We start from the raw sequence: 54,745 nt of genomic DNA on the forward strand, positions 1-54,745 counted from the left end.
CACTCCGCTTCCCTGGCTAGCTTCTCCGACAAATTTAGTAATCTCATTATTAAGAAGAGTTAATGACTGGCTGATCGTAATATCAGTTCTACCGAATAATGCATCTACATCAGACTCTACGTTTCTAAGGGCTTTCACGATTTCCTGTGAAGTGATTTTTCCTTCAGCTGCTACTGATCGTAACTCTCCTACGGTAATACCCATACCCTGAGCAATAGCTTTTGCTAAAGCCGGAGTTTGTTCCATGACAGAGTTCAGTTCCTCACCACGTAAGGTACCGCTCGCTAAGGCCTGCCCGAATTGTACTAATGCTGCATCTGCCGCGGAAGCACTCGCGCCACTAATCGCCACAGCTTTTGAAACTGTTTCAGTTAAACGCGCTGTATCATCCATTGTTAGATTTAAAGTTTTAGCATTATCACTAAATCGTTGATAAACCTGTAAAACAGAATCCCATGCTGAATAGGTATTTTGAGCAATCCTGAATGTATCTTCAGTCGCCTTATTTAACTCCATCTGGTCTTTAGTAACTAGCTTTAAACGGTTTTGTAGTCCTGTATAAGCATCTATTTGACCAATTGCAGCATTGACCGTAGCCAAGCCTGCCATATATCCAGCTAAAGCTTTAATAGAAGTACCGAAAGTGTTAGCCGCTTTATCCTGTTTATCCAGCTCATTGGTTGTAGCTTTAATTTCTTGCGCAAATTTATGATTTTGTTGAGTTGCTTGTTTAGTCACTTCAACCGTTTTTTGAACTGATGTATTGGAGTTATTAACGGTAGTATTAAAATTTTGAACAATATTATTGGTTATAAAAAGCTGTTTCTCCATATCTTTCGATGATTTAGATGCGGAATCACCTCGATCAGTAAATTTTGACAATTCTTCTGCCAAGGCTTTGACATTACGTTCAGCATTCTGCGAATCAATAACAATGACCAGACGAGATTCTTGTGCCATTTTCACTTTCCTCTAGGCAATAAAAAACCCACTCAAAAGTGGGTTGACTAAATTAAAACTATAAATGACTGCCTGAAAAAGTACCCGAAGATACTTTTTACAAATAATTTTTTTAGAAAGACAGTGCTGAAAGTTGTGTGTAAGTTTTACTATCTGTCGTTGCTAGTATTTTTTTACCACTCTTAAATTTAAGAATGAAAGTCACATCCTTTCCTTTCCCGCCTAGCAAAAGTCCAGCCAATAATCCGACTGGTCCAAGAAGGGCAGCACCAGCTACTCCCCATCCAACAGTTCCACCTAATCTTTTAACATTTTCTTCAGTAGCCTGAGTTAATTCTTCAATCTCTAGTTTGGAAAAAGTATGAGTCTTTCCAAAAAAGCCATCACCAGGTGCCCATGCAGCAACAATAGTTAAGACATTTGAAGAAATAGAGATAGTCCCCTTACCTTTTGTAATATCACCCGCGTGTATTTGAATATTTGCCATAATTAATCCTGCACTCATGCCACTTTTTAAAAAATTCTTAGCTCAGATGCTCTACTAATAAAGCTAAACTCATAATTTTAAAGTTAATATTAATGTATAAATATAATTTTTTAATAAAAAACTCCTTTAAACAATGGATAAAATTTAACAGTTAATATATTAAAAAACCACCCGAAGGTGGTTTATATTAAGCAAAGCGTACTAAGCTATCTCACAATTACTCTGATGCCATGATTGATTATTTCCATATGAGAAGCTAATTTCACTTGGAACTAATGTTCTTTCTTGATGATTAAGATTTTCAATTAACTTTCTTAACTCACCGTCACCTTGCACGTGCTCTTGATATAAAGCACGGAGTAATAAATCTGTTGGTTTGCCGATTAATGAACGGCCAGCTTCCCAGTGACGAATACTGGATTCGCCAACACCTAAAAGCCCAGCAAGGTTTCTTTGAGATAAATTTAGCTCTTTACGAAGAAATCTTATTTCTTCGCCATTGAGTTCTGGCTTATGAGTTATTAAATATAGGCCTATGGCGTTATGGAGATCATAGACAGATTGGATCGATACCAACTCGCCAAAATCCTCATCATTTTCAATAGTAAAACCATTTTGTAGCCAAATATTACTTAAGCCACTTTCTTCATAGTGATACATAATCTAGCCTACTCTTAAAATGTAGTAACTACGACTGAAAGGTCACCGTTCGCGGTCTCTTTAAATGCAACTGTAGTGGTTATATACTCACCAGCAGTACGAACAGAAACATTAACTTTACAAGTTCCACGGGCATCTAAGTACGGCCCTTCAGTGATGTCTCCATGTTCAAAACAGCAAATAATTTGCTTCATGGAGATACAGCGTTCTTTCATTCTCTCTTTTGCATGTGTGGTTAACTTGATTTTGCTGGTATCTCTAGCAGACGCTCTAAGTTTTTGTTTAGCTTCAGTTAATGTTAAACACATACAAGCAAACACCAATGTTCTCGAAAAGAGTAAAAGAATACTGAACCGTCAAATATTGACGGTAAGGTGATTATTCATCATTTGATAATTACACGCAATACCTTAAAGGTAAATTTCTGTCAATCCAGATCAAGTATTTTGTAACATCGACTACGTTGTTTTGAGTCACTTAAACGCTGTAATGCTTAATAACTTGACAATTTTGGGCTTTACAGTCATTGCAATGCCCAATTTGGTCACTTACTTTTTACTGACTTTTTATAAGCTTCTTCAATAAATAAATTGTCTAAAGCAAAAATACAGTCATTAAAGATGTGAGCACTAACAGGTAAATCATTATGCTCAGCATAAACATTGATAGCCTGCTGGTCTAAGGATAAAGGAATGCCCTGTTCATATCGTCTGGATCTGATAATCGTGCTAAAGGCTGTAAGTATTGCATCTGCTGCATAAGAATATTCTGGTGGATCCGGAATATGTCCACCTAAGAACTTGATTTGTTCGATTTCGTGCGGCGTTTTCGACGCATAGGTTTTTTGGTACTTGTAGAGTTCGATGACTTTCCCAAAATCGTAGCTTTATCCTTATCGGCATCTTCCTGAATCTTTTGCGCTTGCTCTTTAATGAATGACCAAATCAGTAGGCCAATATCACCCAGGTTAAGCAGCTTTGATGCATTCTCTGGAGTATATGGTTGCTCAGTTTCGACTGTTTCACCACCTACCACTTCAGCGAAAACAACGCCTTTCCAGTCCTCGATTAAATGAGCGCCAGCCGCATCTAATAAAAGCTCATGATAGAGCTTACTGTTTTCATCTTTTACCATTACATCATAGCCTTTAGACGAGATCTGATTGCCAGCCTTTTCTAATGCAACTTGAAATGGCTTATAACCAATACCACGAATTTTAAACTCTGCTTGTCCGCCTGCAGTTTCAAACGTACACCACTTAGATACTTCTGAGCTTCGAACAATTCCGACTTTTAAAGCCATACCTACCTCTGAAATTTAGGAAATAAAAAAGCCCATGGGATTCCATAGGCTTTAAGGTTTATTAATTTGAATTACACGAGAGCACGCACAATCGTTGGAGCTGTACGAACTTGGGCAAAGTTGATATCTAAAGTGATGATGTCATCACCACCACCATCCGGGTGATTGGCTTCCATTACTTCCAATTGTGGGAAGTTGAACGAGTACTTACTTCCTTTGCTGTCTTTAATATCGAAAGTCAGCGTAAACACATCACGGGTTTTGATTGCATCAATCCAGCCTGCTGCTGTAGCCGAGAACATGAATGAAGCATTCGCTTCTATATCCATCATCTTCTCTAAATAGAACTCTGGCGTGTATTTCCCTGAACCAATACAGCGGATCGCTTCGAGGTTGTTATTGATTGAAAGCGTGAGTGACTGCATACACGCCTTACCTTGAATAGATTGACCATTCACAAGTAGGTTTTCTACGTTTGGCATGCTGACCAATGGACGGCTTGACGCAGCGATCGGATTAACAACTGGGTTTACTTGCTGACGGGTAAATGAATTACCAACCAAGCCAAAGTTACCAGTAATCTTTCCTGTGGTCTGAATGGTAATTTCACCCGTATTCACCTGGATACCACGGTAAATAAAGACCTGACCAACATCTTCAAAGACTTTAACCAGGGTAAATGATTTACGTACGGTGCCGCCAAAGCTGAGGGCATTTGCTGCCCAGTTGTTAAATGCAAGAGCACTTAAAAACAGATCAAATGTCCCTACAGATAATTCAAACTCTAACTGACCAGCCACTTCAGCTTCAGTAACTACCCCACCTTGACGAAATCGTGAATCTACAACTTCACTGCTTTCTTCAGTAGAAACGTTTTCAGATAATCCATCACTCACACGGCGAACGACATACCAGATTGGATTAGCCGGGGTTGTTCCCAGCACTGCTTCTTCACAAGCATATAATCGAATTTTTGCGCCTGAACTCATTTATAGTTCTCCAAAATTTAGGCATAAAAAAACCCGCTTCATTAGCAGGTCGTTATAAAAAATGGGCGTAAAAAAACCCGCTAATTTAGCGGGTCATTATTTAGTTTCATTTGAGTCGGAGACTTCTGGAGGCTCTACACCATTCAATGCCGCAGCTACTGCTTCAGATAAGTTGGTAGGCTGAAACTCGACGGGTGTTTCACTTGGTGGCTCTTCAGGTTCTGGCTCAGGTTCTTCATGCAAGCGGATATCAATCCAGCGACTCTCAGGAATATCTATAGGATTATCAAAATCCGGCACAATTGAAGCAGTTTCAATATCGAACTTTTTCTTGTAGGTTTTTACTGAAATGTCTCCATCTTCAAGCTGCTCATAAGACACTGCTACAACTACATTGCCGTTAGCATCCTTAGGCATTTCGATATACCAGCCTTCTTTAGCAAAACCTAGCGAGTCTTTAATCAGGTAATCACCAACATCTATCTTTTCAAAGCTAATCGGCTGTTTTGAAGCATCTTCATTCAGTTCAAGTGAATCTGCAAACAGTCTTGCAATCGGTGAAGCTGCCTTATAAACCCCGTTTGAGTCGACAGTAAAACCCTTAGAGCGAAGTTCGCCAGAAGCCTCAACAGTAACTAACTTTCCACTGGTAGCACTATTATCAGTTGCATAAACGATTGAGTTCTTGCTGGTGTAAACAATTTGCTCGGTTTTACTGAGATTTCCAGTAGTAGAGTTATAACTCCATGCAATTACCCCCATGAAATTGGCACGGGTTGAGGTGTAATACGGTAAGAATAACTCCGTTCCTGTAAGTCCTCCACGTGTAATCATGATTGAAGGAGCATAACCTGCAACATATGGATTAGTATAAATACTGGGTGGAGCATTTCTAAAACGTGTTTTTTGAACACCTGACTTATAAATTACATCTAGATCAGTTTCAGGTTCTGAAGCTGGCGATGCTCCATAGCCAAGATCAGCTACCCCATAAGCCCCAAAAGCAGCAACTTCTCCGTTTGCAGTACCAACATTTTTTGTTGCCGCTGTACCTAACCCTGTAACTTGAGTCCAGTCTGGTGTTAGGTTTGGAATACCTGAAGCAAAAGGCAGCATAAACTGCCGCTTACCTTGAGAAGAGTTATAGACAAAAGGTCGGTGGTCCCAACTAAATCTAAATAAAAGATTTGCCATTATGCAGTTACTCCATCAATCACTTGGAATGCCAAAGTTTCAGTATGTTGGATTGTGCCACTTACAACCGCTTTGATATCCATCTGACATAAACCCAGTGGCCATGCAGCAGTACTTGCTGCTGATTTCACGTTAAGCCAACCCTTTTGTGTACTCTGATTTAAGGCAGCACAAGTCAAAGTTGCAACGGCGGTACCATCCAGAGTTTTAATCTGAGAAGTAAATGTATAACCCGTTAGATTGATAGCACGACGGACATCATCGGGTGGATACTGTAAAGCTTCATCCATATCGACCAGCTGCAAGTTTAAGTTAAAAGTGTCGCCACGTTTAAAAACAAAATTGCTCATAAGTGATTCCTGTAAAAATAAAAAAACCACCGATGAGGTGGTAGTGGATAAGACATAAAAAAACTGCCCTTAGGCAGTCATTTATTTCTTAAAATTAAGGCTTGTAATTTAATTCAACACTTACGCCTGTCACGACATTGTGTTTTGATTCCCCCTTGTTATGCACATTAGCCAATCGAATATTCACATCTGAAACACATAGCTTGTTTTCACTTTGCCATTTATTCAGCTCTACAGACATTACTTTTTCTAAATGGCACTCCAGCTCTTGTCGTTTAAATTCGATTTCTTCTAAAGTCAGCATATTCTCTTACTTCTTTAAACATCGGGTAATTTCTGCCATTTTATTACTTCTTCATCTTTCCGTGATAGGAATTTTTCACCATCGAAATAATAAATTTCTACTGTACCTTGATATCGTCCTTTCACCACAACTAAGTATCTCCCCGCTGTTGAAGGGTAATACGTAGTACACAATATCCAATACATCTCAATTCACCTTATAACCAATCGTCACATTATACTGAATGAAGTCAGCATCCTGCCCGACAAAAATTGATTGTCCTTGTAAACATTCAAGATGATCATTTGAATAAAACTCAAAATGAGCAAGCAAAGCATCACTTAATTTTGTGATTTCCATAATTCCTGAATGAGGCCGAGCAAAACACTGGATCATGATATTACCAGTACGACGAGTACAAGGATTATCAGCTACTCCAGACACAAAACTAGGTCCACCAGCGATCGTTAAGCGACACCACAAGCCTTCCTTCGGAGCTTCAAAGCCTGGTGCATTTGGATACTGAATTCTGTCTTGGGCAATACCTGTAAAGCTTTGCATTCGATCGATAATAGCTTGCCTGGTCTGCTCTAAAGTCATTGCCATCTTAACCACCGTACTTTTGAGAAATATAAGTAAACGTGGTGTTGTAAATACCCAGCGGTGCTTGATCTGACCAGCCATCTTCCAAACGTTCGGCATAAGGCTTGTTGTTTTGGATATAGATCAGATTCCCAAGCTTAAACTTCACGGCTTGAATTGCCGCATCTTGAACGGCGTTTGTTTCAGGTCCACGAACACCAAAATCACCTGATCCAATCGAAACAATATGTGAAGCACGGTAATCACCGGTATCAACAGGGCTTGAATTAACTAATGATTGCACTGTATCCATGGTGATTTTCTTCACTTGGTTTTCAGCTGATTTATAAATATCAAAACTAAAATCAGTCGGCTTTTTCCCCTTCCATCCCATGACTTTTAACCTCGCTTGCTTCATACATTTCAAATAGGTCTTGTGCGATCGCTTGAATCGAATACGCTTCAAACTCAATACTAGGTTCGCGCTCACCCATTCGCCGTTTTACTATTTGCCAGACATGAACTGCCTCATGTAAAAGCAGTCCATAAACTTGGAGTTGGTCCTTATCCGCCGTATCACCAATTTGGACAATTGCATATGTACCATCAGAAAAGGAACTAACTTGCGCATCTGCCCCTGTATCTAAAAATTGATCAGCTTTATCCACCTCATCAAATAACAAATCCATATGTATTTGATTTCTAGCAAGCGTGTACTGCACATGTTGGAAAGGTGTGATGTACCATTCCGGTACATAATCAGTATTAACCATTGTCTAACCTATCAACTTGGCAAAGGTGTTTCAGTCGCGTCTCTACCATCAAATGAGTTATGAATAAAAATGCCATCCACATATTTGAGATGGCATTCGCAATGAAATAATAAATTGGGGGCTTTAGATCATCATCAGGCACTACCTGAACGCTGTCATGAAATTCATATACAACCCAAGACATGTTTACTCCAACTTTGGCCGATAAGTAATTCGGTGTTTTTCACCTAAAATAAATCGGCCATAAAGAATTGTGCCTTTGTTTGACAAATACCAAAGCTTTGTTTGCTCTTTGCCATCACAGTCATTTTCTTCAGAAGCTTTTTTTGAAGTATTCCAATCTATATTTATTTCGATTAATGGGTGATACTTCAAAATTATCAGTAAAATAATAATACCTATTACAATTAACCAAACCACTAAACTCTCCTCAACTGGCATTTCCAAATAGTCGCGGCTGGATCTTGTCGAATATGAATAACTCGAAATGAACCTAAGACTGTAATCCACTCATCATCAATTTTCGGGGCCATGGAAACTTCATTTTGCAATACAGTTGCTTTTTTATCTGTGGCCAGCACTCCAAGCGTTTGTATTTCATATTGACTGTATGAGCCAAACAGAACACCGCGGCCAGAATAGCTTTCTTTAACTTCAATATGGGTTTCTGTCTTAGGATCCCAATTCGTTTTAATTACCCGTTCACACGTAAAAGCATGAACAGCGTCTGCTAGATCCTCGTCAAATGCTTCAGCAATTTCTGCCTGAATTTCGTCACGTAAGCCCATTAGATTTTCCTAACAAAAATTACAGATCGCCGTTTGCAGTAAGGTTTGATCAAATCAAGAATAAATTGCTCACTAGAACTCAGTTTTACTGATCCATCTTGGTATTCCTTTTCCGTCTCAACCGTATCTGCCTTAACTTTCTTTCGCTTTAAAACCTGTTCCTGCCCCTGGTATATCTCTCCCTTCATGATGCCCTTTATAACTTCATAGGAAGCCGTTTTAAGGGCATTAGGGACAGCAGTTACTTCTTCAAAAGGCTTAACATTACGTGCTAACAAATAAGCTTCAGACTTTTCAAGATAGTCAGCTTTATCACCGTCAGATAAAGCAGCAAAGCCTGCTACACGTTCAATTGCTTCTTGTTCAGTGATAAATTCCTTTGATTATTGTGGAATCAATGCAATCAATTCAGGCTTTAGCGCCGACTGTTTGAACTCGATACCCTTATCAGTCAGATAAGCCTTGATTTGATCTACTTTCCAGTTTTCATAATCACCTGGTGTTGGGCCATCTAATGGATCAGGCGTCCCCTTACCCGCTTCTAATTCAGCAATACGTGCTTGCATTGCAGGAATGTCATTTTTGAAGGGCGCCAACTCACCTTTAGCAGTTGCAATTTGATCATCGATAAGCATTGCAGATTTTTCCGCCACTTCTTCTGCAAGCTCACCCTCTAAACGGGTATTTTCTGCTTCAAGTCGGGTTTTTTCTGCTTCAACTAATTCAAGCTTGCTTAGAGCATCCGTTAAGCGTTCTTGCAATTTTAAATCGGTGGTTGAGCCTGTCTCTAACGCTTCTTCTTCAAAAGGAATTGCTAAACGGCCATAAGCCTGTTTAATAATTTCAGCATCAGGGAAATCATCATCAACTTCTACAGCGGTGGCATTCGCAATCACACCTATAAAATCATTGCGATAGCAAGTGTCAGGATCACGAATCAATGGAATGTTATTTGTGTAAATTACTTTCATTTCTCTTCTCCAAAACAAAGGCGGCTTTCGCCGCCATGTTGTTTATTAAGGGGTTGCTGTACCTGAGATTACGGCACTAAATGGAACATTCTTACGGTCAAATACTCGCTCCCAACTGCCAGCATTTGCATAACCCGCAATTTTTGGTGAAGCGTTTGGATCTACCGAACCTTTCCAAGAGAAACCAGCAGGATGAAGAATGAATGTTTTACGCTCCCATAAAATTTCAGCACCACCACCATTACCTCCTGATGGTTTACGCTCAAGTTCTACTGGAGTAGTTGGAGATCCCTCCCCATAACCAAACGCACCATTACCAAAAATAAGAGAAATATAACGACCATTACCGTAAATTAAGCCATCATCCATAAAGATCGGCTTACCGAGATAAGTAGCAAGAATGATCTGACCATTACTGTCACGTAAATACTCAATCAGATCTTGTTTGACCATCTGATTCATTACTACTGAGTGAACACCCATAGCTGTGAATTGGTCGGCAGTATCACCAGCAGTAAATGCAGCGTCTTGGAATGCATTAGCCGATACAGTTGCACCTGCATCAATAACCATGTCACCGCCGTTACTGGCAATATTGGAAGCAATAACACCGCGTGCAGCTCCTAATAAATAGCGCTGCCACTGACGTTCCCAATATTTACCAAAGCGGTTACGAATATGCTGCATTGGCTCACTATTTGCCAATTCAGTTGAAAGATCGGCTGTTCCATAACCTTTGTTTAAATAAAGAGTACGAGCCTGCATTTTGCCTTGTGTGGCTTTACCGACCGCACCTTCATCATCAGGATTATCATTTGACGCATTTGCTTCTTCATCAGCATCAAGATCATTCCAATACGAAATAGTTGATGAGCCTTGGCCGTTATTAGCAATATCAGTTAATGCTTCATTTTTTGAAACAATTCCTGATTGGAATACGGCAGTTTTTTCAGGTGAATTTACTGGGTCCAAAGTCTGGTAGTAGTCACCAACGAAAATATCTTGTAATTGAATAGACGGCATAATTAGTTACCTTTAGTTTTCAATAATTGCTGGAATGCTGCTGGATTTTCACGAGCTAAATTCGCTCGCTCAGCTTCTGAATAGTCCGACCATTTTTTAATTGAAGTGCCTGAACCAGGTGCGCCCATACCATTTGCTTTAGGCCAGTAGTACGGTTTTTGCTCACGTAGAGATTCAACCCACTCTTTTGGCGATAGTGCTGTCTGGCCATCTTTGCCAATAATCACTTCACCGTTTTCATCTACAGCAACCGCTTTGCCGTTTTCATCTAATGCAAACTTGGATTTAGCTAAAAAAGCGATGTCACCTGTTGCTTCAGCTAATGCTTCAAGCTCTACAGCCGCTTGAACGATTTGCCCTTGAATTACTGACTCCTTAAACTTATTTGCATAAGCTTCGGCTTTGTCAGCACGGTCTTTTTCGGCTTTAAGTACCTTTTCATGTTCTTCTCGCATCTTCTCGGTGCGCTTTTGAATCACTTCGGTAATTTTGCCGTCAGCGATTAATTTGGCTTCTTCGTCTTGATCAAGTTGAGCAAAGACTTTTTTGACGATTTCTGGATCAATACCTTCAAATTGAGTTTGAAGTTTCTGAAGTTCTCGTTTTGCATCCTTAGCAGCATCACGCTCGCTTTGAAGTGCGGATTTGAGTCCTTTAGGATCTTCGTAACCGTCTAAGTCAAGGCGAAACTTCCCGTTTTCCTCAACATATAAAGCGCGGTGCTCTTCTTTGATGGCATCAAGCGAATCAACAATAAATGGCAATGACATGTTCAAACCTCTCGTTTGATTGGGGTAAAGCCTTATCTCAAGGCATTAAAAAAGCGCCCCTTAGGACGCTGTATTTCGATTAATAAAGTTATTCGATGTTAAAGCCTTCAACACCACGCTTCTGACGATTTCGGGTACGTTGCTCTAGCCACATTTGACCTTGCTCAATATTAGTAATAGCAAGTGAATTTTCGCGGCAAGGAAACTTTTCATTCAGAACGCGTAAGCGATGTAAAACAATCGCAAGTAATGCCTCATTCGTAATGCCATTAACTCCAACTTCCTTAACTGGACCAAGTTGGAATTGAATTGGAATAAGCGAATCACCAGCGATAACATCATAAAAGTGTCCTGGTTCTAGAGTCTGCTCACCATCACGGGTTTTAACAGTTTCGTTGTGGAAAACCATTACCTCGTTATCATCTTTATGAATTTCTCTTCCCAGTACGCAATTTTGAATCCCATCTGGTTGATATGAATGTTCAAAAACATCCTTTGGCGACCAAGTGATATAACCTTCATGATCTGGATGATTAGCCTTGCCACCATCTTTGTATTCGATTAAATAACCAGGATCACTCGGGTCTTCATTTTCAGGGATTTGCCACCCTTGGTATTCATTGTATTCACCACGTGACATAGGTATTGCTAAAACTGATTTGGTGCCGATATATGCCACCATTGATAATGCTAATAACTTCTTAGACATTTTTCTTACTCACAAAAAAAGCGCCTTCAGGTGCTAGTTAAATTTATTTCACGCTCAAAACATCAAAGAAAATTAGAGTTTATCAATCAGTTCAATAAGCTTGGTATTTGCTGAATCCTGTACTTTGTTATTTAACCGGGGAGCTTTTAAAAGAGAGGTCAAAACCTCAATAGAATGAAGATCTGCCTGATGAGCATCAAATGAGTTTTCGACCGTCTGAATATAAGGTGATGAAATCGCTTCAATTGACTGTACACCTGGTGATTTTGATGGCTCATCTAAATTCTGGCCAACCTCAACCGCCTCACCTTCGATTACTTGTGGCTCTGATGGTGGTTCAATAATTTCAAATCCGAGCTGTTTTAAGTTTTCAATGGCAGCTGTAAGCGCAAACGGATTGTAATCACCAACTGGTGAGCCTTCAGGCACCAAATACTCGCCGTTTACTTGAACTCCAGAGTGAAGTTTTAAGATGCATATAATGCGTTTAGGTAGTGCATCTGGTGATGGCTGATCTACATTGAAGTATTCAACACTATTTACAAGTTCTTGAAGGGTTTGCGGTTGCTTTGTCATGATGACCTCACATAAAAAAAGCACCCGAAGGTGCTATGGTTAAAATAAATTTATTACTTTGGCTGTTTCACTTTTTGCAAAAGCTTAATGGCTTGCCAAATATCATCTGTTAATTCGTCATAAGTAATGCAATAGAGAGCTTGAAGAGCATTATCAACTTTCTTTTGCACATCCTGGTCTATTGAAACTTCAGCTTTCAAGACTACATTGATTTGTTTTACAGTCATCTATTACACCTTATCGATTATTGCTTGCACTGGTTTTAATGCTTGTGAGGAAATCCAAATCTCACAACTGCATACAGGGCAAGTGACTACGTAAACTGTTTCATTGCGGTCATTAACCACTCTCGCATCACTTTTTTGAAATTCGAGAACAGAATGACACTTATTGCAGTTAGTTCGATAATTCAGTAGTTCAGGTGGCGTACCGCGACTAATAATTTTCATAACCCAAGGTCCTTAAATGCCTGTCCATCCAACTTACGAAGTTGGTCCAATGTGTAAAGCCGCCCTTCCGGATCGAAGAACTTATCAAAATCGAACTTCCCATCTTTATAGAGCTTGAAACGCTTTGGCCCTAACCATTCTTTTTGAAAGAAATCGTCGGTCTTGCCGAAGAACTCTTTAAATGTGGTGTTTGCGTCCAGTTGACCGATTAACTGACTACGCTCGTCTTTAGGGATGTCTTTCACTGGCCGCTCATCCATGACAAACGGACGTTCTCCAACAAGGCGACCATCTTTCTCAACAGCTATCAAAATACTGCGACAGTTACGGTGTAAAGGAGGCACCCGTTTTGCTGGATCATCAATTCTCCAGACCGTGCCATCTAATGAGGCGCAAAGCTTTGTTGTTCTTCCATCCAACACACTGACAAAGCGGACATATTCAAAACCTAGCTGCTTGAAGGTATCTAAATACGTTTGATTTGCTACATGGTTGCGTAACGTTCTTACAGTCTGATCAATGTCAGACTTAGTGCTAGTTAAAAGCCCATCTTCATAATTGAGGCGCTTGGTACCACGAATACGTTGGACAATTTCCTGATTCGTTTTACCTGAGCTAATCCCATCACGAATTGCATATTCGACTTTTTGACGAGCCGTTTCAGCAATCTTAGAAAGAAGATCATCTACCAGCGCCCCACCAACTAAGGGTGCTTTCTTAGCAGCTGAATAAAGTTTTTCGCCATTTGGCTTTTTAATCTTGCCACTGTACAGCTTCGCCGTGTAATTAGCCTCATACACCGCCAATGCTGTGGCTGAAACTGCAAATGCTTCAGGTAAAGAAGTATTTATTGCTGTGAACCACTGAGAGATTAAATCCCTAATCTCCTTGAGGTTTGTTGTTGTATATTGACCAGCAGCAAGAGCAATTTTTTCAGAATCATTTAATTCATCTAATAAATCTCGAAGCTTTGCCAGCATTAATGCCGACTCATCATTAAAGATTGTTAATAATTCATTAACTGATTGAGATGAAGCCCGATATAAATACGCCTGGTGCTGTGTAAGTACTTCAATCAATGATTTTTCAATATTAGAAGCCATTTAACACCTCTACAGCGGAGCGTTATTACGCTCAGCTTCGACTCTCTTCAACTCTTCCTGATAATCATGACCAGGTAATTTTCCTGTAGCGATATATTCCCAATACGTCTGGAATGAGTTCTTTCCAGAAATAGCACCTTCATAAAGCTGCTTAGCCATATTGATATCGTATTGTTGGACAATAAACTCAGGCTCTACCGTAAATTCATTTTTACTAGGATCCAACTTTAACCACTGGGCTGCATATTTAATGGCTTGATCAATTGCAGCAGCTGCACACATTACAATGCTATGTAAGCTTGCATGCTGGTCATCCTGGCGTGCACGGCGAGCTTCCCCTGATTCTTGTGTGTTTGTATCGATGACTTTTGCACCGGCTTCTAATGCAGCATTCTTCTGAGAATCCATTTCCTGTTTGGTTAATTCAATGCCACTGCCAGAAATTTCCAAGTAACCGCATTCAGATTCACCTGGGAGGCTCCAGACAGCCATAACACCAGTAACACTAATATCGACATCGTCATTTGCATCAATGCCATTAACCCAGGGTTGCGGATGAGCCGTATGGTGGAGTGACTGAAAATAATCTGCACTAAGTTGGTAATACTTCAGTGCTGCTTTTGCCATCGTAAGCAGTGGTACTGTACCAACTTGGGGTGAATTATCCGTGGTACCGCAGAAAACAAACGGTATAAAAGTAAGCTGATTGCCGCCGAGATCCGGAGTTTTATCTTCCACATTAGAACCATCAAACAAGCGTACGATTAAGGCATCTTCCTGCATAGATAAAGCACGGTGAACGGTTTTTGTATCATGGCCAAACTCATCTTCACTATTATCAAATTGCTCCTCGAGCACTAATAGCTTCAGATCCTTACGCCCACCTATACTGTTTTCTTTCCAATTGATGATCGATAAAGCATCATATAATGCAAAATAAGGAACACTTTGATCGTCGACATCCACCATCAATCCGCAGCGGCCATATTCCAATAGCTCCATACAAATACGAATAAAAAGCTGTTTTAATCCAAATCCATCATTGGTTGCATTATCAATCAATACTTTGAGCAAAGAGCTTTCAATCACAATGTTTGGCTCAAGCTTTGAAACTAGACCAATCATCGTGCGAAGAGAATCCTGAACCCATAATGGATACTGAGCGCGACTAAGATAGGCTTTATAAATCTCTCCAGTCTTATCGCCCTGCTTCTCCGCTTCAATCATGCCAGCAGATTTAGCAAGATAATTTGTTTGTGACTGTTTAATTTGCTCTTCGCCAGCAACGGCGTCGCGCATAATCAACCAGCTTTTTTGTGCAGCAATATACTGCGGATGTTTATCAGTAACTGCCATAAAAACACCAATAAAAAAGCACCTATAAAGGCGCGTTGTTTAATGAGAAAAACCAGCGATTTTACGCCGCTTGAATACTTTCTGAATAATGATTGGGAAACGCTTCGCTATTGGATATCCTCCAGCATCACCCACATGGTCCAAACCAGCGCCTTTATCTGGCATTCCAAAATTGTCATAGACTTGCTGTTCTAAAGTGGCCGTGAAGTTAGGACACTTGTTTGTATTCACCTTTAAATGTCGCTCACCATCAGCATTTAGTATCTGGGCATTTACTGCATTGATACGATCTTTAATGCCTGGGTTCACACCATTCACTTCAACCTTAAAACCATTTTTCTTTAAGATTGCATGATCGGATTCACTGAAGTTCTTTGATGAGGTCGCTTGACCTGAAGCATCTGGAATCACGGTAATATCATGAAAAGGGAAACGCTCTGTAATCAACTGACACATGGTCGGTGTATCTCTCACACCAACCAATTCATCCAAAGCCCTTGGTTTCCCCTCTCTAATGACGTAAACAACCGCTGCCATTTTAAGTACGTTAAAGTCCATACCAATAAGCAATGGTTCGCCCTGATTAATTTCTTCATCTGTATGGTTTTTAACTCGGTCAAAGTCTGGGTAAACAGCACCACTCGTTAAGTTGACAAACTGCCCCCTTAAATAAGCTGAAATCAGTTGTGGAGGATATGACTCATAAAGCGATGAAATATAGTCATCTGGAAGGTTGGCTTCATTGTCATAAGTTGAAGCTTGAATCATTCCATAGAGCTTACGCTTAGCCGGTGTTTTATTTACCTCTTTTACAAACTGCTCGTAGGTAAACTTAAAGCCTTCTGGCGTAGTGGCCACATCAATGCCATTGACCAAACCAGCTTGCTTATAACGCATACGTGCAATGATTTTGCGCCACGCTTGCTGTGCCTTTAGCTTGGCCATGACATCTAGTTCATCAATCAGTGCATGACCAATTTTAAAACCGACAATTGAATCTGGAATATCCATCGACCGACAAATAATAGTGGTCCGATACTGCCGACCATAATAAATATCGACTTCCTTGTTGGATTGATAAACTTTTGTTTTTAACCCCCAATCAAATGCTACCTCATCAATTGTAGGATAAAAGATATCTCTAATCTGCGAGTATGTTGGGGCAAAATATCCTAAAGTTACCTTAGGAAACTCCCATGCCTTATTACAAAGGCTTGCACTACCAACCCAAGTTTTCCCAGATCCAAATCCCGCTACAAATGCACGGAATTTATTTTCCATCTGTAAAAAATTAGCCTGAGGTACATTCAGCGTCGGATTCATGTTCGGCATCTTTTTTACTCGCATCTACAATCTGGATGGTAACTTTTACTGGTGTTGGATCATCTACGCCCTCACCATCTCCCGACCTAATCTTTTCAATCTCAAGCTGTTTCAACTCAAGGTCAAGTAACTGCAACGAATGCCCCTGCATCTCATCTTTGACTTGTTTAATAATGTTTTGTCTTGTGACCTTGTTTTTAGTCGTGTCATACATTCTCTGCAGTTCATTAATACGAAATGCTTTGTTGGCTAAAGGAATATCGAAAATATTATTCTTAAATTCCTGTCGAGTCTTTTCGAACAATAGCTTAAATTTATTGCTTAAATTCTTGCCTGCAGCTTTTGTCGGGTCGTATAACTGAACCTGTTTTCGATCAATTTCGATGTTAAACTCTTGCTTGACAGCATCCGCTACCTGTTGAGGGGTATCCATGCATGCAAGAGCTTGAACAATATAAACTTTCACTTGTTCTTTTAATGCAGCCATACCCCTACCTTTGTCTAGCTACGTCTAGCAAAATAGACAAAAAAAAGAGCTCTAAAGCTCAATTGATTACACAGTTACCGCAGCATCTTGATATATCTAGATCCGAAACAAACGGCGGATTCTTGGCGACCTCAATTAGTCGCTTAACATTCTTGCTTGGTCCATAACGTTTAACTACACCAATAAACTCTTCAACATCGTGACCAGCAAGATAGTGCTTAGGTAAGCCTGTATTGTCGCTATAAAGGACCTCGCCATCTTCATCTTTCATAACGCCAATGTGATACAACTCGTGCTCAATCAAATAGCAGAATTCTGTATCATTGGCCCGCTCGCAAAAAGAAGCATCGACAGTAATTAAGTATGTTGGAACAGCTCCGAACCAATCACGCATTTGTTGTTCCTGGCGTGCTTTCTTCCAGCCACCAACATTAAACATAACTTTTTCACATTGGCCTAAAACCATAGCTTGTTTACTTTTAAATGCAGTTGAAGCCCAAGCAAATGCTAAGAACTCTTCATTGTCATGAAGCAACTCAGCAATATGGTCATGATCTGGGTTATGAAGAGGTCCACCAATTTTTAAATAGTTAGAAATAACCCACTTCTTTAAATCCGGTGCAGGAATTATGCGAATTGCTTCCTCTTCTTCAGCCTGGTCAATAAAGTCAGTTGGTGGAAATGGTCTGATCTGTTCCATCTTCAATTCTCGCTAATTCGCTTTTTATCCAATTGATTGCATAACCTGATTCGATTTGATGTGGTTCAAGACGCTCAAATACATAACCTCTATCCAAAGCAAGATCATACTTACACAATGCGTTTGCTATCTTTCTACCACCGCGACCAACAGCCCAAGGGCTACCAGCAATTTCTATAAGAAGATTCAACTTCATAATATAAAAATCAAACCGCCAATTTTTGGTTGATTCAAATTGAAATTTTCGTCGATATCCAATTCGATGTTCTTCTAGCTCTTGAAATAGCGCTTCTTCAGCCTCTAAATAATTTTGTTTTGCTTTAGGTAATGGTCTGCTTTTAGGTTTAGTTTTTGGCTCTTTTTTTCTTGTAAGCCAAAAGTATTCTTTGTCATCCATACCTTAAGCTCCATTAGAGGAAACCCTCTGGCTTATTGTTGAGACGAGCAATTAATTTATTTTTCATTGCAATGGCCAAAAAAAATCGCTCATCTAATTGAGCGATCTCTTCTTCTGTTAGGCCTCGCGTGGTGCAACTGCTTGTGTGATTTTGCTCTCTTTGGAGCCGTCCAATCTCATAAGTGATTTTTTAAAATTCAGTCATAAATGTTCCAAATAAGGAAAATAAAAAAACCTCCCGAAGGAGGTCTAAAAAACTAAAATCTATCGACTTAAACCTAACCAACCAGCACAGGCCACCATTAATCCAGCGGATGTACGATTGACTCGTTTCATAGCCTTTTCTGATTTAATGGCTTTTTTAACTTTAGAAGCTGTAATCAGATAAATCATTTGAATAGAGAAATCTATACTAACTCCTAAAGCCGTAATAAATGCTACTTGGCTCCAAGATAGATCTGTTAAATCAAAAGCTTGTGGAAGAATAGCACCAAAGAAAATAACCGCTTTAGGGTTACTCAAAGTTAAAAATGATCCTGTTAATATCCCTCTACTCACTGATTGTTCAGTTTTCATTTGGGTTTGAAGTTTATCTAAAGACCACATTTTCCATGCAATAAATAGTAAATATACTATCCCTAGCCATTTAACAATTAGGAAGATAGTCTGAAATTTTAAAGCCAAAGCTGCTAGACCAAGAGTAGCAACTACTAACCAGACAGTGTTTCCAAGCACCATACCAATAATAAAGGGAAAACTAGAGCGACCACCATGTGATAAAACATGACCTATCAAAGTACCTTGTGCTGGACCAGGTATTGCTGCAGCAATGGCAAAAGGAATAATAAACAGCCAAATACTAGAAATATCCATATTATCCCTCGAAAAAAATCCAATCACACTTTACATTGAATACAGAAAATTGATGTATTTATATACTAATTAAATATTAGTCGTAATTAGCGATAACTTTGTTCAGTTTTTCTAGAGCCTTCGGTTCAATTTTGAGTGTGTAATTCAACTCACCAGTACCACCGTAAACATAGTCATAATTAAATAATTCTTTATCTAAAATACATGGGAGATCCAGGCCAATCATACGAACACTGCCGACCTCAAATCCTGTTACTTTTTTTACATCTTTAGGCGAGGCAAGTTTAACTTTACTACAGCCTAATAATTCTGCAATTTTATCGAACTCAATACGGTCACGTTTTCCAGATATTATTAAAGTGAAATATTCATCCTGATCAGATTTTAAAACCAGAGTCGGTGCAGTTTGTCCGAACTCTATTCCGAAAAACTCCTTTCCATCTTCTCTTGAGCGTATCGGTTTATCATGCTGAATTATTTCAAATAAAAAAGGACTATTATTTAAAATTTCCAATAATTTTTTCACAAATTGATTTCCTATGTAGAAGTTTGTTACTCGAATAGTTATTTAATTCTTCTAACACAATTGGCCAAAAACTCAATATTCCGATAATAAAGAAAAAGCCCTGCCAATAATCGATATTTAGCGGAGTGTCTTATGTTTTAAGGTATCCAGACAATTTATAAAGATGTAAGTTAATATGTGCAAAGTTTTGTGACGTATTACACATCTTTTGTATAAGCTGTTACCTTGTGAACTAAATCACATTTTGATAGTTTAATTCCTGAACTAGTAATTAAATTAATCTGATACACGACGATCAGCATTACTTTCCCTTCGCAAGTGTTTACCTAGTTCAGGCTCAATCGGAACTCGGCATCCCCAAAGTGCCGAGTTCTTTTATTTTTATACTCAAATAATAAAAAAACTACTCATTTTCGCCTATTAAATAATACCGTTTTTTTGCTATTTCTACTTCCATGATAGATATGTATTGATTTAATTCGAATGCTTTTTCGAGTGCAGGATTAAAAACATAATTATTTTTACCATCACTGTAATATGTCTTAGTTTCATCTGGCCCTGTGTAACGAATATGCGGTATTAATTTAACTTTTTCTCCAGTGCGAGGATTGTAAGCTATAAACTTCATTTTCATTCAAAATACCCTTAACTCTTATCCCTAATTTGAATTTAACACTTCCTTTTAGAAAATTATAAAATCACCGCTTCTCTTTTGCTTTAATTTACTGGGATGAAGAATTCGCATTGTCAATAGAAATCGGCACACCCTCTATAGACGGCTTTGTTTGACTTATTATTAGAGCAAGCAGCCTTTGACCTCTTTCCACCATTCCTAGGAGAAGTCAATACCAGAAATAAAAAAGAGAAGAAATAAGTAAAACTAGGGCTGATATTTTCAGCATATATAACCTACCGATAAGACTTACTTTATTTTAACAATTTATGATGAAGTTAACATTAAATTGTAATATTAAGAATTTTTTTAATTGTTCTAGATGGAGAGCCTAATCTTAAACACAAGCTGCATAAATGATCATTGATTCGCTATTTATCACAATGCTCAACCTATCATATCGCAAATCTGAACTAACAGGTTCACCTCTATAAGAGATTAGAACAACTCCAGCATTAGTCCTTCTTTTTAAATCATCTTCACTTGGAACATGTTGGCCTAAAAGCTTTTCTGCCTCACTAGGAATGCAATAAGTACTTTTAATAGGTTCTACATCTAATTGCGTTTCTTGTAATTCATTGGATGTACACCCAACACCGCTAAAAACAATCAAACAACTCAATAGAATTTTTTTCACAACCGTTCCCATTGGATTTATTTTTTTGCCATTCTAATATTCTTATTCATTAAAAATCCAATTTCAAATGTTCATAAAAACAAAAAGCCCACCGTTTGGCGAGCTCTTAAATTCATTCTAGCGATTACTTTACAATTCGCCCATTTTAGAAATCTTTATACTCAAGTGTATACCCTGCTGTCAAGCACAAGTTTCTTGATTATCTGGAAGTTCAAAATGAAAAGATCTACGAATTCTTCCTCTAATCTCATTTTCCCATTGTGCAACAATGGATTCTCCGTAAAGTTCGTACTTCTGATAGCTCTTGATATATGCAGTTTTTGTCGCAGTAATTTTAGCAATATTCATTTTTTCATTTAATGTATATGGTCGCTTACCAGTTCCACTACACTTTTCACAAAACTTAGAACCATCAGGAAATCCTTTTGAATTGAATATTTCAAGTTTCCCCAATCCTTGGCATGATCCACACATAGCCTTAACAAAAACATGGCTACGTAAAATAATCTCAGCAATTCCTTTCGCTAAATTTGTAAGATCCCCTTGCGCATTTGTAGGCTTAAACTTTTTCTTAATCATTTCATCATGAATCTTTACCGCCAATTTATTTCGAGCTCGGAAAAAATCACCTGATTTAATCTCACCACGAACAAACTCAACCTTACCGGGAATATCCCCAATACGGCGCTCTGTTTCAAAATTAAAATCGTATTTACTCACAAATGTTTCTGTTTGCTTTTGAGCTGGGGTAATAATTGCAATACGTTCAAAATCTACTTTTTCAACTAAGACTGTAGCCCAAAGTCTTGCAGCTGGTGACATCAGAGCTATTTCACCTAACACAACATCCTTGGAAATTTTCTTACCTTCAGCTTTGCCCTGGGCAATGGCAAGGCGAAGTAACTCAATAAAATCAAACTTTTCAACCAACATAATCGCCTTCCTATTAACCCTTTACCATTTTAAATAACAACTTGTTAAAACCTTTTTCTACTTCAAAATTTTGCATATCGACCAAAAACAAGCATGGCCGCATCTCTTGCATGTTCATTCGTTCTTTTTGCCCACCCTGTTAATTTCAAGAAATACTTCGCATCCGTTTTGGTTTTATTTGCCGCTGGGTGAATCATTTTGTATTTCAGACCTTGCTCTTTGCACCAATCTTCCCAAATTTGAGCATCACGTTTAACTGATCCAATCCCCTCACGCCCCCCCGCACCGCTTCGGACTTGTCTTGCATCAGCATTACCGAACCAAGTGCGTAACCGTGCATCTTCGATAAACAACATTAGATTTTCTTTACCATGCTCCCCAGCTAGTTCTAAAACTTTGCTCATAGCCAGGGTAATTGTTAAAGATTCGACCTCATGTAGTTGTCCACCCTTGCCCTGGTCAAAAGCCACAGCAAAACCAGTATGTACTCCAGTATCCACCCCGATTAAAACTTTACTCATTTCTTTTCACCCTTGAGCGCCTGCTCAATTGCTTTATCTAATTGAAGTAATTCGTTGTAATCAGTGTTAGAAAGTCCACTGCGGTTGTATTTACCTCGTAATTTGTCACGGCGAGCTATCGCTTTAGCTAAATCGAAATTTTCATGAGTACTCATGCGGCTACCCCTTTTGATGGAGTTTTAAAACCCATCTCAATCAAATATGGAATAAATGGTTTTTGTTGCTCAGGATCTGCCAGCTTTTTGGCCATGCGCTTACCAGCATCCATCCATGATTCCCCTCTATGACAAAATGAATCTTTGAAATCAGGATGATTCACAAGAAGTCGGGCAAAGGTGAAAAGCTGTTTTTCAGATGCGAAAGTTATTACCTCCGGCAATTTGTTTTCAGAATTGGATTGTTGGCCACTTGAGTTTTTGTTTTCAAAAGAACGTGGTGCCGGTGTTTTCATCTTGGCGTATTTAGCGCGAGCTTTAAGCATCCACTCTGCAAAAAATTTAACCATGTCATCATCGGAGTGATTGCGACCTTCGTTAAATCCTTCAAACGCTTTTAACTCTCTCTCAAACCAAGAAGCTTTAAAAATCTCATCGGTATCAATTGATGGATTGATTGAACAAATTTCATATTTCAAATTTTCCAAAACAAACCATGTATTTTTTTTATTTTGATTAGTGTGTTTTGATAGTGTGTTTTGTGTGTTAAACGCTTTAACTAGTAAAGGTAAAACGCTTTTACTAGCAGGGGTTAAACATTTTAACCAGCAAGGATTTTCGAGGTAGTTAAACGTTTTAACTAGCAAGTTTGAATGTTGAGGAAAATTTAAGCGTGGTTTTCTGCTTTTTCTACCTCGATTTGATTTTTTAGGACGGTGCTTCTGGTAGTTAAACGTTTTAACTAGCTGACCTTTAAAATGTGTTAAGCCTTGAACCAATACAGAACTTTTGCTTGGGAAATTTATTAAGGCTCCAACGTTGTAATTGTCTGTTAATGAAAAAACATTTCCATGAATTGATTGCTTATGAAGTTTTACCAATCCCACCTTAACAAGCTCAGTTGTGCATTTAACTACCGTAGGCCGACTCTTACCCGATAGTTTTTCTAACTGAGATATAGATAGCGCATCATCCTCTTTATTCCAGCCACGCGTTTTACGGTTAATGATGAGATAAATCTTAACCGCAGGATCTGAGATTTTATTCATCGCCTCATCAACAAATGCGTTTGTTACTTGAAATGAATTCGGGGTGTATTTACTCATGATGTAAGTACCTCATGACTTTAATGCTTAATGAGTTACTCACTAGAACTCACCTTCTTCAATAATTTGAATGAAAGTACCTAGGTATCGAATACGCTTAGTTCGGTAAAGACTCGAGATAATTACGCCAGCATGGTAAAGATAAATACCATGTGCGCCGTGTTGATCTACAAGAGCTTGCATAAACTCATCTCGTGTTACCGCTGCGTTATTCACATCACGATTTTGGCGTTCTAAATTTTTCTTTCGCTTATCAAGTAAACCAGCAAGGGTTCTTAAAGCAGGTTCATGCCAAGACTGGATGCTTTGCTGTCGTTTTTGTTCAGAAATAATCATATCAAGACACCTCCTTCTGCGACTCTAAGGCACGTTGGTAGTACATCTCTACGTCAGACACAAACAAAGCAACCGATGCAGCTAAACGGCGTTTTGCCTTGATTTCAGCAACCGTGGCGTGACGTAAGTCCGCAATGAAGACATACCCACATAGCGCTGTTTTAAGACTTTTCACTTTGAGTAGTTCTGGGTCACTAGAGAAACCGACTACCTCAAGTAAGACGTCTTTATATTTTTGATGTGTAAGCACAACAACATCACCAGGCAAAAACTCGGGTGGGTTGTGTTTAGTCGATTGATTTGGTAAATTGGTCATATTCATTAGCTCCTGATTGTTGATGAATAAAAGCCTGGGCACTCCAATCTCCAGGCTTTTTTAATGGATGAAATTTGGTGTTGAGCTCATCCGTTTGTTCTGGTAAATTAGTTTGCATGTTCATTGGTTCCTTCAAGCGCTGATGAATTAAGAAGCCTGATTGAGTCCATCAGGCTTTTTTTATGTGTTCTTCCCGTTCGAACTGTTCTCTTAGTTCATATAAATCAAAGCGTTCTCTTGGTATTCCTGATACCTGCGACATAAGATTCTTGTCATCTTCACAACGCTTCATATCCAAAATGGCTAACCATCTTAAATATTGGCTGTTTGACCAGCCCCGTTCGTATGCTTCTCTGGCAATGTGCTTTGCAACACACTCAGATAAATGTGTGGGCATACATACCGTTTTCTTGGTGCCTAGTTTTCGTTTGGTCATGGTTGTTCCTAAGCGACTAAATGTTTTGGATTTGCTTTATCAAGCAGCCACTCTTTTGTGAGCTTCCCATTGCTGTGTTCTGCGAAGATTTCTGCATATTGGGTTTCCCCAGTGTAGTCAGTACGCGGCAAAACACCTTTCTCAGCCATTTTTCGAACCGCAACATAGGAAATGCCGAGTAGGTTTGCTGCCGATGTACGCCCACCAACAGCTTGTATTGCTTGTTGAATAGGATTCATATTTTAAACCTCAATTAAACCCAATTAATATTTAAATTAAACCATGAGTTAAAATTTATTTCAACCTATGGTTGCTTACATTTTTATATTTTTTATACGAAAATTTAACCAAAGGTTTCACACAATGAAAGTTATGAGCACAATGGTTGAACGCATTCAGGCTGCACTGAAAGCAAAGAAATTATCCTGGTCCAAAGCTGCCACAATGATTGGTTTGAGCCCTCAAGCACCATCTAAATGGAAAAAAGGCCAAATAAGTAAAGAAACCCTGGATAAGCTAGCCGAGTTATTGGGAGTTGATGCTGGGTGGCTTCTGAATGGCAAGAAAAATCAGAATTTAACCAACTTCAACATGCAAGAGTTTATGGACATGCATGGTTTATCAAAGACAAATGAATCATCATTTGATCTAAGTGATATTCAAGGCGTAGAAATGGTTGAATATGCTGTTGGTACTGGTGATGGATTTATCTGGATTGATGTTGTAGAGGCAAGTTTTTCGTGCGGTACAGGCGAGGCAATAGATTTTCATTTTGATGTAATTAATGGAAAACAGCCATTTCCACCAAATTTCTTTAAAAATAAACATGTACACCCTGATTTTATGCGCATCATTAAAGCAAAAGGCGACAGCATGGCGGACAAAATTGATGATGGTGACCTGGTAGGTATTGATATATCTCAAACAAATATTATTGATGGCGAAATTTACGCTGTTTACTTTGAGGGTGAAGGTATGATTAAGCAGATTTTCAAGGAAGAAGGTGGGAAACTGATTCTACATAGCCTTAACCCTAAATACAGAGATCGTGAAGTAACAGAACAAAATGGCTTAAATTTTAAAGTTATGGGTCGTCAGTTTTGGCGTGCTGGGTAATTAAAACTTCTTAAAGAGGGAAAATATAATGATCGCAACACTAAATAAATCCAAAACAGCGCTAACAATTAATCGTCAAGATTTTAAATTGGCGCTGGGTAAAATTGGTGCAGGAATTGATAAACAAATAGCCTCGCTTAAAAAAGCTAAGCAAAACTATAACGCTGCGGAAATGGCACGAGAGGTCATCAGTGAAGCAAATATCTTTGAAGCTATTATTGAAGGCTTTAACGAAGCAGAAGGCACCAATCTAAAGTTAACAGATATAACCAATCTTGAGGTAACACAAGAATGGATAGATGAATTTTTAGAAAAATATTCTGTTATATAAACAGCCTAAATCATTTTTTGTAGGCTGGATAATAAAACTGTGAACCCTACACAGTCTTTACAACAGATATGAGGATTGTCAGTGAGCAAGAAATATAGACAACCAGAACTTCATGAATACAGATGCCTGTCAAGCACTGAGCAGATGGCTATACACCAGATGCTCATCTCCTATGTTCGTGAAGAAAATTGTCGCTTTAATATCAGAATGTCTGGTACAGCAGAGCCCTATAACTTGGTAAAGCTAACCAGCATTAATTTTGAAAACGAAGCCGCTGCCATTTGGATTCACTTCGAAACCATCACAGGCGAGAAGAAAGCTCTTCCTATTGATTATTTATCAAGAATTGAGTTTTCAGGACAAAATGATATTTAAAACTGTGAACCCGACGCATTCTTTAGATCGGGTGGAGGAGATAATGAATTTGAACTAAAAGCCAATGCTTTTCTCTAAATTTTTACGTAAACTACTTTTATATAAATTTTCAAAGTAAATATGACTAACTTTATTCAGCATTCGCCAATTGCTCTAAAGAGCTACATGGAACAGATAGGAAATCTATCTGCGAATGAGCTCGCCACTAAATCTGATTTAAAGTTATCTGTTATTAAAGGTTTATTAAGTAGTGTAGAGCCACTTATCACACTTAGTGAGTTGGAGCGCATTGCCCAAGTTCTATTCATTCCTAGTGTTTATTTAACCACTCATGAAATTTCGTTTAGTCCAGAAATTCCAGATATAGTTGATCATAGAAATTTAGAAAATGTTGGTAACTCAACTTATGGTTACAACTCTGTAATCAGAGAAGCAATACAAGCTAGACAAGATTATATATATCTGCTTGAATCTATGGGTAATGATCCTATACCTTTTACTTTAAGGCTTTCAGGGCAAGATGCCATTTCAGATTCGAATTTAATATCATCGTATTTTGATTTAAAAAATAAAAGTAAAAAAGCTCAACATAATGACTATTACTCTTCTTGGCGAAGCATATTGGAATCAATGGATATTCTGGTGATTGAGAGAAGTAGTCATGAATCATTTGGTTCAGATGGTTTTTGTTTGTGGTTCGATGTAGTACCAGTAATTGTAGTTTTAAGTACCGGCCAATCTTCCGAGAGAAGATTGTTTACCATCCTCCATGAACTCGTACATCTAGGGTTGAGGCAAAGTGTCTTTGATGGCTTTGTTAGCACCCTCTCGAATGATAATTATTTAGAAAGGTATTGTGATTCAGTTGCCGGTCATGTAATCGCACCTTTTGAGCTTTTAGAAAAATTATATGATCCAAATTTATCAATTGACGACTTGGTTTTAAAAGTTAGAAGTAAAGTTAAGGCTAGTAGACCAGCTGTGGCCATTCAGTTGAAATTGGCGGGATATATTACTCAAGAAGAACTAAAACTTTACTTAAGAAATCTTGAAGATATAAAAATATCAAAACGCCAAGGTGGTGAGGTAAAAATACCTGCATCTATAAGAATTGTTAGTAAGTTTGGGAAGTATTTTGTTCAAACCGTTATTTCGGCAATGTATCAAAATAATATCTCATCAACCAAAGCTAAAAGTATTCTTGGAATTAAAGACAGCCATAAAGCATCAACATTTAAAGATGTGCAGAAAAGGGTCCATATGTAAATGAAATATATCAGTTTGGATACCAATGCAATTCTAGATTTCTGCTACAGAACATATCCTGAAAAAACATTTCCTAAGCTTTGGGAGCTTGTAGATTCGTTGGTGCTAAGTCGCGCAATAAAGCTTCATGTTTGTTCTTCTGTACTGGAGGAAACTACTGATAAAATTGAAACATTTGAATATGATTTAGAAATTTTAAATTTGTTTTTAGAGCGATATTTTGTTCAAACTATAGAAAAAGATGATGTGGGAAATCATATCATTGATATTCGAAAAATGCTAATTAAGTACCCTTTTTCAGCAAATTCACCTCATGCGACATCGGATGAACCAGATGTCGACTTAATTGCTATAGCTAAGTACTTAGGTGCAAATAGTATTGTTATCACTGGTGAGATAGGTTTTATTGGTAACAATTGGGATAATTTTATTGGCAATAGAAAGACAAGAATAAAGATCCCTGATATATGCTGTTTAACAAAAATTCAATCTTGCTCATGGTCATCCTTATTTGAGAGTTTTAATCTAGTTGTGTAGCTAGAAATTATAACTCCAAATAACCCACCCCCATTGGTGGGTTTTCTTTTGTCTATTAAAACATTTTTAAACCTAGTTATAAATTTTTTCACCACAGGTTTAAGTTTTACTTGATTTAATTTTATACCTTTGGTTTAATAATTCTCACCAGATAACAAAAAAGCACACCGACCCTTTCAACTTTCGATGTGCTTACATGACACACACATGCGAGATCAATTATGAACGTAAAAGCAATTCCTTTCAACCATGTCAAAGTTACAGGCTTTACTGCTCTAGTTTTGATTGCTGGTTTAGCTTCTTGTGAATACAAGACAGCTCAATCTAGCTTCGTACCAAACACGCCGTTCACACCGCAAACGCAACCTAGTATTTACGGTGTTCAAACAGCAAAGATCACAGGTAAGACTTCAGGCGTTGCCGTTATCAAACTTGATGGCTTCCGAGTAAACGTTAGCTTTGACTTTGAGGCTCATCCTGATAGCTACGGCGTACCTGGTTCGGAATTTACAGCTGTTGATGTAACTCAGCTCACTATCATTGAAATCACCGATGTAAACGGTAAATCGTATAGTGATTTCACGGATTACAACGATCACCGCAATATCAATACCCTTCTCAAAGGCTTCATCGAACGTAATAAGTTGGTGGAGGCTTGAACATGAAAACAACCTACACCACTCCTTTTCGTCAATTCCTTTTTAAAGATCAGGAAGGCTTTTATCACGTTCGTCTAGGGCCAAAAGTATACATGGCTAAGCTGTCTTTAGATTTTACACCCGACTTTGACAAAGATTTCGCTGGTGGGAAAAGAGCTCAGCCTTTCAACTGGTACAACGTGCTTGTTAAAGATTCTCCAGATAGTGAACCTCGTCCAATTACTACAGACGAATTATCAAAAAAATGGTTCAAGCCTGAATTTAAAGGCGGCGTTAATTATCAACGCTCTATTGAACAAAAGAACCGTACTCAACCCCAACGATACAGCGCAGAGCAACGTATCGCTTATAAAAACTCTCGTTATTAATTGGGTGGCATCATGACTAATCAAAACAATGCATTACATACTATTCAACAAGAATTGAAAGCGCCAAAGAATAAAGATAATGACTTCGGCAAATTCAAATACAGAAGCTGTGAAGACATTCTTGAGGCTGTTAAACCACATCTAAAAGCTTTAGGTGCAACACTTGTTCTTACTGATGAAGTTCAACAAGTTGGTACTGTTGTAGTTATTTCCGCAAAAGCTGTATTTACAGATGCAAACGGTAAAGAAATTACTGTAACTGCTCATGCTGGTGTTGAAGTAAACAAAAAAGGAATGGATGTTGCCCAAACATTTGGAGCATCAAGTTCATATGCTCGTAAGTACGCTTTAAATGGATTGTTCCTTATTGATGACACTAAGGACTATGACACTAATGAATATCATCAACAAATGGACCAAGCATCTAAAAATCAAAACAACCGTACTAACGGTAATCAAAGCCAGCAATCCAATCAGAACCGACAAGCAAACAACTCCAATAATGCTCAATCTTTAGCTCAACGTTATACAAATGCACTTGCCAGCATCAAAAATGCCAAATATCCATCAACCCTGGATAAAGCCATAGCAACATTTGCAAATTCACAATATTCCGCTGGGATCTCTAATGCATGTCGAGCTCGAGCAGATCAAATGGGATGGAATTTTAATTCCAATACTCAGCAACAAAACCAAACTCAACCACTTCATCACTAATTAGAGGCAGGAATTTAACATGACTAACTTAATTTCAAATCAAGAAGCCTTTAATGCTTTGATGTCCGGCAAAGTTATTCTTTGCCGCCACATCGATGGTGAGTTTGATACTTTGGATCAGTTCCCGGCTACGGTGTTTTCATTGCCTGGCTATGAATATTGTATTCAACAACCAAAAATTGAATTGGCTGGAATTACGTTTACTCAGCCTCTTACCCTTGAGGATGTAACACCTGATCAAGATATTTATCTTATAGAGCATACTGGTACCATTTATTGGTACAAATTCAGTGAAATTTCAGCTCTTAAAACAGCTATTACAAATGGATTTGCTCAAGCAGATATAGAAAATGCTCGCCTCCAGTTAAAAGCATTTTGTGCTGCCGTTGGCCGTGATGTAGATACAAGTGAGATACTTGTCGTGCCTATTGGCGGTGCAGACAAACAAAAAGGCTCTAAGAAAAAAGCATCAAAGGCTGCTACCCCAAAACAAGTTGAAGAAATTAAAAGCGAAGATCCATCTCATTCAGATGTATTGGGTCCCTCTTCAACTGGAGAAAACAAAGCGCCTCAAACTTCAAACAATTTTCAACACCAAGTTTTATTAGATGCTTTGAAAATTACAAATACAGAGCAAGAAGTCGAGAACGTTTGCTCAGGTCTTGAAAAAGAAGGCTTTACACAAGATCAATTAGATGAAATTGAGATTGCTAAACAAGCTCGATTAACTGAGCTGGATTTTATTGAAATGGATGCAGCTGATACAGCTAGTGAACAAGTGTTTTCTGTTTTATATGACTCATTTATTAGTGAGATTGAATCTTGTAACTCAGCTGAAGAACTACAAGCCATTAAAAACAAGATAGGTGCAAATGGCCATTTAGAAGAGCAAGAACGCAACTATTTAATGAAAGTTATTCAAGAGTCAACTTTCAGCGATAAATCATTATCAGCACCAAAAGCAGTACTTATCGGTCTAATTGATCAGGCCAACACATTAGATGAATTAGCCAAAGTTAATGACACTATTTTAGCAAGCTCTAAAAATCTTACTTCTGAAGATTTAAGTGAATTAAAAATTCAGAGTGAGCAGCGTAAAGAACAACTTTCACAGCTTGATTTAATAGATCCTGAACCTGCTTATCCTGAATTCATATACACCAAAACTCTTATAGACAATCTAATTGTTGAAATAGATTTGGCTGGGAACGCAGAAGAAGTTAATGCGATCTTCGACCGCACACGAAAATGGTCAGAATCACAACGCAAACCTTTACTTGAGGCATCACATCACCGCCTTAGACAACTTCAAAACAGACCTTTAATTGAGCGCATCCACGCTGCACAGAATATTGATGTTTTACGTAACTTATTCGCTGAGATCCGTTTGCTTGAAAATGGAACTTTGAAATTTGACGCAATGACAGCCTATAAAAACCGTGAAGCTCAATTACCAGGTGCACCATTGGAGATAAGCCAATGAAATATCGCTACTCAACAATGACACGAACATTGCTTGTAATTGGCGCTCACATGAACCACCAGTTCGACAATGTAAACCCTTCTGAAATCGATGCTTGCTTAGTGAATGTGAAGTTTAAAGAAACCGCATGGAGAAAGTGAAAATGAGTACAGCAGCTGAACTTAAAAAAGTCAATGAAATGACTAATTTTAAAAAATACAAAGCGAAGGTATACGAGGCACTGGCGAGCGATACTTACGGGTTAACAGTCTCTCAATTGGCGACTATATGCAAGCTAAGTGCGAAGACTATTAAGCAAATTTTAGCTGAACTAGAAGTCGAGAAAAATGGCGATGTTTACATGCTAATCACAAAACAAATTACACCTGGAGATGGTGTGGAAATTATTGAGTCAAAACCTATAGAGGATTCACCTATAGATCTTTCTACAGCTATTTTTACAGACATTATTTGTCCTAAAGCTGATGAGCTCAGAAAGAAGGATCCTCAAGCATTTAGCATATTTGCCTATGATGTGATGCGATTAAGCCTCTCACTTTATTCAGAAACTACAAACATTAATCAGTTTGATATTAATGTAAAAGTATTACTCAGCAATATGGTAAGCCGTCTTGAGCGATATCAAAACAGACTTAAGCCCCGGAACATAATCAGTGTAAAAAATACGGGAGCCATACCATGAAAGAAGCACTCTACGTAACAAATATTTTATGGTTTTTAGCTTTTTTAATTGTGGTTTTTTGGTGAGGTGATCTAAATGAAATCTATTGATAAACAAGCTGAGATTGATAAGTTCAATGCCGCTAATGATGATGAAGAATTTTCACCAGAATCTCTTGCGGCAATACTTGATGTTTCGACCTCTTGGTTGCAAAAAAAGCGTTGTGAAGGTGGTGGTATCCCATTTTCAAAAGTTCACTACAGAAAAATAATCTACAAAAAATCCGATGTGTTAGCCTATATAGAACGGCGTCGCATCCAATCAACATCACAATTGGCGGTTTAACCGCCTTTTTTATTTAAAAAATTTAGTAGGCAAACAATAGGCTAAAAACACATAAAAATAGGCAAATTTGAAGAAATAGGCAGATAGTAGGCAAATAAAGTATATTATCGTATCATGACATCTGCTTTAATATTGTTTCAGACATTTTTATTTAAATACAAAAACTTAAAAACACTTTTCATGTGTTTACAAATGGTCTAATATCGTTTCATATTGCTAGAAAATCATTTCTATCCGAGAACTCATCGGGTTCAGGGTAACGACACATGCAGCGGCATCTTCGGAGCATTTAGTTTTAACTTTAAGAAAAATTCAAAATATTTATTTTAATTTAGTCTTTCATACAGACCTGTCAGTCTAAAATTCCTTTTTAAACATTAAATTATCCTCTTACGTTATTAATTTACCCTACACCTCTACCATATTATTTTTAATTTCTATTAAGACACTCTTCATACCAAGCTGTTTGAAAATCTTCTATTGCTTTTCTTTTAAAGAAACTGGTTTTGAATACTTTGGCTGAGTAAGCCGAATTAATTAAATCCTGATAAAGTTGTTTTGCTTTAGGATCTTCTAGACCATTCGCTATCTGTTGCAAGTCTTGAGATGGAACTTTTTGTTGACGTGCCTCCATGACTGTATGAGCAACTTTTTTCACTACATTACAAATCTCGGGATCACTTACGTTTTCGTCTGCATGACAACTTAAAGCCAAAAAACCAAGAAGAAATAATCTAAACTTCATGTCCCTACCCTATTTTTATAGTTTAAAACGAATAACAGAATTTAATTATTAAAAAAAAGAAATAGAAAATTTCTTACTATTTCTTTTTAAAAGATCACGCTGGATTAATCACGTAAAAATAAATAATCAGACCCACTAAAACGGTTGAAGCAATCGTTAAGTATGTACCGACCGTATTAAAACTCTGTAAGAATTTCAAGATTTCCATATCTAGAACCCCCTAAACTATCACCGATAAAAGACAAAATGAAATTTACCACAACCCAATAATGCCAATCAATTCACATTTATCGGATTTTTTGAGATTTTAAACATCAATTAATTTATTGATTACACCTAATCGCCAAGGCATCCTTGTAGTAGTCAGTTGCACTTTTCAAATCTGACAACAATTTTTCTTCGGTATAAGGTTTTGGTGAAATTTTTATTAATGCGGGCATATATTGGGTCTTGTAAACCTCAGGATAGTCATGGCACAAGATTTTGACTTTAACCTCTTGTGGTGTATTCGGATTATCCAATTGATCTAAAAACTCTCCAATTTTACGGTCAGACTCTTCAAATTGAGCTTTATAGTCAACTTCAGCAGCTTCAGGTTCTGTTTGTTTTGTGCATCCACCAAGTAGTAATACGGTGCTTATTGTAATGGTTAAAATTTTTAACTTCATAGGCTTAACAATTTCGCATTCATCTTTTTAAATATTCTTATCTCATTAAATGTAAATAAATACTGATAATACGTAAAGAAATAGAGTTTTTTATCGCTAAAGAAGATATCTCACATCACTTTATGACAATTAACTAACCAAATAAATTTAAAGTTATTTTCTAATCATTCTTCTATTTTCATAAAGCTATAAAAAAATAGGTATAATTTTGCTCGACTGATCTCAAATCTTTGTTAGATTTACACATGAATGAACTTAGTTTTATTAGAAAAAATTTAAGATCTAAAAGACGCTCTTTAACCCAGTTGGAGCAAAAACAAGCTCAGCTTAATGTTCTCCATCATCTAAATACCCTTGCTATTTTTCATTCATCGAAAAAAATTGGTTTATATTTACATGCCTTTGGAGAAATCCATACCGATCTTCTCATAAAGTTATGTTTTAAAAAGAATAAGCAAGTTTACTTACCTATGATTTGTTCTATGAATCAAAATTTAGTTTGGGTAAAAATATCCAAAAACCAATATTTAAATCGACGTTTTTCTCATCATCCATTGGGTATGAAAGAACCTATGGCAACAAGAGGAAAACATGTATCTAAACTTGATTTACTGTTAATGCCACTTTTAGCTTGTGATCAATACGGTACGCGTATTGGTATGGGGGGTGGCTATTATGACCGTACATTGGCAACTGCAAAACATAGGCCTTATCGTTTGGGTGTGGCCCATCAATTTCAATTTATTGAGCATACTTTAAAACGGCAAAGTTGGGATCAACCATTAGATGCTTTACTCACGCCTCAACATATTTATTATTTTAAAAGATAATTTTCATACAAAAACAATTTAAATTCAAAAATTTAAAATCAACATTTACTTTTCATGCCTCTAAAATCATAAAAGTAACCATCCTAAGGATGGTTACTTTTAAGTGACAGACCGCTTTACCAACTTATATTAACACGTCTATTTAGTGTTCAATATCGAATAAGTTTTGCATTATTGTTAACAATACATTGCTTATAAATGGCACAAGAAACTGATTACTTTCCATCCAAACGGATTTTTTGTTATGTGAATATTTCATAATTATTAAGCTAAATTACTTAGCCTTGCTACAAAATTTTATTCTTCTTAAGAATTAATCCATTGATTCATAATATTTAAAAAAAAAGTTGACTAAATTAGTCATTTTTTCCACATTTTCTATTGAAAGGCCCTTGTAATTTTCAAAATACACATCACTATAAAAACATGGCAACCTCGTTGTCACTCATTAGGAGTGCCCATGTCTGAACTTATTATGAATGAAAAAACTGACTTAGAGCCTCAGGTTCCAAGTGTATTACCACTTTTAGCGTTACGTGATGTAGTGGTCTATCCACACATGCAAATTGCGTTATTCGTGGGTCGTGAAAAATCGATCAATGCAGTTGATGTGGCTCGTAACAGTGACAATTTAGTATTTGTAGTTGCGCAAAAAGATTCGCTTACAGAAGATATTGATCACGATAACCTTTATCAGTATGGAACTGTCGCTAAGATTGTTCAGGTCGTAAATCATGAGAATGATGAAAACTGCATCAAAGTACTGATTGAAGGGTTACAGCGCTCTAAGCTTGAAAAAATTATCGATGAAGATAGCCATTTGACTGCTGAACATAGCTTAAGTCCAATGACAATTAACGTAGATAAAGCTACCCAAGAAACTCGTTTACAAGAGTTACGTACTTTATTTGCTCAATATGCTGAAGCAAAATTACGTAATGCACGTGAACTGGTTGCAGCTGCTAATAAAATTGAAGACTTACTACAACTTATGTTCTTCGTGGCAACACGTGTGCCTCTAAATATTGAAATTAAACAGAAGTTTTTAGAGCACGATGAGTTTGAAGCACATTTGCAAGAGCTTATGAGCTACTTGGTGAATCAATCTGCAGAACAGCAAATTGAACAAACTTTGCATGACAGCGTAAAACGCCAAATGGAAAAAAACCAACGTGAATACTTTCTAAATGAAAAAATGAAAGTCATTCAACGTGAACTTTCTGACATGAATGGCGGCGCTGAAGATGACGTTGCTGAAATAGAAAAGCGTCTTGCTGAAGCTGATTTACCTGAACACGTACGTAAAAAAGCTGAAGCTGAGTTCCGTAAGCTTAAAGCAATGCAACCAGCATCTAGTGAAGCGGCTGTTGTACGTAACTATCTAGAAGTAATTTTAGATACACCGTGGAATAAAGCGAGCAAAGTGAGTATTAACCTTGCGAAAGCTCAAGAGATTCTTGATACAGATCACTACGGCTTAGATGACGTTAAAGATCGTATTGTTGAATACTTGGCAGTTCAGTCTCGTGTTAAAAAACTCAAAGGTCCGATTCTATGTTTAGTAGGCCCTCCTGGTGTAGGTAAAACTTCACTTGGTGAGTCAGTTGCAAAAGCAACAGGTCGTGAATTTGTTCGTATGGCGCTTGGTGGCGTACGTGACGAAGCTGAGATTCGTGGTCACCGTCGTACTTATATTGGTGCGATGCCAGGTAAAATCGTGCAGTCTTTAACAAAGGTTGGCGTGAAGAACCCATTGTTCTTACTCGACGAAATTGACAAGATGGCACAAGACTACCGTGGTGATCCAGCTTCTGCATTGCTTGAAGTATTAGATCCATCACAAAACAGTAAGTTCAACGATCACTATTTAGATCTTGATCTTGACCTGTCTGAAGTGATGTTCATCTGTACTGCAAACAGTATGAATATTCCAGAAGCATTGCTTGACCGTATGGAAGTTATTCGTCTACCGGGTTATACCGAAGATGAAAAAGTGAACATTGCTGAACGCTACCTTGTTCCAAAAGCAATTAAGAACAACGGTCTACGTGCAAAAGAGTTAACAATTCATGAAGAAGCGATTCGTGACATTGTTCAACGCTACACACGTGAAGCTGGTGTACGTAATTTAGAACGTGAAGTGTCTAAAATTGCGCGTAAAGTGGTAAAAGAAGCCGTAAGTAAAAAGTCTAAAAACTTACAGCTTGATATTACCTCTGCCAATCTTCCAGAATACTTAGGTCCACACAAGTTTGACTTTGGTATTGCAGAAGATGAAGCGCAAGTAGGACGCGTAAATGGTCTAGCTTGGACATCTGTAGGTGGTGAGTTACTTACCATTGAAGTTGCAGCTGTAAAAGGTAAAGGTAAATTCATTACCACTGGTTCACTCGGTGATGTTATGAAAGAGTCTATAACCACAGCAATGACTTTAGTACGTACACGTGCCGATGAGCTAGGTATTGAGGCTTCTCGTTTTGAAGAAACTGATGTACACGTTCACTTACCAGAAGGTGCGACACCAAAAGATGGTCCATCTGCTGGTTTAGCATTAACCACTGCCCTTGTATCAGCATTTACAGGTATTGCGATTCGTCCAGATATTGCAATGACTGGTGAAACAAGTTTAGGTGGTCGTGCAATGCGTATTGGTGGCTTAAAAGAAAAACTTCTTGCAGCACACCGCGGTGGAATCAAGCTCGTCTTTATTCCTCAAGATAACGTTCGTGATTTGGCAGAAATTCCAGCCAATGTTAAAGAAGGTTTAGAAATCAAAGCTGTAAAAAGTATTGATGACATCTTACCTTTAGCATTAGTCTCAATGCCAAAGCCTTTACCTAAAACACCGATTGTAAAACCGGTGGAAGGTTCAAAAGCAGCACGTCACTAATTGAAATGTGAAAAAAGAGAGCTTCGGCTCTCTTTTTTTTGTTACACAATTTGATTGAAAAATATCCAACCATCCTCATAATAGGTATTAAGAGTATTTAATTAAATTAAGTATTCTTCGTTATCTATTATTTTATAGATAGCCTTGTTTTTATTCTCTATGATCATCTGAACTCCAGACAGATGATCATTTGATCGCAGTCCAACACCGTTTTTTGGACTGCGTTTTTTATGCCTATTTTACTACCACGAACTTATCTTTTCCTCAGGTATAATGCGCAAGCTGTTTTTGAATGAATAGATAATATGAAAATTCGTATTCTGACCATTGGTCAAAAAATGCCTGCTTGGGTTCTCACTGGTTTTGAAGATTATTTCAAACGTATCCAACCTTTTGTGCAAACCCAAGTCATTGAACTTCCTATGGCTAAACGTGGTAAGAATGATTCAGAAGCAGATATTTTAAAATATTGCCAAATTGAAGGCGAAAGTATTCTAAATGCGTTAAAACCGAACGAAACTTTAATTGCCCTAGAAGTTGGTGGTCGAGAACTCAGTACAGAAAAATTAGCTGACACCATGAAACTGTGGATGCTTGAAGGTAATGATGTAGTACTCGCGATTGGTGGCCCAGATGGTTTATCAGATCAGGTACGTAAAGCAGCGGCATGGCATTGGTCACTCTCAAAACTAACAATGCCACACCCTTTGGTACGTGTTTTATTAATTGAACAACTATATCGAGCGATGACTATTAATCATAATCATCCCTATCACCGTGCATAAAAACAACAACCGTTTCATTTTAGGAACAATCCGTTGAAATCAGGATACTTTTAACATGTCCTGATTTTGGCATAATGACTATCTATTATTCTGTTTTTCAACTCAGGTGTAATGCAATGGAACTACAAACCCTTCCTGGACTGTTTATTTCACATGGTTCACCCATGCTTGCACTTGACCCGGAACAAGTAGGACCTGCTCTACACCGTCTAGGTGCAAATCTTCCTACACCAAAGGCAATCATTGTGATGTCTGCGCATTGGGAGAGTAAAGCACTTGAAGTGTGTATTTCGACTCGTCCCGAAACATGGCATGACTTCCGCGGCTTTCCTAAAGAGCTATATGAAATTCGCTACAGCGCACCTGGGCAGCCAGAGCTCGCCGAAGAAATTTTAAAACTACTGGCAGATGCTCATTTTGTTGCTCATGCCAATAGCACCCGTCCTCGTGACCATGGTGTCTGGATGCCTCTATTGCATATGTACCCTGACGCTGACATTCCTGTCGTCGAGATTTCTTTGCCAACAAATTTAAGCGCACAGGAAATTTATCGTATAGGGCAAACTCTCGCACCTTTACGTGACAAACAAGTTCTACTCATTGGTTCAGGTAGCATTACCCATAATCTTGCAGAGTTATCTTGGCAAGGAGACAACTCTAAAGTTCCTGAATGGGCTTCAACTTTTAGAAATGCTGTTGTTAATAAACTTACCCATCAAGATTATGATGGTGTACTGGAATGGCAGTCATTGCCTTATGTAAAACGTAATCATCCTACCCTTGAACATTTTGCGCCTTTGTTTTTTGCTATGGGTTCAGGCAATCGCTTTACGATTGTTCACAGCAGCTTCACAATGGGCTCACTAGGCATGGATATCTATCGTTTTGATTAATTATTAGCAAATACCCCGTTTTTCGGGGTATACCATTATTTTTGTTGAAAATTAGAATAACTTACAAACTTATACATTTTAAAAACCGAAACAATCAAATGTTTACATTTTCTTTTTTTAAGAATGATTTAAGCTTATCGCTGTTGTTTTTTTACTTGAAGTTTTTAAATGAAAATTAAATATTTAATTCTTGCGTTATTACCTTTTTCTTTGATGGCGTGTCAAACAGTTACTAATACTCCTGCTCCAATTGTATCTGAGCAACAACAAAATCTTACAACCACTTTAGGTGAATATGCTTGGACTTATCAAAATGTAAAAGCTTCTAAACCACTTGTACTTAATTTTAATGCAGACGGCCAACTAAATATTAATACCGGTTGTAACGATCAAGGTGGTACTTGGAAAGTTGAAGGTAACCAACTTGTTACCTCTAGTCTTGTTTCAACTTTGATGGCTTGTCAAGATGACTTGATGAAACAAGAACAACTTTCTACTAGCCTCTTTAATGAAGCAAAATTACCAATCGAAATTAGCAACAATAATGGTCAGGTGATTTTAAGCGTGACAGATAAAACTGGTCAAAAGCATATTTTCCAAGGTCAAAAAGCAGTTAATACTCAAGCTTTAACAGATTATTCTTGGTCTTATCAGCCTGAAAATACAAAAAAACCAATCGTTCTTAACTTTAGCAATGACCGTTTATCTATCGCAACAGGTTGTAACCGCCAAGGAACAACTTGGAAAGTTGAAAATAATACGATTGTAACGGCTGACGTAATGTCAACGATGATGGCTTGTGAACCTGCTTTAATGAAACAGGAACAATTCTCTAGCAGCCTCTTCCAAAAACGTGCGATTCCATTTGAACTCAATACAACAAATGTTGATCAACCAACATTAACTGTTGTTGATGCGCAAGGTCAAAAATATACTTTCACAGGTAAAATGACACCTGAAGCAAAATATCAATCTGAAGGGAAAACTGTTTTCCTAGAAGTTGCTCCACAAACTAAATCATGTACTGGTGTAGCACCACAAACATGTATGCAAGTTCGTGAAATTAAATATGATGACAAAGGTGTTAAAACTTACGCTGACAAAAACTGGTCATTATATTATGGTCAAATTGAAGGTTTTGAACACAATCCTGACCAACGCGTAATTTTACGTGTAAAACGTTTTGAAGTGAAAAATCCAGCAGCAGACCAATCTAGCCTAGCAGATGTGTTGGATATGGTTGTAGAGCAAGAGTTAGTTAAAAAACCTAAAAAATAAGTTTTTAGACTAAAAAAATCCGATGCTTATGCATCGGATTTTTTTATTTCTATTCTTAGAAAATACCTTGAGCAAGCATTGCATCAGCTACTTTTACAAAGCCTGCAATATTGGCACCATCAACATAGTTAACAGTACCGTCTTCTTTTGTACCGTATCTTACACAATTGGCATGAATAGCTTTCATAATTGCATGTAGACGCTCATCTACCTCAGCATGTGTCCAGCTTAAACGAATTGCATTTTGAGACATTTCTAAACCAGACGTTGCGACACCACCTGCATTAGATGCTTTTCCTGGCGCATATAAAATTTTGGCTTTGATAAAGTGTTCAACTGCCTCAAGTGTAGATGGCATATTAGCGCCTTCAGCCACACAAATTACGCCGTTAGAAATAAGCGTTTTAGCATCTTCACCTGTTAATTCATTTTGCGTAGCACATGGTAAAGCAATATCAACAGGAATATGCCAGGGTGTTTTCCCTTCAAAATATTCAAAGCCATGTTTAGAAGCAAACTCAGAAATACGGCCACGCTTAACGTTTTTAAGATTCATAACTTCATCAAGTAATTCATCTGTAAAACCATTTTTTACATAAACAGTTCCATTAGAGTCAGATAAAGTAACAACTTTGGCCCCTAAGAACATAGCCTTCTCTGCCGCGTATTGCGCAACATTACCCGAACCAGAAACAGAGACTGTTTTGCCAACGAAAGACTGCCCACGCGCTTTTAGCATTTCTTCTGCAAAATAAACCGTACCATAGCCAGTTGCTTCTGGGCGCATTAAGCTACCACCAAATGAAATTCCCTTACCAGTAAAGACACAAGCGGTGTCGTTACTTAGCTTTTTCATCATGCCTGCCATGTAACCGACTTCACGCGCGCCCACGCCAATATCTCCCGCAGGAATATCAGTATTCGGACCCAAATGACGGTATAGCTCAATCATGAGTGCCTGACAGAATCGCATAATTTCAGCATCAGATTTACCTTTAGGATCGAAATCTGAACCACCTTTCCCCCCACCCATTGGTAAGGTTGTAAGTGAGTTTTTAAAAGTCTGCTCAAAACCTAAAAATTTTAAAATTGATAGATTGACCGATGGATGGAAACGCATTCCACCTTTGAATGGACCAATTGCTGAATTGTATTGAACACGGAAAGCTCGGTTAACTTGAGTCTGACCTTGATCATTCATCCATGAAACACGAAATTGAATAACTCGCTCTGGTTCAACAAGACGCTCTAACAACCCCTGCTCTGCATATTCTGGATTTTTTTCAATAAATGGCCACAAACTCGTCATGACTTCTTCGACAGCTTGCAAAAATTCAGGTTGATGCGGATCACGCGCTTGCACGTAATTCAGGAATTCATTCAGATTGTTGTATTTCAATGCAAGGTCCTCAGCATAGTCATGAATTAAATTGGTGCAATGCATTCTCAAATGCATCATTTAGCAGCAAAATATTAAATCCCTTTCCATCAATTTTAACAATAGTTATTTTAAATTATTTTATTTATCTTAATTATCATAAACTTATTTTTAGGAAAACTATCTAAAGATAAGAAATATTAATTTATCTTTTCATTTTTATTGATCCATTATTGTGCAATATTAGCTATATTTTAGGTCAATCAAAAAGCCAATAAATTCGTTAAAATCCATTGACCTTACTTAGGTTTTTCTTCATTATCGCATCGTTTTAACCAAACTATTTACCCCCTATGAATTCATCTATTTCTCTCATACGCGAGATTGATGCGTTATTACCACAAACACAATGTGGTCTATGTGGACATCGTGATGGATGTCTACCCTACGCAAAGTCGATTGCTGAAGGTGAAGAAGCAAATAAATGTGTTCCAGGTGGTCAGCCTGTAGCCGATGCACTCGCAAATCTATTAAATCGCCCTATGTTAACCGCTGAAAGTAGCGTGTGGCCTATACAGGCCGATGGTCGCCCACAGCGAATGAAAGCGATTATTCGTGAAAATGAATGTATCGGCTGCACCAAATGTATTAGTGCTTGTCCTGTAGATGCTATCATTGGCAGTGGTAAGCTCATGCATACTATCTTGACCGACTTATGTACGGGTTGTGAGTTATGCATTCCACCTTGTCCAGTAGATTGCATTGATCTAGTTGAGGACACACAAGCCTTACCCAATGAACAACAGCGTGCCGCAGAACAAAATGATTTAAGGCAACGCTACTACTCACATATTCAACGTGAAGAAAAGCGTCGCAGTCACCGTAAAGGTCCTGTGGTACGCGCTGAAATTGACACTCAACTGTTTGCGCAGTTTTCTCAGGTACTTGATGAACTACCGTCAATTGAGCTCACAGAGAAACCTAAAGAAGCTGTGTTAACTGATGCAAAAACTACAATTGAGTTAGCCAAAATCCGCACCCAAATTAAGAAACTGGAAAAACAGCTAGGTGTGCGTGAAGATGCTAAAAAGCGTCTTCAACTCGAAGAATTACAACAGCAACTCATGCAACTACAGGAGGTCTGAATGGCTGTCAAAAATATGACGAAAAAGCAGATTCAAATATTCTTTGAACGCCTTCGCGAACAACGGCCCTCTCCTCAAACCGAGTTAAAATATTCATCTTCTTTTGAGTTACTCATTGCAGTTATGTTGTCAGCTCAAGCTACCGACGTGAGTGTGAATAAGGCAACGGATAAACTTTATCCTGTGGCTAATACAGCCGAGAAAATTTACAACTTGGGTGTAGATGGGTTAAAGGAATATATTAAAACAATTGGCCTTTACAACGCTAAAGCAGAAAATGTCATTAAGACCTGTAAGATTTTAATGGAGCAATTTAACGGCGAAGTTCCAAGCAACAGGAAAGACCTAGAAGCCTTGCCGGGTGTGGGGCGTAAAACCGCAAATGTTGTTTTAAATACAGCTTTCGGACAACCTACCATGGCCGTCGATACCCATATTTTCCGAGTGGGAAATCGAACTGGCTTAGCCGTAGGTAAAAATGTACTTGAAGTTGAGCACCGTTTAATTAAAGTCATTCCTAAAGAATTTATTTTAGATTCACATCACTGGCTTATATTGCACGGTCGTTATTGTTGTATAGCCCGTAAACCTAAATGTGCAGAATGTATAGTTGCAGATGTTTGCAACTGGCCTGACCGTTTTGAATTTGGTGCGCAAAAACAAATTACTATTAAAAATATTGAAGCTTAAAAATATGGTTGGGTATAGGTAACATACCCAATCAAACTTACTTTAGACGCTTTTTCTGATTACGCTCTTCTTTTGCTTGTTTTTGTACCTGCCTAAGCATTTTATAACTCTGATAACCCAAAAATATGACGAGTGCCAGACTTAGCAATACCACCAAAATCAATATGATTTTCATATTGTTCTCCTGCACTGAGTGAAAGAAAAGAGCCCTCATAATGAGAGCTCCTTGTCACAAATAATATTTTAATTATTTATCTAAAATATTAAACAAGTCTGTTTGTACATCTTCAATTGTACGTAAACCATTAAGCTTGTCATAAGTCGGCGCATTCTCACCAGATGCAGCACGGCTTTGATAGAAGCCAACCAATTGCTCGGTTTCTGTATGATAAGACGCTAAACGTTTACGGATCGTTTCTTCTTGGTCATCTGGACGTTGAACAAGATCTTCACCAGTTTCATCATCTTTACCTTCCACTTTAGGTGGGTTGTAAACTGTATGATAAACACGGCCAGAAGCTGGATGCTGGCGACGACCAGAAAGACGTTGTACGATTTCTTCATCAGGAACATCAATTTCAATCACGTGATCAATGCTAATCCCTTCTTTTTCCAAAGCTTCAGCTTGTGGAATAGTACGCGGGAAACCATCGAAAATGCAGCCATTTGCACAGTCAGGTTGAGCAATACGTTCTTTTACTAAACCGATAATAAGTTCATCTGAAACCAAACCACCAGATTCCATTACACTTTTAGCTTTTAGACCTAATTCAGTACCTTCACGAATTGCAGCACGGAGCATATCACCGGTTGAAATTTGTGGGACATTGTAGCGCTTACAGATCAACTGAGCCTGAGTCCCTTTGCCTGCCCCAGGTGGTCCGAGTAAGATAATGCGCATAAAAAACATCCTCATTTAAAACAATGAATGTGAAGCCTGGCAGAAAAAGTCTCATTAATCTTCAATAGATCCTGCCCGACGTCGAATTATAAGAAAGCCACAAACAAATGTATTGTACCAGCAATAAATCCGGTTACCCCACCTAGTACAATAAGAATCCACTCATCCTCCTGAAATGCAGGACGCAATAAATTCTGAAACTCTTTTGGTGTCAGTTCGCGAATACGCTCTTTAAACATTTGAAAAATCTTCTGTGCCCGGCTTGCGTTCAGTGCTGGGTCACATACGGGTCCCATCGTAATTTCAATTGAACGATCAATCAAGTCCGTCTTTAACCTTGCGTACTCTCTTGGCCCTAAAGAAAGCTGTAAAGATGTACGAACTAACGGTGTTTCCATAATTTCGTTAATATGACGCTTCACAATACGGCGCGTCTTGTCTTTACGCGGCCCATACATCATTTCAGTCATAATTGATTTTAACGTAATCAGATCTTCAGTTACTACGCTTGAAAACACATCAGAGACTTCCTCTTGACGCTTCATAAAAGCACCTTGGACATTATAAGTGCCAATTCGAAGAACTGGTACAATCCAAGGGAACTTACGATCTTTTGTTAATCTAAAAATCTGCGGATAACGAATATAATGTGGCTCAATCGGGTTAAATACCATCCAGATTGCAATCCAGTTCGTTAAAAAGCCCCAAATCGCAGCCCAAAAAGGTACTGTCCAGTGCCAAGGTACGACAAACCAGACAACCATTTGGAAAATACCAAAGAACATTCCAATTAAAGCGCTAATATGCCAAATAAAGTTGATTTCTTTTTGACCAACTTTCAAGAACATACGTACCATCAAACGGCGATCACCTTCCATTTGGCTCACCACCATTTCACGCATATTAACCAGTGACTCGACGTTCATGGTCAGCTCAGTCACTAATTCTCTTAACACGCCCGGTAATTGTTTATGCGCCTGAGCATAAATACGGCGTTTAATTGAATAAGGTAAGTTTTCCCAAAGTACAGCATTACGATCGATCATGACTTCATCAATCAGATGTTCAAGTTCAAACCCAACTTGTTCACCAATAATACGTGCCATATCTTCAGGATCCATTGCTTCTAAAAATTCACGCAATGAACCTAACTTAGATAAAGTATTGTCAGTAATAATACCTGAGATACGTCCAGCCTTACGTGGCACGATACCTTGCCAACCTACTGGTAATGGACCTAAGTGGAAACCCCAAAATTTAATTGGGTAAAACACCATTTTTAAAGCCATCCACACGTGTGCCCATGTAACAAAGGCAGTGACGGGAATAATACTTAAAACGGCCCAAAAATCAGGTCTGTGTAAAAAGGTCTGCCACAATCCGCTGACGTACTCTAACATGTAAGACTCTCGTATTTATTTGTGCTCTGCTTATGGCGAGTTAACAATAAACTGCTTTTTTATAAACCAAAACTTAGAGAATAAGAAAATTGAATTTGTGGTTTAGTATCCGCGGCAACATTTCCATTTTGGTCAGTTAATTTTTCCGCCGCACCAATACCCACACTAAAAGTACTAATTCTTTCTGAATTCAACAACACATAGGCCAAATCGACACCAGCGCCTAAACGGGATTTATAATCACCATCGACCTCTTTACTATCGAGATGCCCAGCATAAAAACCGATATAGTAACCATTTTTATCTGTGCCGGTAAGATAATAAGGATATCGAAACCCGACTTGGCCACCAGCAGTTTTGTCACCATTCAAAAAAGCGCCAACTTTTGCATAGGCAATACCATAAGGGTTTACCCATTCGCCGTTTAGATGTAATAATTTTTGTGTAAAACCTGCACCCACATTCCACGTAGATGCCGTATGTCCTGCTAATTTTGCTTCTGGAAGAAACGAATAGTCTTGAGCATGAGCCCAACTACTTACCGTCAAAACTGCAAGTAAGGGATAAATTTTTCTCATTATTTTCTCCATTTTCCCTAATCGTATGGTGAGAACAACCCTATTCTATTGAATGAGAGACTTTAACAGAATTATTTTGCTTCTTATATACAAGTATCTACAATTTTGTTGTCTGCAAAGTCAAAACGTATCTTATTAAAAGGCAATGAAACTTTGAAAATTATGCAATATTTTAAGCGCTCTTGCGTTAGAATAAGCAGCTATTTTTCCACCCTATGTCATTAAGTCGATCCTTATGAAGCAGCACTTTCCTTTAAAAGATATCCAGCAAGAAAAGCGCATTTATCGGGGACGAATCTTTTTTGCCGTAGGTCTGGTTATCGTTTGCTTATTAGTATTGATTAGCCGATACGCTTATCTACAAATTTTTCACTACGACGAATTCTCTACAGCATCTGACAAAAACCGGATTCGCTTACAACCACTACCACCTGCTCGTGGTTATATCTATGACCGAAATGGTGTATTGCTGGCAGACAACTATCCTGTTTTTACAGCAACTTTAAGTAAAACAGATGTGGAAGATGCAGACCATGTTGTTGAACAGCTACAGCCTATTTTAGATCTAACACAAGAAGATATTGATCGCTTCAAAAGTCGTATAAAAACTGCTCGCAAAACTGAACGTGTCGCGATTAAACTTAATCTAACCGAAGCCAATATTGCCAAGTTCAGTGAAGCGAAATATAAGTTTCCCGGCGTAAGAATCGAAACACAAATGACCCGTTATTACCCACATGGTGAGTTATTTGCTCATGTGATTGGTTATGTAGGGCGTATTAACGATAAAGAATTAAAAAGTATTGATAAAGATTTATATGCTGGAACCAACCTGATTGGAAAAATTGGCGTTGAGAAAAGCTATGAAGATTTGCTACACGGAACACCAGGGTATGAATCTGTTGAAGCAGATGCCCACAGTAACATATTGCGCCATTTAGGCCGCAAAGACCCTACTCGCGGGAATGATCTCTATTTATCTTTAGATTATGGTCTACAAGTTGTTGCGTCTCAACAGCTCGCAGGCCGTCGTGGTGCCATTGTAGCCATCGACCCTCGCACTGGTGAAATTCTGGCTTTAGTATCTAGCCCAAGTTTCAACCCTAATTTATTTGTGACTGGCATTAACCATAAAGATTATAGTTCTTTACGTGATAGTTTAGATCAACCGCTTTATAACCGTGCTGTACAAGGTGCATATCCACCAGGCTCCACCATTAAACCAATGGAAGCCATGGGTGGTTTACACTACGGTATTGTAAACTGGTCAACAGCAATTTCTGACCCAGGTTATTTTCACTTACCCGGTGATTCGCATAAATTCCGCGACTGGAAAAAATCTGGTCATGGCATCGTGAACATGCATAAAGCCATCATTATGTCATGTGACACCTATTTTTATATTCTTGCCCATCAAATGGGTATTGATCAAATGAACCAATGGATGCGTCAATTTGGATTCGGTCAAAAAACAGGTGTCGACTTACCAAGTGAAAGTGAAGGTCTTTACCCAAATCCTGAATGGAAAATGCGTACTCGCAAAGCCAAATGGATGAAAGGTGAAACTATTTCTGTGAGTATTGGACAAGGTGCGTTTACAGCCACCCCTTTACAACTTGCTATGGCAACTGCAATTACAGCCAATCATGGTTCTCATGTCACTCCTCACGTTTTACGTGCAACTCATGGTGCAAAACCATTTACTGTACGTAATGCGCCTGATGGCAAAATTAACTTCAACGGAACGGATGAAGACTGGGTTCAAATGCGCGATGCCATGATTGATGTAATTCAATCAGGTACTGGCCGAGGCATTCGTACTCCTTTGTACCAAATTGCAGGAAAGACAGGAACCGCACAGGTTAAAAGTATTGCACAGGGTAAACGTTACAATGAATCAGCCCTGAGCGAACGCCAACTTGACCATGGTTTATTCGTTGGATTTGCACCTGCTGACAAACCAGAAATTGCGATTGCCGTGATTTGGGAAAATGGTCGTCATGGTGGTTCGGCCGCCCAACTTGCAAGACCTATTTTTGATTATTGGTTATTAACTCGTAAGAAAAATCCAACTCGACCAGCAAACCATCAAGTCAATGGTGGATTGATGACAGCTGGAATTAAGCCAGGTGAACTCCCAAGCGGTGGTGAAAGCTCTAGTCCAGCACCAGCCATCTCAACTGCACCTGGAGCATCAACACCACAAGCTACACCAGCTCGTCCTGCAACCAATGAGGTCGATGAATAATGAAAAATCAATTACGTATTATTGGCGGCAAATGGAAAAGACGAGTACTTCCTTTTGCTAGCATCGATGGTTTACGCCCCACTCCAGACAGAGTACGTGAAACTTTGTTTAACTGGCTCATGTGGGATATTCAAAATGCGCATGTCCTTGATGTGTGCACAGGCTCTGGCGCATTAGGTTTTGAGGCTCTGTCACGTGGTGCAGCATCAGTTTATATGATTGAACCTGACAAAACTCAGGCACGATTTTTAAAAGATAATGTTGAGCTATTAAAAGCCCAAAACTGTCATTTAATCAATGCAACTGCTCAACAAGCTTTACCCCGTTTAAAAGAACAGTTCGATGTGGTGTTTTTAGATCCACCTTATAGTCTAGATTTATGGCAAGAGCTCTCGAACTTGGCAGAGCCGCATATTAAAAAGAATGGATATATTTATGTTGAGGCTGACCGAGATTTATCTCAGCTTCACCTTCCTGCAACATGGCAACAAGTTAAAATAACGAAAGCTGGTACAGTACACGCTGGGCTTTATCAGAAAATAGCTGAATAAAAAAGGTAGCCTAAAGCTACCTCTTGCTTTTGAAGTTATGACTAACTTAATCCAATCACTGCAACAATTGCCGCACAAGCACCTACAATTTTTTTGCCATATGGCACATATCGTGTAACCGCAGCACCTAATGCTAATCCACCACAATAAATTAAAGCCATAGCCGCAACCATACCTGTCACTAATGCAACGACATGGCCTGCCTGTGCTAACTCAACCCCATGCGCTATGCCATGAAAGCTTGCAAGTAATGCCGCAGCGATAGGTAAAATCCGATTTGATTTTGTCCATAGTGCAATTGCTGTAACAACTAAAGAAGCAACAATCCCATATTCAGCAACATTTGCAGGTACTAAACCTTGAGCACCAATTAAAAAGCCTACAATTAGAGCAACACTCAAAGTAATTACACCTGCAACTTTCCATTGCTTAGCTGCTGACCAGAGTAAAACACCGAAAGCTAAGGCCATCACTAAATGATCTAAACCAGTAAAGGGATGAATAAAACCTGCCATAAAACCAGAATGTTGATGGTCATGTCCTGGGTGTGCGATTACAAGTGTAGGTAGCAATGCAAGGAGCCCTATGCCCCATTTTTTAATGAAGTTCATAATCTCTCCTTAAGCTTTAAACAGCCCTTGTTTCTCGATAAATTGAATAATTTCTTCAAGACCGTCTTGTGTTTTCATATTTGAAAATAAGAATGGTTTTTCGCCGCGCATGCGTTTCGCATCTTGATCCATCACATCAAGATTTGCACCGACCATTGGCGCAAGGTCAGTTTTATTAATAATGAGTAAATCTGATTTGGTAATGCCCGGCCCACCTTTACGTGGAATTTTTTCGCCACCGGCTACATCAATTACATATAACGTTAAATCAGAAAGTTCGGGGCTAAATGTTGCTGCTAAATTATCACCCCCACTTTCAATGATAATGAGCTCCAAGCCTTCAAACTTTTCACATAAATCATCAATGGCAGCCAAGTTAATTGAAGCATCTTCGCGAATTGCTGTGTGTGGGCATCCCCCTGTTTCTACACCCACAATACGATCTGGCGACATCGCTTCGTTACGAGTTAAAAAATTTGAGTCTTCTTTGGTATAAATATCATTCGTTACCACAGCCATGTTGTATTTATTACGCAAGGCTAAACATAAATTAAGAGTAAGCGCAGTTTTGCCCGAACCCACCGGTCCGCCAATTCCAACTCGTAATGGACTACGTTCTGTCATGATTTTTATCCTTTTTTCCTAAACTTAAGATCTGAATAACCGTGAATATTGTGTTTCGTGTTTCATGCTCAACATGGCATAACGAGGTAAAGCGCTGCTCAATTGCTCATCATTAAGTTTTAAGGCTTTTTCTATCGCCTGTGGTACTAAACCATGTAAATGCCATAAAATTCTTTGTCCAGCCATTTGCCCTAAAGGTACGGTTTTTACCGCAGCCAGAACCTGATTTTCTAAAACGGTAAAGGTATAAGCTGTGAGCACATCAACATCGTTAAGTCCAAGTCGACCACAGAGCTGTGCATAGACAGGCACAAAACCAAACTGCTTTTTAACATCAACAGGTTTTTTTAAAACATCTCTAATCCATGCATTTAAAGAAAATGCCAGCTGCTGAGATTCCGCTAAAAGCTCTTTGCTTTCTCGGCTTGCTCTATATAAATTTGCCCAAACCAGAAACTGATCTTGGTCATCATGATGTTGCATGAGACGTTTCAGTACTGGCAGCTCAAACCTTACTAACAGCATCTCCAGCACTTCTTCGAAATAAGCAATTGCCGATATTTCATCGTGTATTAAGCCAATATCAATGGCTGTTTCTACACCTTGTGAATAACAATATGCTCCAACTGGCAATGCCGTAGAAGACAATGTCAGTAATTGAAGTAATTGCGCCGCGTTATGAATGGACATGATGCAAAGCTTTGATTGGGCTTAAGCGATGATCATGACTATGCTGCGCATAAGCACCACTTTCAGGTTCAAATGGATGATCAATCTCTGTCACTTCCAGACCTAAGCCCTCTACCATTTCTGCAAGTACATGATCAGGTTCAAAATACAACGCTGTAGGCGTCAGCATTAATGGTACATGTCTGTTACCGAGGTGGTAGGCTGCTTTAAGCAAATCAAAATCGCTTGCTGCGCTGACTTGCATCAAACGTTCAGGCTTAGCATCAACACGTAGTACATCACCTTGTTGAGTTGCAATATATGAACCACTGCGCAAAATTCCAGTACGTGGTAAATCGGCACCAATATCTACGCCACTCGCTAAAGCCGCTCGAAACCGTGATTTTTGGCGGGTATCAAAAGTCAGTTCAACCGTTTCAAATGTCTGGTCAGGAGAAATGTGTTCAAGGCGTTGTGTATAGATTTTCATTTAGCTCTTCTCTCCTTATTTATTTCATTCATGTGTATAAATTAGTGAGGCAAATCACCTCTGTAAAACTCATTAAAACAAGAAATAACGCTGCGCCATTGGCAATACTTCAGCAGGTTCACATGTTAATAATTCACCATCAGCTCTCACCTCGTAAGTCTCGGGGTGTACATGCATAACAGGACAATATGTGTTGTGTTTCATATCGGTTTTGCTAATCGCACGCGTGTTTTTACATGGACTAATTAACTTTTTAAGGTTTAATTTTTCAGCAACTTTTTCATCAATCGCTGCTTGCGATAAAAATGTAATACAAGTGTTGTGCACACCACGTGGGTAGGCACCAAACATTGGACGGTAATGCACTGGTTGAGGTGTCGGAATTGAAGCATTAATGTCACCCATTGGTGCTGCTGCAATCATGCCGCCTTTAATAATCATAGATGGCTTCACCCCAAAAAAGGCAGGTTTCCACAATACCAAATCAGCAAGTTTTCCAACTTCAACCGAACCAACTTCATGACTTAAACCATGCGTAATTGCTGGGTTAATCGTATATTTGGCAATGTAACGTTTAACCCGATTATTATCATGAAACTCGTTATCACCCTCTAAAGGGCCGCGTTGAATTTTCATTTTGTGGGCAGTTTGCCAAGTACGTAAAATCACTTCCCCCACACGACCCATTGCCTGAGAGTCCGATGACATCATGGCAATGGCGCCTAAGTCTTGCAGAATATCTTCGGCTGCAATCGTTTCACGGCGAATACGACTTTCTGCAAAAGCGACATCTTCAGCAATTGCTGGGTCTAAATGGTGGCATACCATCAGCATATCTAAATGCTCATCAATGGTATTAATCGTATAAGGTCGTGTTGGATTAGTAGAAGACGGCAATACGTTACTTTGTCCAATCGCTTTTAAAATGTCTGGTGCATGCCCACCACCTGCACCTTCGGTATGGTAGGTATGAATCGTACGATTTTTAAATGCGGCTAGAGTTTCTTCTAAAAAACCACTTTCATTTAAAGTATCTGTATGAATCGCTACCTGCACATCAAACTCATCCGCCACGCTCAGGCAGTTATCAATGGCTGCTGGTGTTGAACCCCAATCTTCATGCAGCTTTAAGCCAATCACCCCAGCTTTAATTTGCTCTCGAATGGGCTCTGGTAAACTTAAATTACCTTTGCCTAATAGGCCAATATTCATCGGCAAATCATCAATGGCCTGTAACATGGTAGCAATGTGCCAAGGTCCCGGAGTCACTGTTGTTGCAGAGGTTCCTGCTGCTGGCCCTGTACCACCACCAACCATTGTTGTTGTACCAGACATAAGCGCAGTTTCAACTTGTTGAGGACAAATCCAGTGAATGTGGGTATCAATACCACCTGCTGTTAAAATTTGTCCCTCACCCGCAATCACTTCTGTTGCAGCCCCTAAAGGAATCGTAATGTCTGGTTGAATATCGGGGTTTCCAGCTTTTCCTATTTTCCAAATGCGACCATTCTTTAAGCCTACATCAGCTTTAACAATTCCCCACCAATCCACAATTAAAGCATTGGTAATGACAGTATCAGCGACTTCATTGGCTAAAAGCTGTGACTGCCCCATCCCATCACGAATGACTTTTCCGCCACCAAATTTAACTTCTTCACCGTATGTCGTTAAATCTTGCTCAACTTCAATAAACAGCTCTGTATCAGCCAAGCGAATACGATCACCCACTGTTGGACCAAACATCTCAGCATATGCACGACGTGACATTTTCATAACTTAATACTCATCTCTTTCATTATCATTGTTATGTCTAATCCAACTTGCCCATGACGCGGCCTGCGAAACCATAAACTTCTCGCTTACCAGCTAAAGCAACAAGTTCAACTTCCCGAGTTTGTCCCGGTTCAAAGCGAATTGCTGTACCAGCTGCAATATTCAATCGAAAACCTTTGGCCATTTCACGATCGAACTGTAATGCATCATTTGCTTCATAAAAATGAAAATGAGAACCCACCTGAATAGGCCGATCGCCAATGTTGGCAACTACAACTTTTAAAGTTTGCCGCCCAACATTCAGTTCAATATCAGCATCTGCAGTAATGATTTCGCCGGGGATCATAAGCGTTCCTTTTATACGATTGGCTGATGGACAGTGACTAATTTTGAGCCATCTGGAAAAGTTGCCTCGACCTGAACCTCAGCAATCATTTCTGACACACCATCCATCACATCTTCGCGCTTTAATAAGGTTGTACCATAATGCATTAAATCACTGACCGTCATACCGTCCCGTGCACCTTCAAGTAAAGCTGCTGAAATAAAAGCAATAGCTTCAGGATAATTCAGTTTCAAGCCACGCGCTTTACGTCGCTCAGCAACCAGCCCTGCTGTAAAAATCAGTAATTTATCTTTTTCTGTTGGATTGAGTTCCATATCTCTTTCCTAAATTTCATTTATATTCTTTAAGCAAAATACGTGCTCAAAAGCAGCATACTTGTTTTAAATGTTTTTTAAATACGCAATTTAACGTAACTTAGGTTTTCCAAATTCTTGGAAATTCTTCTTCTAAATCAAACCAATATCGACGTAATTTAGCCCGTATAGCTGCGAAAGCATCATGACAATGTCGGGCATCATTTCCCAAAAAACGGGCCGAAACCACATCATCCAATAATGTTAATGTGACAGGTGCTTGCATACGCATCATCAATTCACGAATGATTTCTAGCTGTTGTTCTAAGTAAAATGATGAACGATATTTCTCGGGAG

The 54,745-nt window shown here is 38.6% G+C and carries 77 protein-coding genes (2 of these 77 only partly in view); 21 read left to right on the forward strand and 56 right to left on the reverse strand.

Annotated elements, in window-relative coordinates; translation table 11 throughout:
• The 40 genes from RMB13_RS20580 to RMB13_RS20775 form a co-directional block, all read right to left on the reverse strand.
• Positions 1-960: the 5' portion of a tape measure protein gene (locus RMB13_RS20580; protein WP_311086215.1), read on the reverse strand. It extends 4,131 nt beyond the left edge of the window; only the first 960 of its 5,091 coding nucleotides appear in the window; its start codon is at positions 958-960; its stop codon lies beyond the left edge, outside the window.
• Between the two features lie 112 nt (positions 961-1,072).
• The gene (locus RMB13_RS20585) at positions 1,073-1,447 is read right to left on the reverse strand and encodes a hypothetical protein (protein ID WP_311086216.1); all 375 of its coding nucleotides are present in this window, start codon (positions 1,445-1,447) and stop codon (positions 1,073-1,075) included.
• 201 nt (positions 1,448-1,648) lie between these two features.
• Positions 1,649-2,107, reverse strand: coding sequence for a helix-turn-helix domain-containing protein (locus RMB13_RS20590; protein ID WP_311086217.1), 459 nt, complete (start codon positions 2,105-2,107; stop codon positions 1,649-1,651).
• A gap of 14 nt (positions 2,108-2,121) precedes the next feature.
• Positions 2,122-2,415 (reverse strand): DUF4258 domain-containing protein, encoded by a 294-nt coding sequence (locus tag RMB13_RS20595; RefSeq protein WP_311086218.1) that lies wholly within the window; start codon positions 2,413-2,415, stop codon positions 2,122-2,124.
• A gap of 484 nt (positions 2,416-2,899) precedes the next feature.
• Positions 2,900-3,409: a hypothetical protein gene (locus RMB13_RS20600; protein WP_311086219.1), complete on the reverse strand. Its 510-nt coding sequence runs from the start codon at positions 3,407-3,409 to the stop codon at positions 2,900-2,902.
• Between the two features lie 71 nt (positions 3,410-3,480).
• On the reverse strand, positions 3,481-4,398 hold the full coding sequence (locus RMB13_RS20605) for a phage tail tube protein (protein ID WP_311086220.1): 918 nt from the start codon (positions 4,396-4,398) through the stop codon (positions 3,481-3,483).
• Between the two features lie 96 nt (positions 4,399-4,494).
• On the reverse strand, positions 4,495-5,592 hold the full coding sequence (locus tag RMB13_RS20610) for a phage tail protein (protein WP_311086221.1): 1,098 nt from the start codon (positions 5,590-5,592) through the stop codon (positions 4,495-4,497).
• Positions 5,592-5,942 (reverse strand): hypothetical protein, encoded by a 351-nt coding sequence (locus RMB13_RS20615; RefSeq protein WP_311086222.1) that lies wholly within the window; start codon positions 5,940-5,942, stop codon positions 5,592-5,594. Before RMB13_RS20615 ends, RMB13_RS20610 begins: the two co-directional genes overlap by 1 nt.
• Positions 5,943-6,036: 94 nt before the next feature.
• Complete coding sequence (locus tag RMB13_RS20620) at positions 6,037-6,246, reverse strand: hypothetical protein (protein WP_311086223.1); 210 nt, start codon at positions 6,244-6,246, stop codon at positions 6,037-6,039.
• A 186-nt stretch (positions 6,247-6,432) separates the two neighbouring features.
• Positions 6,433-6,831 carry a phage tail terminator-like protein gene (locus RMB13_RS20625; protein WP_311086224.1) on the reverse strand — a complete coding sequence of 133 codons (399 nt, stop codon included), beginning with the start codon at positions 6,829-6,831 and terminating at the stop codon, positions 6,433-6,435.
• Position 6,832: 1 nt separating this feature from the next.
• Positions 6,833-7,201 carry an HK97 gp10 family phage protein gene (locus tag RMB13_RS20630; protein ID WP_311086225.1) on the reverse strand — a complete coding sequence of 123 codons (369 nt, stop codon included), beginning with the start codon at positions 7,199-7,201 and terminating at the stop codon, positions 6,833-6,835.
• Positions 7,173-7,580 carry a hypothetical protein gene (locus RMB13_RS20635; RefSeq protein WP_311086226.1) on the reverse strand — a complete coding sequence of 136 codons (408 nt, stop codon included), beginning with the start codon at positions 7,578-7,580 and terminating at the stop codon, positions 7,173-7,175. The genes RMB13_RS20630 and RMB13_RS20635 overlap by 29 nt, the downstream gene beginning before the upstream one ends.
• A gap of 186 nt (positions 7,581-7,766) precedes the next feature.
• Positions 7,767-8,000 (reverse strand): hypothetical protein, encoded by a 234-nt coding sequence (locus tag RMB13_RS20640; RefSeq protein ID WP_311086227.1) that lies wholly within the window; start codon positions 7,998-8,000, stop codon positions 7,767-7,769.
• On the reverse strand, positions 8,000-8,368 hold the full coding sequence (locus RMB13_RS20645) for a glutamate 5-kinase (RefSeq protein ID WP_311086228.1): 369 nt from the start codon (positions 8,366-8,368) through the stop codon (positions 8,000-8,002). The genes RMB13_RS20640 and RMB13_RS20645 overlap by 1 nt, the downstream gene beginning before the upstream one ends.
• On the reverse strand, positions 8,368-8,739 hold the full coding sequence (locus tag RMB13_RS20650) for a hypothetical protein (protein WP_311086344.1): 372 nt from the start codon (positions 8,737-8,739) through the stop codon (positions 8,368-8,370). Before RMB13_RS20650 ends, RMB13_RS20645 begins: the two co-directional genes overlap by 1 nt.
• A 12-nt stretch (positions 8,740-8,751) precedes the next feature.
• Positions 8,752-9,339, reverse strand: a complete 588-nt coding sequence (locus RMB13_RS20655) for a HeH/LEM domain protein (RefSeq protein WP_311086229.1) — start codon at positions 9,337-9,339, stop codon at positions 8,752-8,754.
• A gap of 45 nt (positions 9,340-9,384) precedes the next feature.
• Positions 9,385-10,362 (reverse strand): phage coat protein, encoded by a 978-nt coding sequence (locus RMB13_RS20660; protein ID WP_311086230.1) that lies wholly within the window; start codon positions 10,360-10,362, stop codon positions 9,385-9,387.
• A 2-nt stretch (positions 10,363-10,364) separates the two neighbouring features.
• Positions 10,365-11,132 (reverse strand): hypothetical protein, encoded by a 768-nt coding sequence (locus tag RMB13_RS20665; RefSeq protein WP_311086231.1) that lies wholly within the window; start codon positions 11,130-11,132, stop codon positions 10,365-10,367.
• 88 nt (positions 11,133-11,220) lie between these two features.
• Positions 11,221-11,772 (reverse strand): hypothetical protein, encoded by a 552-nt coding sequence (locus tag RMB13_RS20670; protein ID WP_311086345.1) that lies wholly within the window; start codon positions 11,770-11,772, stop codon positions 11,221-11,223.
• A 141-nt stretch (positions 11,773-11,913) separates the two neighbouring features.
• Complete coding sequence (locus tag RMB13_RS20675; RefSeq protein WP_311086232.1) at positions 11,914-12,417, reverse strand: hypothetical protein; 504 nt, start codon at positions 12,415-12,417, stop codon at positions 11,914-11,916.
• A 53-nt stretch (positions 12,418-12,470) separates the two neighbouring features.
• Positions 12,471-12,644 (reverse strand): hypothetical protein, encoded by a 174-nt coding sequence (locus RMB13_RS20680; protein ID WP_311086233.1) that lies wholly within the window; start codon positions 12,642-12,644, stop codon positions 12,471-12,473.
• A gap of 218 nt (positions 12,645-12,862) precedes the next feature.
• Positions 12,863-13,969, reverse strand: a complete 1,107-nt coding sequence (locus tag RMB13_RS20685; RefSeq protein ID WP_311086234.1) for a minor capsid protein — start codon at positions 13,967-13,969, stop codon at positions 12,863-12,865.
• A gap of 9 nt (positions 13,970-13,978) precedes the next feature.
• A complete protein-coding gene (locus tag RMB13_RS20690; RefSeq protein ID WP_311086235.1) occupies positions 13,979-15,325 on the reverse strand; it encodes a DUF4055 domain-containing protein in 1,347 nt (448 codons plus the stop codon).
• 39 nt (positions 15,326-15,364) lie between these two features.
• Entirely contained in the window at positions 15,365-16,657 is a 1,293-nt protein-coding gene (locus RMB13_RS20695) for a terminase large subunit domain-containing protein (protein ID WP_311086236.1), read from the reverse strand.
• A complete protein-coding gene (locus tag RMB13_RS20700) occupies positions 16,617-17,135 on the reverse strand; it encodes a DUF2280 domain-containing protein (RefSeq protein ID WP_311086237.1) in 519 nt (172 codons plus the stop codon). The genes RMB13_RS20695 and RMB13_RS20700 overlap by 41 nt, the downstream gene beginning before the upstream one ends.
• Positions 17,136-17,193: 58 nt before the next feature.
• Positions 17,194-17,835, reverse strand: coding sequence for a putative metallopeptidase (locus tag RMB13_RS20705; RefSeq protein WP_311086238.1), 642 nt, complete (start codon positions 17,833-17,835; stop codon positions 17,194-17,196).
• Positions 17,804-18,232 carry a hypothetical protein gene (locus RMB13_RS20710; RefSeq protein WP_311086239.1) on the reverse strand — a complete coding sequence of 143 codons (429 nt, stop codon included), beginning with the start codon at positions 18,230-18,232 and terminating at the stop codon, positions 17,804-17,806. The genes RMB13_RS20705 and RMB13_RS20710 overlap by 32 nt, the downstream gene beginning before the upstream one ends.
• 264 nt (positions 18,233-18,496) lie before the next feature.
• Complete coding sequence (locus RMB13_RS20715; protein WP_311086240.1) at positions 18,497-19,105, reverse strand: LysE family translocator; 609 nt, start codon at positions 19,103-19,105, stop codon at positions 18,497-18,499.
• A gap of 76 nt (positions 19,106-19,181) precedes the next feature.
• Entirely contained in the window at positions 19,182-19,631 is a 450-nt protein-coding gene (locus tag RMB13_RS20720) for a YbaK/EbsC family protein (protein WP_311086241.1), read from the reverse strand.
• 403 nt (positions 19,632-20,034) lie between these two features.
• Positions 20,035-20,265 (reverse strand): hypothetical protein, encoded by a 231-nt coding sequence (locus RMB13_RS20725; protein WP_311086242.1) that lies wholly within the window; start codon positions 20,263-20,265, stop codon positions 20,035-20,037.
• A gap of 376 nt (positions 20,266-20,641) precedes the next feature.
• Positions 20,642-20,941: a hypothetical protein gene (locus RMB13_RS20730; protein WP_311086243.1), complete on the reverse strand. Its 300-nt coding sequence runs from the start codon at positions 20,939-20,941 to the stop codon at positions 20,642-20,644.
• Positions 20,942-21,121: 180 nt separating this feature from the next.
• On the reverse strand, positions 21,122-21,874 hold the full coding sequence (locus RMB13_RS20735; RefSeq protein WP_311086244.1) for a hypothetical protein: 753 nt from the start codon (positions 21,872-21,874) through the stop codon (positions 21,122-21,124).
• A gap of 62 nt (positions 21,875-21,936) precedes the next feature.
• Positions 21,937-22,395 (reverse strand): hypothetical protein, encoded by a 459-nt coding sequence (locus RMB13_RS20740; protein WP_311086245.1) that lies wholly within the window; start codon positions 22,393-22,395, stop codon positions 21,937-21,939.
• Positions 22,392-22,550: a hypothetical protein gene (locus RMB13_RS20745; RefSeq protein WP_311086246.1), complete on the reverse strand. Its 159-nt coding sequence runs from the start codon at positions 22,548-22,550 to the stop codon at positions 22,392-22,394. Before RMB13_RS20745 ends, RMB13_RS20740 begins: the two co-directional genes overlap by 4 nt.
• Positions 22,547-23,656, reverse strand: a complete 1,110-nt coding sequence (locus RMB13_RS20750) for a hypothetical protein (protein ID WP_311086247.1) — start codon at positions 23,654-23,656, stop codon at positions 22,547-22,549. The genes RMB13_RS20745 and RMB13_RS20750 overlap by 4 nt, the downstream gene beginning before the upstream one ends.
• A 42-nt stretch (positions 23,657-23,698) precedes the next feature.
• Positions 23,699-23,992: a hypothetical protein gene (locus RMB13_RS20755; RefSeq protein WP_311086248.1), complete on the reverse strand. Its 294-nt coding sequence runs from the start codon at positions 23,990-23,992 to the stop codon at positions 23,699-23,701.
• A gap of 1 nt (position 23,993) precedes the next feature.
• A complete protein-coding gene (locus tag RMB13_RS20760; RefSeq protein ID WP_311086249.1) occupies positions 23,994-24,308 on the reverse strand; it encodes a hypothetical protein in 315 nt (104 codons plus the stop codon).
• A complete protein-coding gene (locus RMB13_RS20765; RefSeq protein ID WP_311086250.1) occupies positions 24,280-24,426 on the reverse strand; it encodes a hypothetical protein in 147 nt (48 codons plus the stop codon). The genes RMB13_RS20760 and RMB13_RS20765 overlap by 29 nt, the downstream gene beginning before the upstream one ends.
• A 51-nt stretch (positions 24,427-24,477) precedes the next feature.
• The gene (locus RMB13_RS20770) at positions 24,478-24,744 is read right to left on the reverse strand and encodes a hypothetical protein (protein WP_311086251.1); all 267 of its coding nucleotides are present in this window, start codon (positions 24,742-24,744) and stop codon (positions 24,478-24,480) included.
• Between the two features lie 8 nt (positions 24,745-24,752).
• A complete protein-coding gene (locus RMB13_RS20775) occupies positions 24,753-24,983 on the reverse strand; it encodes a hypothetical protein (protein ID WP_311086252.1) in 231 nt (76 codons plus the stop codon).
• A 124-nt stretch (positions 24,984-25,107) separates the two neighbouring features.
• On the opposite strand from RMB13_RS20775, the gene RMB13_RS20780 reads away from it, so the two are divergent.
• The 12 genes from RMB13_RS20780 (at position 25,108) to RMB13_RS20835 (ending at position 32,602) form a co-directional block, all read left to right on the forward strand.
• Positions 25,108-25,860 (forward strand): LexA family transcriptional regulator, encoded by a 753-nt coding sequence (locus RMB13_RS20780; protein WP_311086253.1) that lies wholly within the window; start codon positions 25,108-25,110, stop codon positions 25,858-25,860.
• Between the two features lie 28 nt (positions 25,861-25,888).
• Positions 25,889-26,191 carry a hypothetical protein gene (locus tag RMB13_RS20785; protein ID WP_311086254.1) on the forward strand — a complete coding sequence of 101 codons (303 nt, stop codon included), beginning with the start codon at positions 25,889-25,891 and terminating at the stop codon, positions 26,189-26,191.
• Positions 26,192-26,272: 81 nt separating this feature from the next.
• On the forward strand, positions 26,273-26,566 hold the full coding sequence (locus RMB13_RS20790; protein WP_311086255.1) for a hypothetical protein: 294 nt from the start codon (positions 26,273-26,275) through the stop codon (positions 26,564-26,566).
• Positions 26,567-26,731: 165 nt separating this feature from the next.
• Positions 26,732-27,832 (forward strand): ImmA/IrrE family metallo-endopeptidase, encoded by a 1,101-nt coding sequence (locus RMB13_RS20795; RefSeq protein ID WP_311086256.1) that lies wholly within the window; start codon positions 26,732-26,734, stop codon positions 27,830-27,832.
• Entirely contained in the window at positions 27,833-28,369 is a 537-nt protein-coding gene (locus RMB13_RS20800) for a DUF4411 family protein (protein ID WP_311086257.1), read from the forward strand.
• Positions 28,370-28,590: 221 nt separating this feature from the next.
• On the forward strand, positions 28,591-29,028 hold the full coding sequence (locus tag RMB13_RS20805; protein WP_311086258.1) for a hypothetical protein: 438 nt from the start codon (positions 28,591-28,593) through the stop codon (positions 29,026-29,028).
• Positions 29,029-29,030: 2 nt separating this feature from the next.
• Positions 29,031-29,396: a hypothetical protein gene (locus RMB13_RS20810; protein WP_311086259.1), complete on the forward strand. Its 366-nt coding sequence runs from the start codon at positions 29,031-29,033 to the stop codon at positions 29,394-29,396.
• A 12-nt stretch (positions 29,397-29,408) separates the two neighbouring features.
• Complete coding sequence (locus RMB13_RS20815; RefSeq protein WP_311086260.1) at positions 29,409-30,113, forward strand: ERF family protein; 705 nt, start codon at positions 29,409-29,411, stop codon at positions 30,111-30,113.
• A gap of 19 nt (positions 30,114-30,132) precedes the next feature.
• Positions 30,133-31,596 carry a hypothetical protein gene (locus tag RMB13_RS20820; RefSeq protein ID WP_311086261.1) on the forward strand — a complete coding sequence of 488 codons (1,464 nt, stop codon included), beginning with the start codon at positions 30,133-30,135 and terminating at the stop codon, positions 31,594-31,596.
• Positions 31,593-31,736 carry a hypothetical protein gene (locus tag RMB13_RS20825; protein ID WP_311086262.1) on the forward strand — a complete coding sequence of 48 codons (144 nt, stop codon included), beginning with the start codon at positions 31,593-31,595 and terminating at the stop codon, positions 31,734-31,736. Before RMB13_RS20820 ends, RMB13_RS20825 begins: the two co-directional genes overlap by 4 nt.
• 2 nt (positions 31,737-31,738) lie before the next feature.
• On the forward strand, positions 31,739-32,278 hold the full coding sequence (locus tag RMB13_RS20830; protein WP_311086263.1) for a hypothetical protein: 540 nt from the start codon (positions 31,739-31,741) through the stop codon (positions 32,276-32,278).
• A gap of 75 nt (positions 32,279-32,353) precedes the next feature.
• Positions 32,354-32,602: a helix-turn-helix domain-containing protein gene (locus RMB13_RS20835; protein WP_311086264.1), complete on the forward strand. Its 249-nt coding sequence runs from the start codon at positions 32,354-32,356 to the stop codon at positions 32,600-32,602.
• Between the two features lie 430 nt (positions 32,603-33,032).
• Here the strand turns inward: RMB13_RS20835 and RMB13_RS20840 are convergent, their stop codons facing one another.
• From RMB13_RS20840 to RMB13_RS20850, 3 genes are all read right to left on the reverse strand, one after another.
• Entirely contained in the window at positions 33,033-33,347 is a 315-nt protein-coding gene (locus tag RMB13_RS20840) for a hypothetical protein (protein WP_311086265.1), read from the reverse strand.
• 94 nt (positions 33,348-33,441) lie between these two features.
• Positions 33,442-33,555: a hypothetical protein gene (locus RMB13_RS20845; protein WP_002117788.1), complete on the reverse strand. Its 114-nt coding sequence runs from the start codon at positions 33,553-33,555 to the stop codon at positions 33,442-33,444.
• Positions 33,556-33,670: 115 nt separating this feature from the next.
• Positions 33,671-34,015, reverse strand: a complete 345-nt coding sequence (locus tag RMB13_RS20850; protein ID WP_132071842.1) for a hypothetical protein — start codon at positions 34,013-34,015, stop codon at positions 33,671-33,673.
• Positions 34,016-34,260: 245 nt separating this feature from the next.
• Between RMB13_RS20850 and RMB13_RS20855 the strand changes: the two genes are divergently transcribed.
• From RMB13_RS20855 to RMB13_RS20875, 5 genes are all read left to right on the forward strand, one after another.
• Positions 34,261-34,845: a 5-formyltetrahydrofolate cyclo-ligase gene (locus tag RMB13_RS20855; RefSeq protein WP_311086266.1), complete on the forward strand. Its 585-nt coding sequence runs from the start codon at positions 34,261-34,263 to the stop codon at positions 34,843-34,845.
• 460 nt (positions 34,846-35,305) lie between these two features.
• Entirely contained in the window at positions 35,306-37,735 is a 2,430-nt protein-coding gene (gene lon / locus RMB13_RS20860) for an endopeptidase La (protein WP_005042167.1), read from the forward strand.
• 305 nt (positions 37,736-38,040) lie between these two features.
• Positions 38,041-38,520 (forward strand): 23S rRNA (pseudouridine(1915)-N(3))-methyltransferase RlmH, encoded by a 480-nt coding sequence (rlmH, locus tag RMB13_RS20865; protein ID WP_017391672.1) that lies wholly within the window; start codon positions 38,041-38,043, stop codon positions 38,518-38,520.
• Positions 38,521-38,636: 116 nt separating this feature from the next.
• Positions 38,637-39,413: a class III extradiol ring-cleavage dioxygenase gene (locus tag RMB13_RS20870; RefSeq protein WP_056478551.1), complete on the forward strand. Its 777-nt coding sequence runs from the start codon at positions 38,637-38,639 to the stop codon at positions 39,411-39,413.
• A 168-nt stretch (positions 39,414-39,581) separates the two neighbouring features.
• Positions 39,582-40,691, forward strand: coding sequence for an META and DUF4377 domain-containing protein (locus tag RMB13_RS20875; protein ID WP_311086268.1), 1,110 nt, complete (start codon positions 39,582-39,584; stop codon positions 40,689-40,691).
• Between the two features lie 55 nt (positions 40,692-40,746).
• Here RMB13_RS20875 and gdhA read toward each other — a convergent pair whose 3' ends face one another.
• Complete coding sequence (gdhA, locus tag RMB13_RS20880) at positions 40,747-42,150, reverse strand: NADP-specific glutamate dehydrogenase (protein ID WP_132071852.1); 1,404 nt, start codon at positions 42,148-42,150, stop codon at positions 40,747-40,749.
• Positions 42,151-42,422: 272 nt separating this feature from the next.
• Between gdhA and RMB13_RS20885 the strand changes: the two genes are divergently transcribed.
• Both RMB13_RS20885 and nth read left to right on the forward strand, forming a co-directional pair.
• On the forward strand, positions 42,423-43,214 hold the full coding sequence (locus tag RMB13_RS20885; RefSeq protein WP_311086269.1) for an RnfABCDGE type electron transport complex subunit B: 792 nt from the start codon (positions 42,423-42,425) through the stop codon (positions 43,212-43,214).
• A complete protein-coding gene (gene nth, locus RMB13_RS20890) occupies positions 43,215-43,904 on the forward strand; it encodes an endonuclease III (protein WP_311086270.1) in 690 nt (229 codons plus the stop codon).
• Positions 43,905-43,941: 37 nt separating this feature from the next.
• Here the strand turns inward: nth and RMB13_RS21890 are convergent, their stop codons facing one another.
• The 4 genes from RMB13_RS21890 to RMB13_RS20910 form a co-directional block, all read right to left on the reverse strand.
• On the reverse strand, positions 43,942-44,079 hold the full coding sequence (locus tag RMB13_RS21890; RefSeq protein WP_162234628.1) for a hypothetical protein: 138 nt from the start codon (positions 44,077-44,079) through the stop codon (positions 43,942-43,944).
• A 72-nt stretch (positions 44,080-44,151) separates the two neighbouring features.
• Positions 44,152-44,805, reverse strand: coding sequence for an adenylate kinase (gene adk, locus RMB13_RS20900; RefSeq protein WP_003652994.1), 654 nt, complete (start codon positions 44,803-44,805; stop codon positions 44,152-44,154).
• 86 nt (positions 44,806-44,891) lie between these two features.
• Positions 44,892-46,205 carry a membrane protein gene (locus RMB13_RS20905; RefSeq protein WP_017391677.1) on the reverse strand — a complete coding sequence of 438 codons (1,314 nt, stop codon included), beginning with the start codon at positions 46,203-46,205 and terminating at the stop codon, positions 44,892-44,894.
• 59 nt (positions 46,206-46,264) lie between these two features.
• Positions 46,265-46,783, reverse strand: coding sequence for a hypothetical protein (locus RMB13_RS20910; RefSeq protein WP_005042185.1), 519 nt, complete (start codon positions 46,781-46,783; stop codon positions 46,265-46,267).
• A gap of 235 nt (positions 46,784-47,018) precedes the next feature.
• On the opposite strand from RMB13_RS20910, the gene mrdA reads away from it, so the two are divergent.
• Positions 47,019-49,031 (forward strand): penicillin-binding protein 2, encoded by a 2,013-nt coding sequence (gene mrdA / locus RMB13_RS20915; RefSeq protein ID WP_311086271.1) that lies wholly within the window; start codon positions 47,019-47,021, stop codon positions 49,029-49,031.
• Positions 49,031-49,582, forward strand: coding sequence for a 16S rRNA (guanine(966)-N(2))-methyltransferase RsmD (gene rsmD, locus RMB13_RS20920; protein WP_311086272.1), 552 nt, complete (start codon positions 49,031-49,033; stop codon positions 49,580-49,582). The genes mrdA and rsmD overlap by 1 nt, the downstream gene beginning before the upstream one ends.
• Positions 49,583-49,623: 41 nt before the next feature.
• Here rsmD and RMB13_RS20925 read toward each other — a convergent pair whose 3' ends face one another.
• The 8 genes from RMB13_RS20925 to RMB13_RS20960 form a co-directional block, all read right to left on the reverse strand.
• Positions 49,624-50,193 (reverse strand): HupE/UreJ family protein, encoded by a 570-nt coding sequence (locus RMB13_RS20925; RefSeq protein WP_311086273.1) that lies wholly within the window; start codon positions 50,191-50,193, stop codon positions 49,624-49,626.
• A 9-nt stretch (positions 50,194-50,202) separates the two neighbouring features.
• Positions 50,203-50,817: an urease accessory protein UreG gene (gene ureG / locus RMB13_RS20930; RefSeq protein ID WP_002117800.1), complete on the reverse strand. Its 615-nt coding sequence runs from the start codon at positions 50,815-50,817 to the stop codon at positions 50,203-50,205.
• A 24-nt stretch (positions 50,818-50,841) separates the two neighbouring features.
• Positions 50,842-51,507, reverse strand: a complete 666-nt coding sequence (locus RMB13_RS20935) for an urease accessory protein UreF (RefSeq protein ID WP_017391681.1) — start codon at positions 51,505-51,507, stop codon at positions 50,842-50,844.
• Entirely contained in the window at positions 51,494-51,976 is a 483-nt protein-coding gene (gene ureE / locus RMB13_RS20940; RefSeq protein ID WP_311086274.1) for an urease accessory protein UreE, read from the reverse strand. The genes RMB13_RS20935 and ureE overlap by 14 nt, the downstream gene beginning before the upstream one ends.
• Positions 51,977-52,048: 72 nt before the next feature.
• Positions 52,049-53,749, reverse strand: coding sequence for an urease subunit alpha (gene ureC, locus RMB13_RS20945; RefSeq protein WP_311086275.1), 1,701 nt, complete (start codon positions 53,747-53,749; stop codon positions 52,049-52,051).
• Positions 53,750-53,786: 37 nt separating this feature from the next.
• The gene (locus RMB13_RS20950; protein WP_005042202.1) at positions 53,787-54,095 is read right to left on the reverse strand and encodes an urease subunit beta; all 309 of its coding nucleotides are present in this window, start codon (positions 54,093-54,095) and stop codon (positions 53,787-53,789) included.
• A gap of 11 nt (positions 54,096-54,106) precedes the next feature.
• Complete coding sequence (ureA, locus tag RMB13_RS20955) at positions 54,107-54,409, reverse strand: urease subunit gamma (protein ID WP_005042204.1); 303 nt, start codon at positions 54,407-54,409, stop codon at positions 54,107-54,109.
• Positions 54,410-54,509: 100 nt separating this feature from the next.
• A protein-coding gene (locus RMB13_RS20960; protein WP_311086276.1) for an urease accessory protein UreD crosses the window boundary here: on the reverse strand, positions 54,510-54,745 show its 3' portion. 640 nt of this gene lie beyond the right edge of the window; 236 of the gene's 876 nt are visible here — the last part of the coding sequence; its start codon lies beyond the right edge, outside the window; it ends in the stop codon at positions 54,510-54,512.

Source organism: Acinetobacter sp. V102_4, assembly GCF_031799005.1.
In the GTDB taxonomy this organism is placed as follows: domain Bacteria; phylum Pseudomonadota; class Gammaproteobacteria; order Pseudomonadales; family Moraxellaceae; genus Acinetobacter; species Acinetobacter calcoaceticus.

Bases quoted from the DNA above. Each gene is read 5' to 3' on its own strand.
- RMB13_RS20585 (WP_311086216.1), bottom strand. From the start codon at position 1,447: ATGGCAAATATTCAAATACACGCGGGTGATATTACAAAAGGTAAGGGG.
- RMB13_RS20590 (WP_311086217.1), bottom strand. From the start codon at position 2,107: ATGTATCACTATGAAGAAAGTGGCTTAAGTAATATTTGGCTACAAAAT.
- RMB13_RS20595 (WP_311086218.1), bottom strand. From the start codon at position 2,415: ATGTGTTTAACATTAACTGAAGCTAAACAAAAACTTAGAGCGTCTGCT.
- RMB13_RS20600 (WP_311086219.1), bottom strand. From the start codon at position 3,409: ATGGCTTTAAAAGTCGGAATTGTTCGAAGCTCAGAAGTATCTAAGTGG.
- RMB13_RS20605 (WP_311086220.1), bottom strand. From the start codon at position 4,398: ATGAGTTCAGGCGCAAAAATTCGATTATATGCTTGTGAAGAAGCAGTG.
- RMB13_RS20610 (WP_311086221.1), bottom strand. From the start codon at position 5,592: ATGGCAAATCTTTTATTTAGATTTAGTTGGGACCACCGACCTTTTGTC.
- RMB13_RS20615 (WP_311086222.1), bottom strand. From the start codon at position 5,942: ATGAGCAATTTTGTTTTTAAACGTGGCGACACTTTTAACTTAAACTTG.
- RMB13_RS20620 (WP_311086223.1), bottom strand. From the start codon at position 6,246: ATGCTGACTTTAGAAGAAATCGAATTTAAACGACAAGAGCTGGAGTGC.
- RMB13_RS20625 (WP_311086224.1), bottom strand. From the start codon at position 6,831: ATGGCAATGACTTTAGAGCAGACCAGGCAAGCTATTATCGATCGAATG.
- RMB13_RS20630 (WP_311086225.1), bottom strand. From the start codon at position 7,201: ATGGGATGGAAGGGGAAAAAGCCGACTGATTTTAGTTTTGATATTTAT.
- RMB13_RS20635 (WP_311086226.1), bottom strand. From the start codon at position 7,580: ATGGTTAATACTGATTATGTACCGGAATGGTACATCACACCTTTCCAA.
- RMB13_RS20645 (WP_311086228.1), bottom strand. From the start codon at position 8,368: ATGGGCTTACGTGACGAAATTCAGGCAGAAATTGCTGAAGCATTTGAC.
- RMB13_RS20655 (WP_311086229.1), bottom strand. From the start codon at position 9,339: ATGAAAGTAATTTACACAAATAACATTCCATTGATTCGTGATCCTGAC.
- RMB13_RS20660 (WP_311086230.1), bottom strand. From the start codon at position 10,362: ATGCCGTCTATTCAATTACAAGATATTTTCGTTGGTGACTACTACCAG.
- RMB13_RS20665 (WP_311086231.1), bottom strand. From the start codon at position 11,132: ATGTCATTGCCATTTATTGTTGATTCGCTTGATGCCATCAAAGAAGAG.
- RMB13_RS20670 (WP_311086345.1), bottom strand. From the start codon at position 11,772: ATGTCACGTGGTGAATACAATGAATACCAAGGGTGGCAAATCCCTGAA.
- RMB13_RS20675 (WP_311086232.1), bottom strand. From the start codon at position 12,417: ATGACAAAGCAACCGCAAACCCTTCAAGAACTTGTAAATAGTGTTGAA.
- RMB13_RS20680 (WP_311086233.1), bottom strand. From the start codon at position 12,644: ATGACTGTAAAACAAATCAATGTAGTCTTGAAAGCTGAAGTTTCAATA.
- RMB13_RS20685 (WP_311086234.1), bottom strand. From the start codon at position 13,969: ATGGCTTCTAATATTGAAAAATCATTGATTGAAGTACTTACACAGCAC.
- RMB13_RS20690 (WP_311086235.1), bottom strand. From the start codon at position 15,325: ATGGCAGTTACTGATAAACATCCGCAGTATATTGCTGCACAAAAAAGC.
- RMB13_RS20695 (WP_311086236.1), bottom strand. From the start codon at position 16,657: ATGCCGAACATGAATCCGACGCTGAATGTACCTCAGGCTAATTTTTTA.
- RMB13_RS20700 (WP_311086237.1), bottom strand. From the start codon at position 17,135: ATGGCTGCATTAAAAGAACAAGTGAAAGTTTATATTGTTCAAGCTCTT.
- RMB13_RS20705 (WP_311086238.1), bottom strand. From the start codon at position 17,835: ATGGAACAGATCAGACCATTTCCACCAACTGACTTTATTGACCAGGCT.
- RMB13_RS20710 (WP_311086239.1), bottom strand. From the start codon at position 18,232: ATGGATGACAAAGAATACTTTTGGCTTACAAGAAAAAAAGAGCCAAAA.
- RMB13_RS20715 (WP_311086240.1), bottom strand. From the start codon at position 19,105: ATGGATATTTCTAGTATTTGGCTGTTTATTATTCCTTTTGCCATTGCT.
- RMB13_RS20725 (WP_311086242.1), bottom strand. From the start codon at position 20,265: ATGAAAATGAAGTTTATAGCTTACAATCCTCGCACTGGAGAAAAAGTT.
- RMB13_RS20735 (WP_311086244.1), bottom strand. From the start codon at position 21,874: ATGTTGGTTGAAAAGTTTGATTTTATTGAGTTACTTCGCCTTGCCATT.
- RMB13_RS20740 (WP_311086245.1), bottom strand. From the start codon at position 22,395: ATGAGTAAAGTTTTAATCGGGGTGGATACTGGAGTACATACTGGTTTT.
- RMB13_RS20745 (WP_311086246.1), bottom strand. From the start codon at position 22,550: ATGAGTACTCATGAAAATTTCGATTTAGCTAAAGCGATAGCTCGCCGT.
- RMB13_RS20750 (WP_311086247.1), bottom strand. From the start codon at position 23,656: ATGAGTAAATACACCCCGAATTCATTTCAAGTAACAAACGCATTTGTT.
- RMB13_RS20755 (WP_311086248.1), bottom strand. From the start codon at position 23,992: ATGATTATTTCTGAACAAAAACGACAGCAAAGCATCCAGTCTTGGCAT.
- RMB13_RS20760 (WP_311086249.1), bottom strand. From the start codon at position 24,308: ATGACCAATTTACCAAATCAATCGACTAAACACAACCCACCCGAGTTT.
- RMB13_RS20765 (WP_311086250.1), bottom strand. From the start codon at position 24,426: ATGCAAACTAATTTACCAGAACAAACGGATGAGCTCAACACCAAATTT.
- RMB13_RS20770 (WP_311086251.1), bottom strand. From the start codon at position 24,744: ATGACCAAACGAAAACTAGGCACCAAGAAAACGGTATGTATGCCCACA.
- RMB13_RS20775 (WP_311086252.1), bottom strand. From the start codon at position 24,983: ATGAATCCTATTCAACAAGCAATACAAGCTGTTGGTGGGCGTACATCG.
- RMB13_RS20780 (WP_311086253.1), top strand. From the start codon at position 25,108: ATGAAAGTTATGAGCACAATGGTTGAACGCATTCAGGCTGCACTGAAA.
- RMB13_RS20785 (WP_311086254.1), top strand. From the start codon at position 25,889: ATGATCGCAACACTAAATAAATCCAAAACAGCGCTAACAATTAATCGT.
- RMB13_RS20795 (WP_311086256.1), top strand. From the start codon at position 26,732: ATGGAACAGATAGGAAATCTATCTGCGAATGAGCTCGCCACTAAATCT.
- RMB13_RS20800 (WP_311086257.1), top strand. From the start codon at position 27,833: ATGAAATATATCAGTTTGGATACCAATGCAATTCTAGATTTCTGCTAC.
- RMB13_RS20805 (WP_311086258.1), top strand. From the start codon at position 28,591: ATGAACGTAAAAGCAATTCCTTTCAACCATGTCAAAGTTACAGGCTTT.
- RMB13_RS20810 (WP_311086259.1), top strand. From the start codon at position 29,031: ATGAAAACAACCTACACCACTCCTTTTCGTCAATTCCTTTTTAAAGAT.
- RMB13_RS20815 (WP_311086260.1), top strand. From the start codon at position 29,409: ATGACTAATCAAAACAATGCATTACATACTATTCAACAAGAATTGAAA.
- RMB13_RS20820 (WP_311086261.1), top strand. From the start codon at position 30,133: ATGACTAACTTAATTTCAAATCAAGAAGCCTTTAATGCTTTGATGTCC.
- RMB13_RS20825 (WP_311086262.1), top strand. From the start codon at position 31,593: ATGAAATATCGCTACTCAACAATGACACGAACATTGCTTGTAATTGGC.
- RMB13_RS20830 (WP_311086263.1), top strand. From the start codon at position 31,739: ATGAGTACAGCAGCTGAACTTAAAAAAGTCAATGAAATGACTAATTTT.
- RMB13_RS20835 (WP_311086264.1), top strand. From the start codon at position 32,354: ATGAAATCTATTGATAAACAAGCTGAGATTGATAAGTTCAATGCCGCT.
- RMB13_RS20840 (WP_311086265.1), bottom strand. From the start codon at position 33,347: ATGAAGTTTAGATTATTTCTTCTTGGTTTTTTGGCTTTAAGTTGTCAT.
- RMB13_RS20845 (WP_002117788.1), bottom strand. From the start codon at position 33,555: ATGGAAATCTTGAAATTCTTACAGAGTTTTAATACGGTCGGTACATAC.
- RMB13_RS20850 (WP_132071842.1), bottom strand. From the start codon at position 34,015: ATGAAGTTAAAAATTTTAACCATTACAATAAGCACCGTATTACTACTT.
- RMB13_RS20855 (WP_311086266.1), top strand. From the start codon at position 34,261: ATGAATGAACTTAGTTTTATTAGAAAAAATTTAAGATCTAAAAGACGC.
- lon (WP_005042167.1), top strand. From the start codon at position 35,306: ATGTCTGAACTTATTATGAATGAAAAAACTGACTTAGAGCCTCAGGTT.
- rlmH (WP_017391672.1), top strand. From the start codon at position 38,041: ATGAAAATTCGTATTCTGACCATTGGTCAAAAAATGCCTGCTTGGGTT.
- RMB13_RS20870 (WP_056478551.1), top strand. From the start codon at position 38,637: ATGGAACTACAAACCCTTCCTGGACTGTTTATTTCACATGGTTCACCC.
- RMB13_RS20875 (WP_311086268.1), top strand. From the start codon at position 39,582: ATGAAAATTAAATATTTAATTCTTGCGTTATTACCTTTTTCTTTGATG.
- gdhA (WP_132071852.1), bottom strand. From the start codon at position 42,150: ATGATGCATTTGAGAATGCATTGCACCAATTTAATTCATGACTATGCT.
- RMB13_RS20885 (WP_311086269.1), top strand. From the start codon at position 42,423: ATGAATTCATCTATTTCTCTCATACGCGAGATTGATGCGTTATTACCA.
- nth (WP_311086270.1), top strand. From the start codon at position 43,215: ATGGCTGTCAAAAATATGACGAAAAAGCAGATTCAAATATTCTTTGAA.
- RMB13_RS21890 (WP_162234628.1), bottom strand. From the start codon at position 44,079: ATGAAAATCATATTGATTTTGGTGGTATTGCTAAGTCTGGCACTCGTC.
- adk (WP_003652994.1), bottom strand. From the start codon at position 44,805: ATGCGCATTATCTTACTCGGACCACCTGGGGCAGGCAAAGGGACTCAG.
- RMB13_RS20905 (WP_017391677.1), bottom strand. From the start codon at position 46,205: ATGTTAGAGTACGTCAGCGGATTGTGGCAGACCTTTTTACACAGACCT.
- RMB13_RS20910 (WP_005042185.1), bottom strand. From the start codon at position 46,783: ATGAGAAAAATTTATCCCTTACTTGCAGTTTTGACGGTAAGTAGTTGG.
- mrdA (WP_311086271.1), top strand. From the start codon at position 47,019: ATGAAGCAGCACTTTCCTTTAAAAGATATCCAGCAAGAAAAGCGCATT.
- rsmD (WP_311086272.1), top strand. From the start codon at position 49,031: ATGAAAAATCAATTACGTATTATTGGCGGCAAATGGAAAAGACGAGTA.
- RMB13_RS20925 (WP_311086273.1), bottom strand. From the start codon at position 50,193: ATGAACTTCATTAAAAAATGGGGCATAGGGCTCCTTGCATTGCTACCT.
- ureG (WP_002117800.1), bottom strand. From the start codon at position 50,817: ATGACAGAACGTAGTCCATTACGAGTTGGAATTGGCGGACCGGTGGGT.
- RMB13_RS20935 (WP_017391681.1), bottom strand. From the start codon at position 51,507: ATGTCCATTCATAACGCGGCGCAATTACTTCAATTACTGACATTGTCT.
- ureE (WP_311086274.1), bottom strand. From the start codon at position 51,976: ATGAAAATCTATACACAACGCCTTGAACACATTTCTCCTGACCAGACA.
- ureC (WP_311086275.1), bottom strand. From the start codon at position 53,749: ATGAAAATGTCACGTCGTGCATATGCTGAGATGTTTGGTCCAACAGTG.
- RMB13_RS20950 (WP_005042202.1), bottom strand. From the start codon at position 54,095: ATGATCCCCGGCGAAATCATTACTGCAGATGCTGATATTGAACTGAAT.
- ureA (WP_005042204.1), bottom strand. From the start codon at position 54,409: ATGGAACTCAATCCAACAGAAAAAGATAAATTACTGATTTTTACAGCA.